General features: G+C 66.5%; 39 protein-coding genes, 1 pseudogene and 1 riboswitch. Of the genes and pseudogenes, 18 read left to right on the top strand and 22 right to left on the bottom strand.

Going from position 1 to position 42,166, the window contains the following annotated elements; translation table 11 throughout:
* Both BST44_RS23265 and BST44_RS23260 read right to left on the bottom strand, forming a co-directional pair.
* Window positions 1-1,158 (bottom strand): PPE family protein (locus tag BST44_RS23265; RefSeq protein ID WP_083179436.1); only part of this gene is annotated, 1,158 nt, incomplete at its 3' end.
* Between the two features lie 155 nt (window positions 1,159-1,313).
* Window positions 1,314-1,494: riboswitch (cobalamin riboswitch) on the bottom strand.
* A 43-nt stretch (window positions 1,495-1,537) separates the two neighbouring features.
* Window positions 1,538-3,127: a PucR family transcriptional regulator gene (locus BST44_RS23260; RefSeq protein ID WP_083179435.1), complete on the bottom strand. Its 1,590-nt coding sequence runs from the start codon at window positions 3,125-3,127 to the stop codon at window positions 1,538-1,540.
* 81 nt (window positions 3,128-3,208) lie between these two features.
* Between BST44_RS23260 and pruA the strand changes: the two genes are divergently transcribed.
* Together pruA and BST44_RS23250 are read left to right on the top strand one after the other, a co-directional pair.
* The gene (gene pruA, locus BST44_RS23255) at window positions 3,209-4,840 is read left to right on the top strand and encodes an L-glutamate gamma-semialdehyde dehydrogenase (RefSeq protein ID WP_083179434.1); all 1,632 of its coding nucleotides are present in this window, start codon (window positions 3,209-3,211) and stop codon (window positions 4,838-4,840) included.
* Window positions 4,840-5,802: a proline dehydrogenase family protein gene (locus BST44_RS23250; protein ID WP_083179433.1), complete on the top strand. Its 963-nt coding sequence runs from the start codon at window positions 4,840-4,842 to the stop codon at window positions 5,800-5,802. The genes pruA and BST44_RS23250 overlap by 1 nt, the downstream gene beginning before the upstream one ends.
* 131 nt (window positions 5,803-5,933) lie before the next feature.
* On the opposite strand, the gene BST44_RS23245 is transcribed toward BST44_RS23250, so the two are convergent.
* The 9 genes from BST44_RS23245 to BST44_RS23205 are packed head-to-tail and all read right to left on the bottom strand — an operon-like array spanning window position 5,934 to window position 13,725.
* Window positions 5,934-6,542 carry a TetR/AcrR family transcriptional regulator gene (locus BST44_RS23245; protein WP_083179432.1) on the bottom strand — a complete coding sequence of 203 codons (609 nt, stop codon included), beginning with the start codon at window positions 6,540-6,542 and terminating at the stop codon, window positions 5,934-5,936.
* Window positions 6,539-7,609 carry a zinc-binding dehydrogenase gene (locus tag BST44_RS23240; protein WP_083179431.1) on the bottom strand — a complete coding sequence of 357 codons (1,071 nt, stop codon included), beginning with the start codon at window positions 7,607-7,609 and terminating at the stop codon, window positions 6,539-6,541. Before BST44_RS23240 ends, BST44_RS23245 begins: the two co-directional genes overlap by 4 nt.
* Before the next feature lie 12 nt (window positions 7,610-7,621).
* A complete protein-coding gene (locus BST44_RS23235; protein WP_083179430.1) occupies window positions 7,622-8,791 on the bottom strand; it encodes a lipid-transfer protein in 1,170 nt (389 codons plus the stop codon).
* On the bottom strand, window positions 8,788-9,255 hold the full coding sequence (locus tag BST44_RS23230; RefSeq protein ID WP_083179429.1) for a MaoC family dehydratase: 468 nt from the start codon (window positions 9,253-9,255) through the stop codon (window positions 8,788-8,790). Before BST44_RS23230 ends, BST44_RS23235 begins: the two co-directional genes overlap by 4 nt.
* Entirely contained in the window at window positions 9,252-10,385 is a 1,134-nt protein-coding gene (locus tag BST44_RS23225; protein WP_083179428.1) for an acyl-CoA dehydrogenase family protein, read from the bottom strand. The genes BST44_RS23230 and BST44_RS23225 overlap by 4 nt, the downstream gene beginning before the upstream one ends.
* Before the next feature lie 10 nt (window positions 10,386-10,395).
* Window positions 10,396-10,794: a Zn-ribbon domain-containing OB-fold protein gene (locus tag BST44_RS23220; protein WP_083179427.1), complete on the bottom strand. Its 399-nt coding sequence runs from the start codon at window positions 10,792-10,794 to the stop codon at window positions 10,396-10,398.
* On the bottom strand, window positions 10,794-11,339 hold the full coding sequence (locus tag BST44_RS23215; RefSeq protein WP_083179426.1) for an FAS1-like dehydratase domain-containing protein: 546 nt from the start codon (window positions 11,337-11,339) through the stop codon (window positions 10,794-10,796). Before BST44_RS23215 ends, BST44_RS23220 begins: the two co-directional genes overlap by 1 nt.
* Before the next feature lie 14 nt (window positions 11,340-11,353).
* Window positions 11,354-12,541, bottom strand: coding sequence for an acyl-CoA dehydrogenase family protein (locus BST44_RS23210; protein ID WP_083179425.1), 1,188 nt, complete (start codon window positions 12,539-12,541; stop codon window positions 11,354-11,356).
* Complete coding sequence (locus BST44_RS23205; RefSeq protein WP_083179424.1) at window positions 12,541-13,725, bottom strand: cytochrome P450; 1,185 nt, start codon at window positions 13,723-13,725, stop codon at window positions 12,541-12,543. The genes BST44_RS23210 and BST44_RS23205 overlap by 1 nt, the downstream gene beginning before the upstream one ends.
* A 200-nt stretch (window positions 13,726-13,925) precedes the next feature.
* On the opposite strand from BST44_RS23205, the gene BST44_RS23200 reads away from it, so the two are divergent.
* The 3 genes from BST44_RS23200 (at window position 13,926) to BST44_RS23190 (ending at window position 18,434) form a co-directional block, all read left to right on the top strand.
* The gene (locus BST44_RS23200) at window positions 13,926-15,395 is read left to right on the top strand and encodes an aldehyde dehydrogenase family protein (RefSeq protein WP_083179423.1); all 1,470 of its coding nucleotides are present in this window, start codon (window positions 13,926-13,928) and stop codon (window positions 15,393-15,395) included.
* A complete protein-coding gene (locus BST44_RS23195) occupies window positions 15,392-17,698 on the top strand; it encodes a CaiB/BaiF CoA transferase family protein (protein WP_083179422.1) in 2,307 nt (768 codons plus the stop codon). The genes BST44_RS23200 and BST44_RS23195 overlap by 4 nt, the downstream gene beginning before the upstream one ends.
* Window positions 17,699-17,822: 124 nt before the next feature.
* Window positions 17,823-18,434 carry a GNAT family N-acetyltransferase gene (locus BST44_RS23190; protein ID WP_083179440.1) on the top strand — a complete coding sequence of 204 codons (612 nt, stop codon included), beginning with the start codon at window positions 17,823-17,825 and terminating at the stop codon, window positions 18,432-18,434.
* Window positions 18,435-18,872: 438 nt separating this feature from the next.
* On the opposite strand, the gene BST44_RS31555 is transcribed toward BST44_RS23190, so the two are convergent.
* Window positions 18,873-19,184 (bottom strand): putative quinol monooxygenase, encoded by a 312-nt coding sequence (locus BST44_RS31555; protein WP_083179421.1) that lies wholly within the window; start codon window positions 19,182-19,184, stop codon window positions 18,873-18,875.
* Between the two features lie 487 nt (window positions 19,185-19,671).
* Here BST44_RS31555 and BST44_RS23180 point away from each other — a divergent pair, with 487 nt between their 5' ends.
* From BST44_RS23180 to tal, 4 genes are all read left to right on the top strand, one after another.
* On the top strand, window positions 19,672-20,442 hold the full coding sequence (locus tag BST44_RS23180) for an SDR family NAD(P)-dependent oxidoreductase (protein WP_083179420.1): 771 nt from the start codon (window positions 19,672-19,674) through the stop codon (window positions 20,440-20,442).
* Between the two features lie 70 nt (window positions 20,443-20,512).
* Window positions 20,513-20,995 (top strand): peptide-methionine (R)-S-oxide reductase MsrB, encoded by a 483-nt coding sequence (gene msrB / locus BST44_RS23175; protein WP_083179419.1) that lies wholly within the window; start codon window positions 20,513-20,515, stop codon window positions 20,993-20,995.
* Window positions 20,992-21,552 (top strand): peptide-methionine (S)-S-oxide reductase MsrA, encoded by a 561-nt coding sequence (gene msrA / locus BST44_RS23170; protein WP_083179418.1) that lies wholly within the window; start codon window positions 20,992-20,994, stop codon window positions 21,550-21,552. Before msrB ends, msrA begins: the two co-directional genes overlap by 4 nt.
* A 156-nt stretch (window positions 21,553-21,708) precedes the next feature.
* Window positions 21,709-22,797, top strand: a complete 1,089-nt coding sequence (tal, locus tag BST44_RS23165) for a transaldolase (protein WP_083179417.1) — start codon at window positions 21,709-21,711, stop codon at window positions 22,795-22,797.
* Between the two features lie 114 nt (window positions 22,798-22,911).
* On the opposite strand, the gene BST44_RS29710 is transcribed toward tal, so the two are convergent.
* On the bottom strand, window positions 22,912-23,148 hold the full coding sequence (locus BST44_RS29710; protein WP_142274660.1) for a hypothetical protein: 237 nt from the start codon (window positions 23,146-23,148) through the stop codon (window positions 22,912-22,914).
* 145 nt (window positions 23,149-23,293) lie between these two features.
* The gene (locus BST44_RS23160; RefSeq protein ID WP_244184914.1) at window positions 23,294-23,968 is read right to left on the bottom strand and encodes a sigma-70 family RNA polymerase sigma factor; all 675 of its coding nucleotides are present in this window, start codon (window positions 23,966-23,968) and stop codon (window positions 23,294-23,296) included.
* Between the two features lie 645 nt (window positions 23,969-24,613).
* On the opposite strand from BST44_RS23160, the gene BST44_RS31040 reads away from it, so the two are divergent.
* From BST44_RS31040 to BST44_RS23115, 9 genes are all read left to right on the top strand, one after another.
* On the top strand, window positions 24,614-25,003 hold the full coding sequence (locus BST44_RS31040; protein ID WP_244184916.1) for a four-helix bundle copper-binding protein: 390 nt from the start codon (window positions 24,614-24,616) through the stop codon (window positions 25,001-25,003).
* Window positions 25,004-25,111: 108 nt separating this feature from the next.
* The gene (locus BST44_RS23150; protein ID WP_083179415.1) at window positions 25,112-25,567 is read left to right on the top strand and encodes a DUF5709 domain-containing protein; all 456 of its coding nucleotides are present in this window, start codon (window positions 25,112-25,114) and stop codon (window positions 25,565-25,567) included.
* Window positions 25,568-25,600: 33 nt separating this feature from the next.
* Window positions 25,601-27,016 carry an NAD(P)H-quinone dehydrogenase gene (locus BST44_RS23145; protein ID WP_083179414.1) on the top strand — a complete coding sequence of 472 codons (1,416 nt, stop codon included), beginning with the start codon at window positions 25,601-25,603 and terminating at the stop codon, window positions 27,014-27,016.
* 46 nt (window positions 27,017-27,062) lie between these two features.
* Entirely contained in the window at window positions 27,063-27,614 is a 552-nt protein-coding gene (locus BST44_RS23140) for a DM13 domain-containing protein (protein ID WP_083179413.1), read from the top strand.
* Between the two features lie 288 nt (window positions 27,615-27,902).
* A complete protein-coding gene (locus BST44_RS23135) occupies window positions 27,903-29,270 on the top strand; it encodes an NAD(P)/FAD-dependent oxidoreductase (protein WP_083179412.1) in 1,368 nt (455 codons plus the stop codon).
* A 199-nt stretch (window positions 29,271-29,469) separates the two neighbouring features.
* On the top strand, window positions 29,470-30,069 hold the full coding sequence (locus BST44_RS23130; RefSeq protein ID WP_083179411.1) for a sulfite oxidase-like oxidoreductase: 600 nt from the start codon (window positions 29,470-29,472) through the stop codon (window positions 30,067-30,069).
* 8 nt (window positions 30,070-30,077) lie between these two features.
* On the top strand, window positions 30,078-30,839 hold the full coding sequence (locus BST44_RS23125; RefSeq protein WP_083179410.1) for a ferredoxin reductase: 762 nt from the start codon (window positions 30,078-30,080) through the stop codon (window positions 30,837-30,839).
* Entirely contained in the window at window positions 30,836-31,105 is a 270-nt protein-coding gene (locus tag BST44_RS23120) for a DUF6510 family protein (RefSeq protein ID WP_208619872.1), read from the top strand. The genes BST44_RS23125 and BST44_RS23120 overlap by 4 nt, the downstream gene beginning before the upstream one ends.
* A gap of 29 nt (window positions 31,106-31,134) precedes the next feature.
* Window positions 31,135-31,755: an RraA family protein gene (locus BST44_RS23115; protein WP_244184913.1), complete on the top strand. Its 621-nt coding sequence runs from the start codon at window positions 31,135-31,137 to the stop codon at window positions 31,753-31,755.
* A gap of 191 nt (window positions 31,756-31,946) precedes the next feature.
* Here the strand turns inward: BST44_RS23115 and BST44_RS23110 are convergent, their stop codons facing one another.
* From BST44_RS23110 to BST44_RS23080, 8 genes and pseudogenes are all read right to left on the bottom strand, one after another.
* Window positions 31,947-33,011, bottom strand: coding sequence for an NAD(P)/FAD-dependent oxidoreductase (locus BST44_RS23110; RefSeq protein WP_142274659.1), 1,065 nt, complete (start codon window positions 33,009-33,011; stop codon window positions 31,947-31,949).
* Window positions 33,008-34,417: a dihydrolipoyl dehydrogenase gene (lpdA, locus tag BST44_RS23105; RefSeq protein WP_083179408.1), complete on the bottom strand. Its 1,410-nt coding sequence runs from the start codon at window positions 34,415-34,417 to the stop codon at window positions 33,008-33,010. The genes BST44_RS23110 and lpdA overlap by 4 nt, the downstream gene beginning before the upstream one ends.
* 85 nt (window positions 34,418-34,502) lie before the next feature.
* Window positions 34,503-35,012: a YkgB family protein gene (locus BST44_RS23100; RefSeq protein ID WP_083179407.1), complete on the bottom strand. Its 510-nt coding sequence runs from the start codon at window positions 35,010-35,012 to the stop codon at window positions 34,503-34,505.
* A gap of 89 nt (window positions 35,013-35,101) precedes the next feature.
* Complete coding sequence (locus BST44_RS23095; protein WP_142274658.1) at window positions 35,102-36,007, bottom strand: SIS domain-containing protein; 906 nt, start codon at window positions 36,005-36,007, stop codon at window positions 35,102-35,104.
* 332 nt (window positions 36,008-36,339) lie between these two features.
* Window positions 36,340-37,083, bottom strand: a complete 744-nt coding sequence (locus tag BST44_RS31370; protein WP_279628990.1) for a thiolase family protein — start codon at window positions 37,081-37,083, stop codon at window positions 36,340-36,342.
* Entirely contained in the window at window positions 37,080-37,619 is a 540-nt protein-coding gene (locus BST44_RS31365) for a thiolase family protein (protein WP_279628989.1), read from the bottom strand. Before BST44_RS31365 ends, BST44_RS31370 begins: the two co-directional genes overlap by 4 nt.
* Window positions 37,620-37,772: 153 nt before the next feature.
* A complete protein-coding gene (locus tag BST44_RS23085) occupies window positions 37,773-40,049 on the bottom strand; it encodes a winged helix-turn-helix domain-containing protein (protein WP_083179405.1) in 2,277 nt (758 codons plus the stop codon).
* A 1,816-nt stretch (window positions 40,050-41,865) separates the two neighbouring features.
* A pseudogene (locus tag BST44_RS23080) lies at window positions 41,866-42,090 on the bottom strand (transposase); the annotation flags it as partial.
* Window positions 42,091-42,166: the final 76 nt, after the last annotated feature.

The raw sequence follows: 42,166 nt of genomic DNA, 5'->3' as shown, positions 1-42,166 counted from the left end.
GGGCGGGGTAGGTGCCAGCGCGGCCGGGACCAGCGAAGGGGCGGGCCCGACCGGCGGCACCGGGATGGCGTGCAGCCCGGCCAAGCTCGTCACGCCCGCGAGGCCCCCGACCAGGGTGGGCACGACCAGCGGAACCACCGAAACCGTCAGCAGCGGAAGAAGGACCGGGATCAGCACGATCATCTGGTCGAGCAACGTCTTCAGCAGCGCGATGGTGTCGGTGATGATCGTCCCGATGGCTTCGACGGCGGTGAACAACAGGGTCCACGCGACGGTCGCGGGATTGCCCGAGGCGAACGCCGCCGCGAGGTCGGCCGCGATGAAGGAAAAGGTTTGCGCCAAATAGGCGAAGTACGAACCGAAATCCATCGGATAGCCGAGGGCGAACGCGATGTTGAAGGGGTTCAGAAAGCTGAGCGGATTCCCGAGAACCGGCAGCCAAGGGTCGAACCCGGAGAACAGCGCCGAAAAGAACGGGTTGTTCATCAGCCGGTCTATCAACGGCTGGATGAACTTGTCGTAGAAGTCGATGAACCCGATCCGTTCCAACCAGTCGAGCACCGCGTCCTGCTGGTCGGGGGGCGACGCCGACGCAACGGAAGCGGCCGCCGGTGCGTCGGCGGCCATGACCTGCGGCACCGGCTCGGTGAGCGGCGCGGTGGCCACTGCGGCGGTCGCAACGCCCTGATACGTGGTCATCACGGTGGCGGCTTGCACCCACATCCGCGCGTAGTCGGCCTCGTTGACCGCGATCGGAATGGTATTGAGGCCAAGGAAATTGGTCGCCACCAAGGCGGCGTGGGTGGCGTGGTTGGCGGCCAGCTCGGACAGGGTCGGCATGGCCGCCAGTGCGGCCGAGTAGGCGGTGGCCGCGGTTTCCTGCCGGGTGGCCATGACGGCGCTGTCGGCGCTTGCCCGCACCAGCCACGCCAGATAGGGCGCGTGCGCGGCAATACAGGATTGCGCGGCGGGGCTGTCCCAGCTTCCGGATTGCATTGCGCCCAACAGCGCGGCGAGCTCGTCGGCGGCCTCCGCGTATTCGGCGCTCAGGGTGCCCCATGCCGACGCGGCGGCCAGCAGCGGCCCGGGCCCCGGCCCGCTGCTGAGCAGCGCGGAATGCACCTCGGGTGGCAAGGCCATCCAAATCGGCGCGGTCATCGCTCGTCCACCTCGGTCGCCGGGAAACTACATCTGCGGCGGGGGTTTTCAGGTGAGACGCGACGGATGGGGACAGGACTGGTGGCGACGACAACGGCCACCCATGCAGGACGTGACATGGACGTTGACAGCTCTCTCGGGGTACTCCGCCCCGGGTCGCAGGACGCAATGACGCGAGTGTCCTGGCTCTCGGATCGCTGCTCGCCTCGCCTTCCAGCTTTTCAGCCGTGGCCGTTGAGGGTCGCTCCCCGATGACAGTGGCGGGACCGCGCCGGATTCGCACCGGCTTCCTGCATCGTCATCACCTTACGGGTCGCATTGTTACATCCGTTGTGCCCAGAAGCCAGCAAATCACCCGGAGCTCTCCGCGTCGACGGTGTCACCCGTTTCCCGCGACCCGCAGGCCGAGCGAAAAGAGCAGCCGCACGTCGGGATCGGCCAGCGAAGTCGACAGCAACTTCTCGATGCGCCGCACGCGGTAGCGGACCGTGTTGGGGTGCACGTGCAGCGACCGTGCGACGGCGCCGACGTCGCCGAAGCTGTCCAGGTACACCCGCATGGTCTCGGCCAGCACCGGCTCGCGGGTGCGCAGGTCGACGATCCGGGGATCCACCAATCGCTGCTCGCGCCCGACCATGGCGAGGATCTCGTCGAGCAGGACGGTTGTCCGCGCCTCGGCCAGCGACGTCACCTGCCCGACCGAAATGGGATGGCGCGCAGCGCTGTCCAGCACGCGATCCACCTCGATGCGCGCCGCGCCGATCCCGCCGAGGCCGGTCGGAGCGGCGATCGCGGCCCGCAGCTGCACCCCCAGCTCGTCGCGCATCGCCGACATGGTCCCGCGGACCCACGAGGTCGCCGCGCGGGTCTGCGTCTGGGGCAGCAGCACATAGATTCGCGAGCCACGCGAGGCCACCTGCGTGTCCCGCCGAAAAGCACTGGCGCTGAGCGCGATTACGTCGACCAACCGTGCCCGCCGCGGCGCGGTGCCGGCCGCGGTGTCCGCGTCCCAGCCGATCAGCGCCGCGTCGCCGTCGCCGGCGAGGCCGAGTTCGCCGGCGACGGCGGCCAGATCCGGTTCGCCGTCGATCAGGCCCAGCAGCTGCTGCACCCGACGTGCCTGCGTCGACGGCCGGGCCGCCAGCCGCGCCATGATCCGCGCGGCCAGCACCGCCGCGCCGCGCAACATCTCCTCCGCGTCGGCGGCCAGCGGTTGCGCGCCCTGCTGCACCCAGATGGTCCCGGCGAACGCCGGCGGGCGCCTCGGGTCCGCCGCGGGCTGATAGATCCCGACGGCCAGCCGCGGGCGCAGGCCCAGCTCCGGGCGCTCGGCCACGCGCACCACCCCGTCGCTCGACCGCAACGCATCGAAAATGCCCCACTGGCCGATCCATTCGAGATGCTCGGGCGGCCCCGCCCTGCCCAGGATGGAAAGGCGGCGCAGTTCGTCGGCTTCGTCGTTGGACGCCGAGTACGCCAGCACGTGCGATTGGGCGTTCTCGATGCTGACCATGCCGTGGATGCGGTCGGCCAGTGACTGCGCCAGGCCGAACAGGTCGGTGCCCGAGTCCTCGGTCGTGTCGGTGCGGTCCCCGTGGTGCTCGAGGACGTGATTCACCAACTGGTAGAGCCGCTCCCAGCGGGCCCGCGGCTCGACGGCCACCACGGCGGAGCCGGCCGCGGCTGCCGCGCCCACCACGGCGGGCGAGGGATCCTTGGCGAATATTGCCACCGGGACGCGATCGCGCGCCTGCCTGTCCATCCATCGCAGCGCCTCGTCGTCGGCGACGCCCAGCAGGAAGAACACGTCGGCCGAGCCCGCGGCTGCCGCCAGACCCAACCGCACGTCGTCGCTGTCGATCAGCGCCGCCGAACCCACCGGAAGGTCCAGCCCGCGCGGCGATTCCACCAAACTGACCAGGGTCGCGTCCAGCGCGAGCAAGAGTTGACCCAGCCCCACACCGGCCATTGTTCGATCGTACTACCAACAGGCCAGAGTCTTGTCCGATCGGCTAATCCCGCGGGTCGCGGCCGCGGGGATCCTGGCAGCATGGATGCGATCACCGAGGTGCCGTTGCCGGCCAACGAGCCGGTCCACGACTATGCGCCGCACTCGCCAGAACGCGGCCGGTTGCGCGCCGAATTGGCTGCGCTGGCCGACCACCCGATCGACCTCCCGCACGTCATCGGCGGCAGACACCGGATGGGCGACGGTGACCGCATCGACGTCGTCCAGCCCCATCGGCATGCCGCGAGGCTGGGCACCCTGACCAACGCCGTCCACGCCGAGGCGGCGGCGGCGATCGACGCCGCGATGGCCGCGAAGAGGGACTGGGCGGCAATGCCGTTCGACGAACGCGCGGCGGTGTTCCTGCGGGCGGCCGACCTGCTCGCCGGCCCGTGGCGGGAGAGGATCGCCGCCGCGACGATGCTCGGCCAATCGAAATCGGCGTACCAGGCCGAGATCGACTCGCCCTGCGAGCAGATCGACTTCTGGCGCTTCAACGTCGCGTTCGCGCGTCAAATCCTCGCGCAGCAGCCGATCAGCGGCCCCGGCGAATGGAACCGCAGCGACTACCGCCCGCTGGACGGATTCGTCTATGCCATCACGCCGTTCAACTTCACCTCGATCGCCGGCAACCTGCCGACCGCTCCGGCGTTGATGGGCAACACCGTCGTGTGGAAGCCGTCGATCACCCAGACGCTGTCGGCGTATCTGACCATGCAGCTGCTGGAGGCCGCGGGGCTGCCGCCCGGGGTGATCAATCTGGTCGCCGGCGACGGCTTCGCCGTTTCCGACGTGGCGCTGGCGGACCCGCGGCTGGCCGGCATCCACTTCACCGGTTCGACGGCCACTTTCCAGCGCCTGTGGCAGCAGGTGGGTGCCAATATCGGCCGCTACCAGAGCTATCCGCGGCTGGTCGGCGAGACCGGTGGCAAGGATTTCGTGGTGGCCCACCCCTCGGCCCGGCCGGACGTGCTGCGCACCGCGCTGATCCGGGGCGCGTTCGACTACCAGGGGCAGAAATGCTCGGCCGCGTCGCGTGCCTTTGTCCCGCATTCGGTGTGGCGGCGCATCGGTGACGGATTGCTGGGGGAGACGGCCGCGCTGCGTTACGGCGACGTCACCGACCTGACCAACTACGGCGGCGCGCTGATCGACAGGCGCGCGTTCGCCAAGAACGTCGAGGCCCTCGAACGGGCGAAGGGTGCCGCCCACGTCACCATCGCCGTGGGCGGCGAATACGACGACAGCGTCGGCTATTTCGTACGCCCCACGGTGCTGCTGTCCGACGACCCGACCGACGAGTCGTTCGCCACCGAGTACTTCGGTCCGCTGCTGTCGGTGCACGTGTACCCCGACGACGACTACGAGCGCATCCTCGACGTGATCGACACCGGCTCGCGGTACGCGCTGACCGGTGCGGTCATCGCCGACGACCGCGAGGCGGTGCTGACCGCGCAGGACCGCCTGCGATTCGCCGCCGGGAACTTCTACATCAATGACAAGCCGACGGGCGCGGTGGTCGGACGTCAGCCGTTCGGGGGCTCGCGCGGCTCGGGCACCAACGACAAGGCCGGGTCGGTGCTGAACCTGCTGCGCTGGACGTCGGCCCGCACGCTCAAGGAGACGTTCGTCCCGGCGACCGACCATACGTATCCGCACATGGCGGCCGACTGATGGGCCGCGCGTTCGCCAGCACCCTGCGGCCCGCGATCATCGCCGCCAGTCGGCGACCGGGATTGCGCAGGGCCGCCGAAGGGCTGCCGGTCACCCGCCGCGTGGTGCACCGGTTCGTGCCCGGCGAGACGATCGACAGTGCGCTGGACAGCGTTGCGGCGCTGCGCCGTTCGGGTCGATATGTGAGCCTCGATTACCTGGGTGAGGACGTCACCACCGCCGACGGCGCCGACGCGGCCGTGCGGGTCTACCTGGACTTGATCGGGCGCCTGGCCCGGTTCGGCGCGCACGCCGGCGTGCGGGCGCTCGAGGTGTCGCTGAAGTTGTCGGCCCTGGGGCAGTCGCTCGACCGCGACGGCGAGAAGATCGCGCGGGAGAATGCGTTCGCGATCTGCGAGGCGGCACGGCGGGCCGGCGTGTGGGTGACGGTGGACGCCGAAGACCACACGACGACGGACTCGACGCTGGCGATCGTGCGCGACCTCCGGTCCGAATTTCCGTGGCTGGCGGTGGCTTTGCAGGCCTATCTGCGGCGCACGCTCGGCGACTGCGAGGCGTTCGCGGGGACCGGGGCGCGGATCCGGCTATGCAAGGGCGCCTACGACGAACCGGCGTCGGTGGCCTACCGCGATCCCGACGCGGTGACCGATTCCTACCTGCGCTGCCTGCGCGTGCTGATGCTCGGCTCCGGCTACCCGATGGTGGCCTCCCACGACCCGGCGATCATCGAGGCTGCGCCGGCGCTGGCGCGCGAAGCGGGCCGGGGCGCGGCCGATTTCGAGTACCAGATGCTGTACGGCATCCGCGATCTCGAGCAGCGCCGGCTGGCGGAATCCGGCAACCAGGTCCGCGTCTATGTGCCGTTCGGCACCCAGTGGTACGGCTACTTCATGCGCCGCCTGGCCGAGCGGCCGGCCAACCTCAGGTTCTTCTTGCGGGCGCTGGCGCGGCGGGGTCACTGAGTGTGCGCCCAGGGCTTTGCGTGTGAGCCCATGGTGACGAAAACCCGCGGATCCCGCCCTGGGCGCACGCGCAAAGCCCACGCGTCACACGCGGCGGGCGGGACTTCCCGGCGAAGCGTGCGCGAGGGGCCTCAGCCGCGACGGGGGCGCGGCCGGTCGCCCGCGAAGCCGCGCACCACGTGCGCGCGCACGAACTCGGCCGCTACCCCGGCATCGTCCATGTCCCGGATGGGGGATGGCGTGCTGAAGAGCGAGAACAGAATGCGCGCAAACCATTCCGCGGCGGCCTCGACGTCGAGGTCCTTGCGCACCTCGCCGGTCAGCCGGGCCGCCGACAGGTACGGCTTGAAGAAATCGACGCATTCCCGCAACAGCACCGCGGCATCCTTGGTCAGCAACAGGCTGACCGCGTCCTCGTCGAAGTACTTCTCCGACGCGATCGACCGGCGCGCCTGGGTCACGAACACGGCCGCCTGACTCAGCTTGTCCTCGAGCGACCCGCCCCGGTCCATCGCCTTGGACATTTCGCGGTAGAACCGCTCGGAAGCGTGTTCGGCGCAGGCTTCGATGATGGCGCCCTTGTCGGAGAAGTACTCGTAGATGGTGCTGCGGGAGACGCCGGCTTGTCTGGCGATGTCGACGATCGTCGCCTTGTCCAATCCCTGTCTGCCGAAGCAGGCGAACGCGGACTCGACGATGAGCTCGCGGGTGTCGGTGGCCGGCGCCGGTTGAGCCGTCACGGGACCAGCGCGCCTCGCGGCACCAGCCCCGCGTTGGCGGAGGCGAAGGCGGCGTTGACGTCGGCCAGGTGGAACGGCTCGGGCATCAGACGGTCGAACGGAAAATTGGTGCGCTGCAGAAAGTTCAGTCCGATCGCCAATGTGACGGGGTCGTAGAACATGACGCCGCGCACGGACTTGTTGCCGTAGACCAGCGCGCTCGGATCGAGCTCGAAGGTCCGCCCCATGCCGACGTTGCCGACCTCGAGGAGCGTGCCGCCGTTGTTGAGGAACCCGATCCCGTCCGGGATGACGCCCGGCACGCCGACGACCTCCAGCACCCAGTCGGCGCCGATGCCGTCGGTGCGCGCGTGCACCCGCTCGGTGACCTCCGCGGTCGAGATGCCGCCGGCGTCGATGCAGTGGGTGGCACCGAAATCGGATGCGACGTCGAGCCTCCCGGCGATCTTGTCGATGACGATCACCTCCGCGGCCCCCGCCGTGCGGGCCACGGCGGCCGCGTTGATGCCCAGCCCGCCGGCACCCTGGATGACCACGGTGTCGCCGAGGCGCACGTCGCGCAGCGCGAACAGCACCTGCGCCAGCGCGCAGTTCAGCGGGGCGACGGCCGCGTCGGGCAGGTCGTCGGGCACCTTGTACAGCGGCTGCCGCCGGCTGGTGTAGTAGTACTCTCCGTGGGCGGCGACGAAGTGCGGCTCCTGGTCGTGCGTGCGGTATTCGCCGGCCATCAGGTTCTGACACGCATACGACCGCCCCCGCGCGCACGCGTGGCACCGACCGCAGAACCAGAAGTACGGGGTGACCACACGATCGCCGACGGTCAGCGGCTTGCCGGTCGCGTCGGCGGCCAGGCCCTCGCCGAGTTCGGCGATCTCGCCGACCATTTCGTGGCCCATGGCAAACGGGCACGGCAATGGCAGCTCGCCGCGGAAGATGTGCAGGTCGGATCCGCAGATGCCGGCCATCCGCAGCCGCAGCGCCGCCGTCCCCGGGGCCGGGGTGGACAACGGGAACTCGGCCAGCTCGATGGGCCCGCCGTGGGCGGTCAGCAGTGCGAGCCTGGGCATGACGATCTCCCTCTAGTCGGCGGGCGCGAGGATCAGCCCGCTGGTGGGCACCCCGGTTCCCGACGTGACCAGCACGTGTTCGACACTGTCGACCTGGTTGTACGACGTACCGCGCACCTGGCGCACCCCCTCGGTGATGCCGTTCATCCCGTGGATGTAGGCCTCGCCGAGCAGGCCGCCGTTGGTGTTGATCGGAAATTCCCCACCCAGCGACAGGCGCTCGACGGTGGCGAAGTCCTTCGCCTCGCCGCGCCCGCAGAACCCGAGCTCTTCGAGCTGGGTGAACACGAATGGGGTGAAATGGTCGTAGATGAAGGCGGTTTGGATGTCCTGCGGCTTGAGGCCCGAGTCGCGCCACAGTCTTTTGGCGACCACGCCCATCTCGGGCAGGCCGGTGATGTCGTCGCGGTAGTAGCTCGTCATCATCTCGCCGTTGGCCGCCGCGCCCTGGGCGGCGGCGGTGATGATGGCCGGCGGCTGTCGTAGGTCGCGGGCGCGTTCGGCGCTGGTGACCACCAGCGCGACCCCACCGTCGCTTTCCTGGCAGCAATCCAGCAGCCGCAGCACGGGTTCGACGATCCAGCGGGAGTTCTGGTGATCCTCCAGCGTGATCGGCCGCTGGTAGAACCAGGCGTCGGGGTTCGTGGCCGCGTGCTTGCGGTCCACCACGGCGACGCGGCCGAAGTCCTCGTTGGTCACCCCATAGGTCGACATGTAGCGCTGGGCGTGCATCGCGACCCACGCGGCGGGGGTGAGCAATCCGAACGGCGCGTAATGCGCCATGAATAACGGGGTTTCGGCCATACTGCGTCCGGTGCCGCCGAACCGGAACCCGGAGCGTTCGTTGAAGGCGCGCCAGCACACCACGACGTCGGCGACGCCCGTCGCGACGGCCATCGCGGCGTGCACGACGGTGCCGGCGGCTGCACCGCCGCCGTGGTGCACGCGGGAGAAGAAGCTCAGGTCGCCGATGCCCACGTTGCGGGCGATGTCGATCTCGTCGCTGGAGTCCATCGTGAAGGTGACCATGCCGTCGACGTCGCCGGGTGCCAGGCCGGCGTCGTCGAGCGCGGCGCTGACCGCCTCGCACGCCAATTGCAGTTCGCTGCGGCCGGATTCCTTGGAGAACTCGGTCTGGCCGATGCCGACGATGGCGGCGGCGCCGGGCAGCGAGCCGGTCACGCGCGGTCCCTTTCCAACTCCCCGTCGAGCAGGCTGAGGATCGCGGTGCCCGAGACGTGATCGCCGAGGCTGTTGGAGCCCTTGAACGTCACCTCGACGAAGTTCTCCCCGCCGGTACCCTCGCTCTTTCCGGTGACGCTGCCGGTGAAGCGCAGCGGGTCGTCCGGAAAGCACGGCACGCCAAGGCGGATCGACAGTTTCTTGATCATCGCCTCCGGACCGGCCCAGTCGGTGAGGAACCGCACGCAGTAGCCGTTGGTGGTGAGGATGTTCATGAACAGGTTGGGCGAACCCTGCTTGTTGGCGTAGTCGCGGTCGTGGTGCACGGGCATGAAGTCGCGGGTGGCGATCGCGCCCGCGACGATCATCGTGGTGGTGATGGGGATCTCGAGGGGGGTGACCTCGTCGCCGACCGAGATGTCGGCCCAGCGCAGGGTGGTGGTGCGGCTCGCGGTGGTGGTCATGGCAGTCCTTCCGAATACGTTGCGCCATATGTGGCGCCGAGCTGGGCGAGCTGCGCCGAGGCGGGGCCGAGCGTGAGCTCGTTGTGCTTGGCCCATAAGAAATAGCGGTGCAGGGGATAGGTGGTGTCGATTCCGATGCCGCCGTGGACGTGCTGGGCGGTGGCGGCGACGCGGGCGCCGGCCTCGGCGGCCCAGAACTTGGCGATGCGGGCGGCACGGCCGGCCTCTCGCAAGGGCCGCCCGTGCGCGATCAGCCAGGCCGCGTGCCACGTGGTCCACCGGATCGCCTCGACGTCGATGTAGGCATCGGCCATCCGTTGCTGCACGGCCTGGAAGCTACCGATGGGCCGGCCGAATTGCTCGCGGCCCGCGGTGTATTCGGCCGCGATCCACAGTGCTCGTTCCGCGACGCCGAGCTGGACCGCGCACAGCGCGACCAGCGCGCGGGTCCGCAGCGACTCGACCAGGTCGGGGCCGACCAACCGGTCGGCATCGGAAACCGTTGCGCCGTCGAGGTATACGTCGGCGTGCGGTTCACGGCTGGTGGTCGCCGCGGGCCGGATCTCGACGCCGCGGGCGTCGGCCGCCATGAGGAACAGGCCGGCCTCCCCGTCCTCCATCGAAGCCGGGATCACCACGGTGTCGGCGAACTGGGCGGCCGGCACCAGCTCCTTGGCGCCGTCCAGCCGCCAGCCGCCTGCGTCGCGTCGGGCGGTGGTGGCGGGCGCCGCCGCCTGGGAACGGTCCGGCTCGGCCAGGGCGGCGGTCAGGATGCGGTTGCCGGCGGCGACGCCCGGCAGGAACCGTTGCCGCTGTTCGTCATTGCCGTGCCGCGCGATGGGGTCGGCCCCCAGCGCCAGCGTCGCGTAGGCCGGCACCGGCGCGACCGCGCGGCCCACCTCGGCCAGCAACACCCCGAGCTCGACGAAGCCACCGCCGTTACCGCCGACCGACTCCGGCAGCGCGGTGCCGAGCAGGTCGGCGGCCGCCAGCTCCTTCCAGAGTGCGTCGTCGAAGCGAGCATCGCCGGCTTCCAGCTCGGTCAGGCGCTCGGGTGTGGCCCGGCGCTCGAAGAGGTCGCGGGCGAGCTTGGAGATGGTCTCCTGCTCCTCGGTGAAGGTGAAGTCCATCGGCGCTCGCCTAGCCGGCCGGCCGGAACTGGTGCAGCACCAGGTCGTCATCGAAACTCTGGTAGTACACCTCGACGGGCGTGCCGGTCCTCACGTCGGCCGGTTCGATGCCGGTGAGGTTGGACACCAGCCGCACACCCTCCTCGAGCTCGACCAGCACCACGACGTACGGGTATTCGAAGAACGGGAACTTCGGCTCGTGCGGCATCACGTAGCTGTAGACGGTGCCGCGGCCCGAGGACTCGACGGTGTCCCAGTCCAGGGAGCGGCAGTGCGGGCACATCGGGCGCGGCGGGTGGCGCAGCCGCCCGCAGCCGGCACAGCGCTGGATCAGGAGCTTGTTGTCCCGCAACCCGTTCCAGAAGAACTCGGTGTCCTTGGTGATGGCCGGCGCCAGTCGGGTGGCCATCAGCGCTCCGGTGAGAATCGCAGCACCCGGAACCGTTGCCTGCCCAGGACTTCCCCGTGCTGGTCGGTGTAGGTGGTCAGCCAGGTCAGGAAGAAGCCGGTGCCCAGCGCCGTCTTCTTTTCCTCGGAGACCGATTCGTACACCGTCGTCGCGCTGATGACGTCGCCGAGCCGCGGGTAGCGCTCGATCTCGAACTCGGAGTTGGTCGCCACCGTGCTGGTGTAGCCGGCCTCGTCGAGGAAGGCCGTTGGGTTGCCTGTGATTTCGACGGGCGCACCACCGCGTTCCCCGATGCCCTCCAGGATCGGCGACGGCATCGTCCAGGTCTGCAGCATGACCGGGGGTGACACGATGCCGCCGAACCGCGACTTCTCGGCGAACTCCGGGTCGAGGTATACGGGATTCATGTCGGCCATCGCGTACGCCCAGTGCCGGATCATCGGCTGGTTGACCGGATCCGGTGCCAGCGAGGGCTTTCCGGTGCCGCCGGTCGGCTGGCCGACGAGGGCCCGCACCTTGGCGCTGACGGTTTCTGAGTCGGTCACTTCAGGCTGTCCTCCTATGTTGCGGTGGCGCGTAGGTCGCGGGGGGCTCGCGGCATGCCCAGTCCGGCCATGGCGATGATGTCACGCTGGATCTCGTTGGCCCCGCCGCCGAAGGTGTTGATGACGGCCTGACGATACGCGGATTCCAGCGCGCCCCGCAGCGGTGCGTCCGCGCCGCGGCGCACACCGTTGCGGTCGAGCACTTCGAGCAGCTGGCGGGCGACCTGCTGGGTCAGTTCGGTGCCGAACACCTTGGCCGCCGATGCTTCCCCCATGGACAGCACCCCCTTGGTCATCGCGGCGTTGACCCGCAGGTTGACGAGTTTGTAGGCGGCGACCTGAGCCTCGACCCGGGCCAGCGCGAGTTGTACCCACGGCTGGTCGATGACGCGTCCGCCGTCGAGTGCGGTGTCGGTGGCCCACTGCAGGGTCCGCTCGAACAGCGGTTCCAGCGCGCCGAGGTTGCCCAGCGCCGCCCGCTCGAAGTTCAGCTGGGTGGTGATCAGCTGCCAGCCCTGGTTCTCGCCCCCCACCAGCGCGCTGGCGGGGACCCGCACGTCGTCGTAGAACGTGTAGAAGGTGGAGATGCCGGGCATGGTGTGCAGCGGCTGCCAGGAGAACCCGGGCGACGAGGTGGGCACGATCAGGATGGAAATGCCCTTGTGCTTCTTGGCATCCGGATCGGTGCGGGCTGCCAGCCAGATGTAGTCGGCGTACGCGGCTCCGCTGGTGAACATTTTCTGGCCGTTGATGACGTATTCGTCGCCGTCGCGGACCGCGGTGGTGCGCAGCGAGGCCAGGTCGCTGCCCGCCCCGGGCTCGGAGTAGCCGATCGCGAATTCGACGCTGCCGTCCAGGATCGCGGGCAGAAACCTCCGCTTCTGCTCTTCGGTGCCGCACTGCATCAGCGTCGGCCCGACCGTGTTGAGCGTGACCAGCGAAACCGGCGCGCTGACGCGCCGCGCCTCCTCCGAGAAGATGAACTGCTCGATCGCCGAGAAGCCGCGTCCCCCGTACGCCTTCGGCCAGCCCACGCCGAGCAGGTTCGCGGCGGCCAACGCCCGCACGCATTCGCGCACCGCGGGACCGCCCTCCATGCGTTCGTCGACCGCGGCTCTGCGCTCGGGCGTCATCACCCGTTCCAGGGTCGCGCGGATCTCGGCGCGCAGCCGCTGCTGTTCGGGCGAGTACTCCAAATCCATCAGGCCCCCAACCGCACCGGCATGCGCTTGACCCCGGGCACCATGGTGGCGCGCATCCGGTCCACCGTGCCCACCAGCTCGATCCTGGGGAAGCGCCGCAGCAGCTCGTCGAACATCACGCACGCCTCCAGCCGCGCCAATTGGGCGCCGACACAGGAATGTTCGCCGCACCCGAACGCGATGTGCGGGTTGGGGTGCCGGGTCACCTTGAACTCCTCGGAGTCGGCGCCGAAGATGTCCTCGTCCCGGTTGGCGGACCCGTAGAGCATGACCACCACGTCGCCCGCGGCGATCCGCTGGCCGCGGATCTCGACGTCGGTCGTCGCGGTGCGCGCCATGTGCACCACGGGGCTGGTCCAGCGCAGCATCTCCTCGACGGCGCCCGGGATCAGCGCCGGATCGTCGACCAGCAGGCGGCATTGGTCGGGGTGGGCGATCAGCGCCAGCGTGCCCAGGGCGATCAGGTTGCGGGTGGTTTCGTTGCCGGCCACCAGCAGCAGGTAGGCGAAGTTGAGCAGGTCCTCGTCGGTCAGCCGGATGCCGTCGATCTCCGCGCCCGCCAGCACCGAGAGCAGGTCGTCGCGCGCGTCCACCCGCCGGGCGGCGATCAGCCTCTGGAAGTACTCGTAGAGCTGCCCCATCGCGACCAACGGGTCGAGCTCGATCTCCGGGTCGGCCGTTCCGGTGGCGGCGTCCGACCACGCCCGGAACTGCTCCCAGTCGTCGGGCGGGGCGCCGATCAGCTCGGCGATCATCCGGGTGGGCAGCGGGGCGGCGATCTCGTCGGCGAACTCGTGCACCGAATCGGGTTGGATGCCGTCGAGGATTCCCCGCACGATCTCGCGAATCTTCGGCTCCAGCAGAGCAACCCGCCTCCGGGTGAAGCCCGAGTTGATCAGCTTGCGGAGCTGCCGATGCCGTGGCGGGTCGGTGAAGATCAGGTTGCCCTCCTGCACCGCGTTCCCCATCTGCGGGTCCGGGATGGTGATGCCCCGGGTGGAGGTGAACGTGGCCGGGTTGGTCGACACGAAGCGGATGTCCTCGTACTTCGTCAGCGCCCAGAAGTGGGTGACGTCGTTCCAGCACACCGGCGACGTCGCGCGCAGCTCGCGGTACACCGGGTACGGATCGCCGGCATAGAAGTCGGGGGAGTGCAACAGAGAAGCGGGAAAAGTGGTCCGCACGGCGGCCTCCCTGGACAGGCGATCCGACACATTGACGCAATGTGTCTTGCGGCCTTGTGTCTACCCCGCGTCGCCCGTCTCTGTCAATACGCCGCGAATGCCCCAAATAGCGCGCAATTCGTGCGGTTGGTGATTGACGGGGCGGGAAGCATGGGTGTACACCAAGTGGTTAGATGACCGACGTTCGGGTGAGGAAGCGCATGACCGAGCTGCACACTCCGCGATCTCTTGTCGACACCTATCAGCTCTACATCGACGGCAGATGGGTCGAGCCGGAGGACGGTCGCTACGACGACGTCAACCCGGCCACCGAGCGGTCGATCGGCACCGCGCCCGATGCGAGCGTGGCCCAGGTCGGTGCCGCGATCGACGCCGCGCGCCGGGCCTTCGACGCCGGGCCGTGGGGGCGCATGGGTCCCACCGAGCGGGCCGGCTGCCTCAATCAGCTCGGTGAGGCCCTGCTCAAGCACGCCGACGAGATCTTCGCGCTGTCACAGGTCGAGTGGGGCTGCGTCACAGTAGAGCGGATGATGCAAATCGACGGCGCCGGCTACATGTCCATGCATGCCGCCCAGCTCGCGACGCAGTTGGTCGACGAGCCGGTGACCGGGATCGGCGCCGGGACGACGTTGCTGCGGCGCGAGCCGCTCGGTGTCGTGTCGATCCTGACACCGTGGAACTTCCCGCACTGCCTCAACGTGATGAAAGTCAACAACGCGCTGGCCGCGGGAAACACGGTCGTGCTCAAGCCTTCACCGCTGACGCCGCTCGCCGGGCTCGCGCTCGCACGCATCATCGACGAGGAGACCGACATCCCGCCGGGGGTGGTCAACGTGGTCACCCCGTCGGGGCTGGAGGCCGCCAAACTGCTCACCACGGATCCGCGCATCGACATGATCAGCTTCACCGGTAGTTCCGCCGTCGGGTGTGAGGTCATGCGCGCGGCGGGCGACGCGATGAAGCGGCTGTTGCTGGAGTGCGGCGGCAAGTCGGCCAGCATCATCCTCGACGACACGCAGGTGACCGACGAGATGCTGCGGCAGATGCTGTTCGACTGCTGCTCCCTGCACGCCGGGCAGGCCTGCATCCTGCACAGCCGGCTGCTGCTTCCCGACTCGTTGCACGACGACGTCGTCGACCGGCTGGTCGCGCTGGCCCGCGACGTCAAGGTCGGCGACCCCCAGGACCCGACGGTTCAGATGGGACCGCTCATCAGCGCGGCGCAACGCGACCGGGTGCAGGCACACGTCGACGGCGCGGTCAACGACGGAGCCAAGCTGGCGACCGGCGGCGGGCGCCCGGCCGGCCTGGACGTCGGCTTCTATTTCGAACCGACGATTCTCACCGGCGTGCAACCGGATTCGACGATCGCGCAGGAGGAGGTATTCGGCCCCGTCCTGTCGGTGCTCCGGTACCGCGACGACGAGGACGCCGTCGCGATCGCGAACAACTCGTGCTACGGGCTGTCCGGCGCCGTGTGGGGCACCGACGTGGACCGGGCCGTCGGGATCGCGCGGCGCATGCGCACGGGTCAGGTCGCCGTCAACGGCATCGGGCCGGGCGACGCGCCGTTCGGCGGATTCAAGCTGAGCGGGTTCGGCCGGGAGAGCGGCGGGGTCAGCGGACTGCACCAGTACATGGAGGTGAAGGCCATCGGGATCCCGGCATGACGGGACCCCTCGCCGGGCTCCACGTCGTCGAACTCGCCACCGAGATCTCAGGTCCTTACGCCGCAAAGCTTTTCGTCGATCTCGGGGCTGAGGTCACCAAGATCGAGGCGCCCGACGGGGACCCGTTGCGCCGATGGGGGCCGTTCCCCGGCGGAGTGGCCGACCCGGAGCGCGGCGGCCTGTTCCACTACCTCAACGCCGGAAAATCCGGAGCCACGTTGGATTTGGCCCGGCCCGACGATCTGGCCTCAGTCCGGGAACTCATCGCGCGGGCGCACGTGCTCGTCGAGGATTTCGCGCCGGAGACCTTGGACGGTTGGGGGCTGGGCCGGGACGAGTTGGAGCGGCTCAACCCAAACCTGGTGGCGTTGCGCATCTCCGCGTTCGGCCGGTGCGGCCCGTGGCGTCAGCGACTCGCCACACCGCTGACGCTGCAGGCGGCGTCGGGCTGGATCAGCGCCCGGGATCCTGACCGGCCACCGGTACAGGTCGGCGCGCGCATCGGCGAGTACGTCGCGGGCGCCTACGGCGCGCTGGGTGCCCTGACCGCGTTGCGGCTGCCGCCCGCCGGCCGGGTCAGAGAGGTCGACGTCTCGCAGTTGGAGGCGCTGCTGTCGACCCTGCCCTACCCGATGCTGATGGCCCAGCGGATGAAAATGCTTGGCCTGCCCCCGAACCTGCGGTCGGCCCCCATGCTGGGTGTCGTGCGGGCCGCCGATGGCTGGGTCGGCATCAACTGCCTGACGGGCCAGCACTGGCTGGACGTGTGCGCGATGCTCGGCCTGCCCGAGTACGGGGAGCACCAGATCGCGATCATGATGGGCGGGCCCGAGCGTGACGAGTTCTTCGGCAAGGCCGAGCCGCTGCTCGCCCGGCAGACCGTGGCCGAGCTCGTGGAACTCGGTCAGGCGCTGCGCATTCCGACCGCCCCGGTCAACGACGGCGCCACCGTGCTCGACTGCCCGCAATACGCCGAGCGGGGGTTCTTCGTTCAAGCCGGCGGCCCGGGGTGGTCGTTCCAGCGGCCGGGGCCGCCGTTCCGCTTCTCCAAAACGCCTGTGGCACGGCCCGGCCCGGCACCTCGGCTCGGTATGCCGCCCGCGCGGTGGGCGGCCGACGCTCGATCGCCTGGCACAACCGAAGGGCCGCGGCCATTCTCCGGCCTGAAGGTCCTCGACCTGACGACGTTCTGGGCCGGCGCCTACCTGACCTGCTACCTGGGTGCGTTCGGGGCCGACGTCGTCAAGGTCGAGTCGATCCAGCGGCCGGACGGGCACCGCTACTCCGGCGCCTTCGCCTACGAAGGCGACGATTGGTACGAACGCAGCCCCATCTGGCAGGGCACCAACCTCAACAAGCGCGACCTCACCCTCGACCTGACCTCGGAGCGTGGCCTCGAGATCGTCCGGCGGCTGGCCGCCGACGCCGACGTGGTCGTGGAGAACTTCTCGCCCCGCGTCGTCGAGCAGTTCGGCCTCGCCTACGACGCGCTGGCGGCGCTGAACCCCGCCGTGATCGCCGTGCGGATGCCCGGGTACGGGCTGCAGGGCCCGTGGCGCGACTACGTCGGCTGGGCGCTGAACTTCGAGCAGACCTCGGGGATGTCGGCGGTCACCGGCTACCCCGACGGTCCGCCGTGCAACCCGCAGGGGCCCGCCGATCCCATCGTCGGCGTGCACGCGGGGGTCGCGCTGCTGGCCGCCCTCGAGCACCGGCGCCGAACGGGGGAGGGCCAGCTGATCGAGATCGCGCAGATCGAGGTTGCCGCCTGCGTGGCGGCCGAACCGGTGATCGAGTATTCGATGACCGGCGTCGTGTCCCCGCGCCGGGGCAACCGGCGGCGCGGCTACCTGCAGGGCGTCTACCCGACCGCCGAGGACGGCGTGTGGGTGGCGCTGTCGCTGCCCGACGACGGGCGGCTCGACCATGACGCGTTCGACGAGCTGGTCGCCGGGTGGACCGGCACCCAAACCGCGGCCATGGTCGTGAAATCACTGCAGGAGCAGGGTATTCCGGCCGAGCAGGTGGTCACCGGCGAGCGGATGTACGACGGTGACCTGATCGGGGCGCAGCTCGACGCGCGCGGCTACTACGAGGAGTTCGTCCATCCGATCACCGGGCCACACCGCTACCCCGGCTGGCCGTTGCGCATCACTGCCGGACCTACCGGCCACCACCGGAGCGCCCCGCCGACGCTGGGCCAGCACAACGACGAAGTCCTGCGGGGTCTGGGCCTGTCCGCGGACGAGATCGCGAGCCTGCGGGCCGGGCGGGTCATCGGGGAGCGGCCGCTGGGCGCCTGAGCAGGATGTCGCGCGGTGGGAGCGGCCCAAGTGGCCTGAGGCGGTCGGTCCTACTCTTCCCGAAATTGCTAGAATTGGGTGGACTTTGCCCCGTATGCGGTTCAAAGAGCCCCAGGAGTTTCCAATGCATGAGCACCGCCACGTCGAATGGGACCCTGGCACGAGACGCATCCTGACCAACCGGCTCCTCTTGCGTCCATGGCAGCTCGACGACGACCTCGCCGCCTGCGGGATATACAGCGCGCCGGAGGTTTCGCGTTGGCTGTGTCCGGCGCTGCCGGTGATCACCGACGACGCTACGATGCGCGAACTCTTGGGCACATGGATCGCCGAAAGCGATGCGACCGGCCTCCCCATCGGCCGATGGGCGATTACCGATAGAGACTCTGGCGACTTGATCGGCGGAGTGGCGCTACTCCCACTGCCGCCCGGCCGCATCGATCTCGAGATCGGATGGCAGGTTGCACCCGCGCGGTGGGGTCACGGCTACGGCGCGGAAGCCGGTCATGCAGTGGCCCATCAAGCATTCACAAACGTCGGTGTCAGTGAGGTATTCGCCGTCGTGCGGCCAGGCAATCGCCGCGGTGTGGCCACGGCGCGGCGAGTGGGAATGGAATGGGTCGGTGAGACCGACAAGTACTACAACCTGACCCTTGAGGTCTACCGTCTGAGCAAAGCTGATTTGGACCTGCCAGAGCCGGCCTGCGTGCCGGCGCCGGGATCGCAGCAGTCCTGAACACCACAGCTGTGCTGCCCGCGCCCGCCCGAACCGTAGTGGGGCGTGGACTCCAGGTCGGCAATCAACCGTCATCTGACGGCATGGCCCCCGCCGGCTGGCGACCCGCTGCCAGCGACGAGTCGCGGACGAGTGACGCGTGACCGCTTCCTCAGCTGTGTCGCGGAATTGCTTGTGACGGGTGCGGTTTCAGCGGTAGGTCAGGATCGGCTACGCCAAGCCGCCTCGCCCAGTGGATCACAGCTGTCGGACTACTTTTTGCTGACAAGGACGCGCTTGCTTGTACGCCAGATCAGCGGCTGCTCGGACGATGCGTGCGTAGGTCGCCCGACCTCACGGGGTCAGGCCGACCGCGACGTCATCAATCATGGCCGACTGTCGGGAGGATCGAAGTGGCGTTTCAACTACTCAGCTGACAATCGTACGGGCTACGCGGGCTTAGCGACTCAGTACACGATAGAAGGTGACCTGGGGCTTGCCGCCCTCGGCGAACTGGGCCAGGGCTTCGACGCTGAGCGCAAAATGATTGGTTTGAACGTGAAGGTCGACGGCGTGCTGATTCCGGAACCGCTGGTAAAGCGTGAAATGCCCCGGACGATCACGGTCTTCGTGGAGGCGGAAGGTGCTGACGTCGGCCTCGGCCAGCGACTGAGGGATCGACTCGAGAAGCGCACGCCGCAGGTCGTCTCCTTTGCCTGGCAACGCCGTGGCATCGGCGATCAACACCACTTCTTCATCTGGGCTGTACATGGTTGACTCTCCTTCACCGTCGCCCAAGGCCGCGGGCAGTCGGTGATCCGTAAGTCCCTGCAGGCCTTGCTATTTCATGTACACGTCGGCACATGCTTATCTGTCCTGGACAACGGACGAGCGTTCTGACTGGGCTGCAATCTTATGGCTGGCTCACCCGCAGTAGACGTACCAGCCCGTTGGCTGGGTGAGCGATGTTCGCGACCGCTTCAGTTCTCGTCCGCTTGTTCTGGGTACTATAACCCACTTGCCTGGCTGGGCAATACCGCCAAATATCGGGTTTGAGCAGTTGGCCATGGCGGCACAGCAGAACTCACCCGGGTGAATCAACGCCAGGGTGATGACAGCTCACCCCGCCGGGCAGCAGATTGATACCAGTTCAGGTCGACACGCACAGCGCCCGGTGTAATCGCCAGGGCTACAACTCTTCTTGCCGGGCGAGGGCTCGGCAGGAGTCGCCGCGAACGAGCAGCAGAAAGGTCTCACTATGCATTTCGATTCCAAGAAGGTCATCGTCGTCGGGGGCAGCGCCGGTATGGGCCGGCAAGTCGCCGTTGACATCGTGCGTCACGGCGGCAGCGCGGTGATCGTTGGTCGGTCGAAGGACCGTGTTGATGAAACCGTGACTGAACTGACCGACGGGGGTGGTCAAGCCTGGGGCATCGCCGCCGAGTTGACCGATCGCAGCGCTGTCGACGATGTTCAGCGTGCTGTCTCCGAGCATCACGGCGATGCGACGCTCCTGGTCAATGCGGCTGGATTCTTTATTCCCAAGCCGTTTCTCGAGCACGACGCGCTTACCTATGACTCGTACATGGAGCTCAACTACGCCTTGTTCTTCCTGACGCAGACGGTCGTTGAGGGTATGATCGCCCGCAGCGAGGGCGGCTCCATCGTCAACATCGGCAGCATGTGGGCACATCAGGCGATCGGCCTGACCCCGTCGTCGGTGTACTCGATGCAGAAGGCCGGCCTGCATGCGCTCACCCATAACCTCGCCATCGAGCTCGCCGAGCACAAGATCCGCGTCAACGCGGTGGCGCCGGCCGTCGTCAAAACCCCGCTCTACGAGGGTTTCATCCCGAAGGACGAGATCGACGCCACCTTGGCCACGTTCGCGCCACTTCACCCACTGGGACGGGTCGGCACCCCGGCCGACGTGGCCAACGCCGTGACGTTCCTGCTCTCTGATGAGGCCAGTTGGGTCACCGGCGCGATTCTCAACGTCGATGGCGGCATCATGGCCGGCCGCAACTGAGCAACGACGCGGGACAATTCGAAACACCAAGCGCAGCACACATAACGGTTGCGCGGACGAAGGAGATCAGGTGTCACACCAATACAGCAAGAACCCTGCCGCGATCGACGCGTTAACCCCCGAGCAATACCGCGTCACCCAGGAGAGCGGAACGGAGCCGCCGTTCACTGGAGAGTACTGCGACAATCATGAACCCGGCATCTACGTTGACATTGTCTCTGGCGAACCGCTTTTCGCCTCTGTCAGCAAGTTCGATAGCGGAAGCGGCTGGCCCAGTTTCACCCGGCCCATCGACGCGGACTTCGTTGTTGAGAGGCGTGACCGCAGCCATTTCATGGATCGGGTCGAGGTGCGATCGGCCCACGCCGACAGCCATCTGGGCCACGTATTCCCGGACGGCCCCAGGGAGGCCGGCGGGTTGCGCTACTGCATCAACTCGGCGTCGCTGCGATTCATTCACCGCGATGACCTGGAAGCCCAGGGTTACGGGCAGTATCTGCCCTTGTTCGATGTGTCGGACCAACACCAGAGCGTCGGTGAGCAGAAGTCATGAACGACCACAACGAGATCGCCGTTCTCGCCGGTGGGTGCTTCTGGGGCATGGAGGACCTGTTCCGCAAGCTGCCCGGTGTGGTGTCCACGCGGGTCGGCTATACCGGTGGCAGCAACACACATCCCACCTACCGCAATCACCCCGGCCACGCCGAGGCGCTCGAAATCACATACGACCCAAACGAGACCGATTATCGGACACTGCTGGAATTCTTTTTCCAGATCCACGACCCGACCACAAAGAACCGACAAGGCAACGATGTCGGAACCAATTATCGGTCAGCGATTTTCTATCTGGACGACGAGCAAAGGCAAATTGCCGCACAGACCATCGCCGACGTCGAAGGGTCGGGCCGCTGGCCCGGCGCAGTCGTCACCGAGGTCAACCCGGCCGGCGAGTTTTGGGAGGCCGAACCCGAGCACCAGAACTACCTGCAACGCTACCCGTCCGGCTACACCTGCCACTACATCCGTCCCGAGTGGGCGCTACCCAGCCGCGGCGACGGTGCGGCCGACCCGCGAGCAGGCACGGCCGAACAGACCGGGTCCGCTCAATAACGACATGGGCTCGATAACACAAGACAAGGATCCGGCAACTCCACCTGATTGGCGGGTGCTGTTGAGCGCATACGCGCCACTGGTGCTCTATGGCACGGTTTGTGCTGGGGCGTGGGTTTCAGCGCGACCCGGTGACCGGGCAGCGGTGGTGACGGGATGACTCAAAACCCGAATTTGGCTGCCCTATCAGCGGCGGGGGTGTCGGTCTGGCTGGATGACTTGTCGCGCAACCTGTTACAGTCCGGCAAGCTGCGGGAGCTCATCGACACAAGAAGCGTTGTCGGCGTGACCACTAACCCGTCCACCTTTGAGCGGGCACTTACAAACGGCCGCGCCTACGATGGACAGATCGCCGAGCTGACGGGCCGCGGTACCGCTATCGATACCGCGGTCCGCACGGCGATCACCGACGACGTCCGGATGGCCTGCGATGTGCTGCACCCGCAGTGGAAGGCCTCGGACGGCGTCGACGGAAGAGTCTCCATCGAAGTTGACCCCTCGCTGGCGCACGATACCGATGCGACAGTCATGCAGGCCGTCGAGCTGGCGAAGGTCGTCGACCGGCCCAACGTTTTCATCAAAATTCCAGCGACCGCAGCCGGGCTGCCCGCGATCACCGCGGCGTTGGCCAAAGGTGTATCGGTCAACGTCACGCTGATCTTTTCTGTCCAGCGACATCGATCGGTGATGAACGCCTATCTTGCAGGTATCGAAGCCGCTCGGCAGGCCGAGTTGGACGTATCACAAATCCACTCTGTGGCATCTCTTTTCGTGTCTCGGGTCGACACCGAAGTCGACAAGCGACTGGAGGCGATCGGCACCGATGAGGCGCTCAGACTGCGTGGGCAGGCCGGCGTCGCCAACGCGCGACTGGCCTACGCGGGTTACCAGCAGGTCTTCGAGGCCGATCCGCGCTATGCCGCGTTGCGCGCCGCCGGCGCGCGCGTGCAACGGCCGTTATGGGCCTCCACCGGTGTCAAGAACGCCGCCTACCCCGACACCATGTACGTCACGGAACTGGTGGCGCCGAACACGGTCAGCACCATTCCTGAGGAGACGCTGGAGGCGGTGGCCGATCACGGCGTCATCGCCGGTGAAACCGTGGCGGGCAAGGCGTTGCAAGCACAGGAAGTGTTCGACCGGCTGAGTTCGGTCGGTATCGATCTGCCGGACGTATTCGATGCGCTCGAACGCGACGGGGTATCCAAGTTCGCAGCGTCCTGGTCGCGGACACTTCAACGGTAACCACTGCGCGGTAACCGCTTTCAATCCCGTTCCGATCGCGCTCGCCTTCATATATTGTTCAATCCCATCGTGGTCGCTGTCTTGATCCAAGCGACCGCGATATTTTCGTTGCAGCTAGGCCTCTTCCAATGCCTCGCCGAGTGACTGTAGAACCTCGTTGTGCTGCGCGTTGACAAGCGTGTGGCCCACCAGCAGGGCGGCGACCACGGGCCATTCCATGAGCCCGAACACCGCCATCGCACCTACGCCGGCATAGAACGCCAGATGTTCCGGTGCCGGTAGCATCAGACCGACATTCCAACGCGACGACGGGGAAACCATACCCGCGCGCCGGGCTCTCGCTTTGTTCATAACGTCACCTGATCTCCCGGGCATGATTTCGACAACTCGTGTGTGGAGCTTTTCGGGCCGGAGCGGTTGTCAGCCCCGTAGATGGCGCCATGTAGGGGATATGCAACGTCGGCGTTCCTCTCACCTTCGGCGTTGCCCGAGGCCGTCAGCAACCCTCGCCTGCCGGATGACCGCGACTGGCTTCGGCGCCGTTGACCATTGCGAGCTGTTGGATTGATCTGATCGAGGTGTTGTCGATCGTCCTGCGCTCACGGTCGACCGGCGAGTCGAATAGTAGTTCGCGCAATTGCTTTCGTCCGCGGTTAAGTCTCGAGCTGACGGTTCCCTGCCGGGTGTCCGTCATGGCGGCGATCTCCTTGTAGGAGTATCCCGCGATGTCGGCAAAATACACGACGGTGCGAAACGGCTCGGGCAAGATCATCATTGCCGCCTTGAGGTAAGGATCTGGCAGCAGTTCGAGCGCCTGGTCTTCGGCCGACCGTAGGACCCCGTGCGTGCGTGGCGTACCGGCCATCAGCTGCCGATCGGTGATCTCGCCAGTCGGATGTTGTGCGGGACGGCGCTTTTGCTTCCGATAGCTGTTGATATGGGTGTTGGTCATGATCCGGCGCAGCCATGCCCTGAGGTTCGTTCCAGGTTCGAACGCCTGGAGACCGGCATAAGCGTTGAGCAATGTTTCCTGCACCAGATCCTCCGCATCCAATCGGTTGGAGGTCATCCGAAGAGCCTGCCGGAGCAGAGGCTGAAGGAGAGGGATGACGGCGCTTTCAAATTGAACGCTCAACGGAACATCCGGATTCTGTGCGCATTCCGCGCTCACGCGGCTCACGCTACGGTCCTGCCGTCGCGAAAAGTATCGGCATGCGTGGAGCTCGGCCACCGCTTGCCCGAGTCGGGCAGCGAACGTGCGAGAAGGGAGTGCAACCCTGCTCGACGCACCAGCGTCTCGAGGAACCGGTGACGTCGCGTGTGGCGCGGATTTCGGCAACTGGCGTCGTCTTGGTTGCACCGGCGTTCGAGCGCGTTCCTTTCAGGGCCGATCCCCGCCCGATGCGGGCATGGCCGCAGGTGAGGTATCTCGTCGTCTCCACAGCGCCTCCTGTTACCGATCTGGTGCCAGCATCCAACGCCGCGGGGTGAGTGGTCATCATCCGCGGAGTTAATTCATCCGGGTGAGCGCCTGCGCCACCTACGACATCAAGTTGGCGGTCATGGTCGTGGCCCCACGTCGGGGACGCCATCCACACCTCCAACTATCACCCGGGTGAATGACGAAGGTGGGCGACGACAGTTCACCCCCCTTCGCGCGATGCTCTTAACGTCTACCCCGACACAGCCGTGTTCTGTTGTGTAAGAGGCACAGCGACGGGCTCGCATACCCGCGGTGCCTTGGACAGGGGAAGGCCGCACCGAAGAGACAACCACCGCCCGGAGCCAGGAGGACATGGTGAGCGCCGCCAAGAGAATGCTGGAGACCTATCCACGAGATCTCGGCCGGATCGACATCGCCAAGCTGGTCGCATGTATCGACGCCTGTTTCGAATGCGACCAGGCTTGCACAGCGTGTGCAGACGCCTGCCTCAGTGAAGAGGACATCTATCACTTGACCAAATGCATCCGTACGTGCCTTGACTGCTCGGATGTCTGCGCGACAACCGGTCGCGTCCTATCCCGGCACACGGACTACGACGCCAACTTGACCAGGACGGTGCTCCAAACGTGCGCCACCGCCTGTAAGACAAGCGCGGACGAGTGCGACAAGCATGCGCCGAAGCACGAGCATTGCCGCGTGTGCGCCGAGGTATGCCGTCGCTGTGAACGCGCCTGCCGCGATCTTGTTGAGGCGCTCGGATGAGACCACCGCCGAGTGTGCGTCGACTGTCCGAGGCCGCATGATGTCAATCTCTTGCCGAACTTCGCTGTGCGAATGCGACCTTGGGGATAAGGGACGGAGCCCGCGCTGATGGAGATATCCGAATTCGACGACGTGCAGGCGCATTTGCTTGAACCAGAAGAAAGCCTGGACTCAGAACAGACTGGCATCGACCTCGACGAGGGCTACTCTCCCCCGGAACGCCCGCGTGAACTGCGGGCGTGGGGTCTCACCACGAGGGAAGCGCGGACTCATGAAAGTCTGTCACGCCGGCTCGCCCGTGAGGTGCCCGACGTGACCGATCAGTGGGATGGCGACGGAATCGGCGACAGCGCCGACAGCGATGGTGAACCAATCGACAATCAGGTTGGCGACATGCGGGCAGGTCGGCTCGTCGCCTTCGCCTTCGATGCGACGGACCCGGGTGCGGAGTACCTAGCCCACGACGTCGGCATTGACGGCGGCGCTGCCTCGGCTGAGGAAGCCGCGATGCACATCGTCGTCGACGAAGACGCCGGCGACGGCGAGGGATGGCGTCTTCGATGACCTGTCGTCCGGCCACCCGGTGAAATTCCAGCTGTGGTGACCCGCATTCTGATCCTCGGTGGCGGCCCGGCCGGGTATGAGGCGGCATTGGCTGCGGCTGCACAAGGTCCGGCCGTAGCCCGCGTGACCATCGTCGATCCCGACGGGGTCGGGGGCGCCGCGGTGCTCTGCGACTGCGTGCCATCGAAGACCTTTATCGCCTCCACAGGGCTGCGCACCGAACTGCGACGGGCAACCCACCTGGGTTTCGACATCCACGTCGACGACGCCGAGATCCGCTTGGCAGAAATCCATCAACGGATCAAGACGCTCGCTACCGAGCAATCGGCGGACATCACCGCCCAGCTGCTGAGCGTGGGCGTCGAGTTGCTCGCGGGGCGCGGCGAGCTGGTCGACGCGGCTCCCGGTCTGGCGCGTCACCGCGTCAAGGTGACCCAGCGCGACGGCAGCACCACGATCCGCGATGCCGATGTGGTGTTGATCGCCACCGGCGCGAGCCCGCGGATCCTGCCGTCGGCGGCCCCCGACGGCGAGCGCATCCTGACCTGGCGCCAGCTCTACGACCTGGACTCGTTGCCCGACCACCTCATCGTGGTGGGTTGCGGGGCTACCGGCATCGAGTTCGCCAACGCCTACACCGAACTCGGTGTAACGGTGACACTGGTGGCCAGCCGCGAGCGGGTGTTGCCGTACGAGGACGCCGACGCCGCGCAGGTGCTCGAGGAATCATTCGCCCGGCGCGGCGTCAAACTGATCAAGAACGCTCGCGCGCAGAACGTAAGGCGCACCGACGACGGGGTGCGGGTGACGATGACCGACGGCCGCGCCGTTGAGGGCAGCCACGCATTGATGACACTTGGGTCGGTGCCCAACACCGGCAGGCTGGGTTTAGAGCGCGTGGGCATCGAAACCGGGCCCGGCAACCGTATTGCTGTCGACCGGGTGTCGCGGACCTCGGTCGCGGGCATTTACGCTGCGGGGGACTGCACGGATGTACTGCCGTTAGCCTCGGTTGCCGCGATGCAGGGCCGGATCGCGATGTATCACGCGCTCGGTGAAGCGGTTAGTCCGCTCCGGTTGCGCACCGTCGCCGCGACGGTGTTCACCCACCCCGAGGTCGCGACGGTCGGCATCTCGCAGGCCGCGATCGATGATGGTTCTATTCGGGCCCGCATCATCATGCTGCCGTTGAAAACCAACGCTCGGGCGAAAATGTCGGAGCTGCGTCAGGGCTTCGTAAAGCTATTTTGCCGGCAGGACAGCGGCGTGGTAATTGGTGGCGTAGTCGTCGCGCCGATCGCTTCGGAATTGATACTGCCGATCGCGATGGCTGTTCAAAGCCGAATCACCGTTGACGATCTAGCGCAGACGCTTGCGATCTATCCGTCCCTGTCCGGCTCGATCACCGAGGCGGCGCGCCGGCTCATAGCCCGCGATGATCTGAACTGATGCCCGAACGTAATTGGACCGGCGAGCGCTCTGTGGTTCCGGGTTGATGCCACATCGGGTCGCTCGACTGACGATTGCGCTGGTGGGACTGCCTGTGGCCCTGTGGTGGCTGCAACCGTGGAAGTTGTTGATCAGGACCACCGCCGATGACAGGCGGCCGCCTGGAGCGCGGACGACCCGCTGCGGCGAGTTCACCGGCCACATCCACCGAACCAGCGGGGTTGCGCGCCTGCTAACCGTGGGCGACGGGGCGAAGATTCTGCGGCTGGAAAATCTGCATACCATTTTGGGACCACGACTACGCGTGTGGCTTAGCGATGCACCGGTCGAGCATGCCAGGTTCCCCTGGCGAGACCTTGGGCGTTGCAAACACATAGACCTCGGGAGCCTACGCGCCAACCGCGGCAACGCCGATTACGCCGTGCCCGACGCTGCCGACACCGGCGCGTTCGGCGCCGTGATCCTGTGGTGCGAGCGCTTCGGTGTGTCCTTCGGCGCGGCGCAACTGCGACCCGCGACCCGCGACCCGCGACCCAATGAGTCCCTCCGCCCGTCGCGAAAGCCGTTGAAGTCGCGCGCCCTGCGCCGCGACCCATGATTGCGCGCGCGGGGGCGGTGCTGACGCGTTCCTGAAGAGTGCGCCGTTCGGCGCCCGGGCAGCCGATCCGATGTAGCGGTGGCCGTAAGAGCGATATCACCCGGGTGAATCGTGCCGAGGGGTGGTGACAGCCGGCTCGGGGTCGGGCGATGCTCGTGCGGGAGACCCCCAAGGCAGCTGTCTACAACCGCGCGGTCCAGCACGCCTTGGCCACCAGTGAACACACGGCCTCGTGTGATCGAATTTCGGCCTGACGCGGACATCCGAATACCAACGAGGAGAAGAGATATGAACACGGTCCCACTTCACCCTCAATCGGAGAAGGCGGAACCGGCCACCTCGGTTGTGATTGTGGGCAGCGGGTTCGCCGCTTTCGAGTGCGCGCGCGGACTGACCCGACGGTTGCATAGGGCGCGCGCCGCGGAGGTGGGGGTGACCATCGTTTCGCCAGTCGATTACCTGCAGTACACGCCATTGCTGGCGGATGTGGCCGGTGGGCTGGTCGACCCGCGGTTCGTCTGTATTCCGCTGGCGGGAACACTCAGGGGCGTGCGGGCGGTGCGCGGGCGGGTCGACGGCGTTGACTTCGATCGACATACGCTCTCGTTGACCGATCCTGAGGGCCGGGTGAGGACGTTATCGTGGGATCGGCTGGTGTTGACACCAGGATCGGTGACGCGGCTGTTCGATACGCCCGGCTTGGCCACCCACGCGCACGGGCTGAAGTCGACGGCCGAGGCGCTGTATCTGCGTGATCATGTGATCGAGCAGTTGGAACTGGCTCACGTTGAGGAAAGCGAGGCGCGCGCGGGCGCGCGGCGTACGATTGTCGTTGTCGGTGCGTCGTATTCCGGTTCCGAATTGACCGCGCAGCTGCGCGCGCTCGCCGACGCAGCGGCGAAGCAGATAGGCTTCGATCGGGCCTCGGTGCGGTTTGTGTTGCTGGACTTGGCCAGCCACGTCATGCCCGAGCTGGGCCAGAAGCTCGGCGACGCAGCGATGCGTGTGCTGCGCTCTCGTGGAATCGACGTGCGGTTGGGCACGACCCTCAAGGAGGTTCACGCCGATCATGTTGTGTTAAGCGATGATTCACGCATCGACACTTACACGGTAGCGTGGGTGGCTGGCGTGACCCCGTCACCGCTGATCGCCACGCTGGGCTTGGAAACCGAGCGGGGCCGGCTCAAGGTACAGACCGATCTGCAGGTACCAGGTCACCCCGACGTGTTCGCCGCGGGCGACGCCGCCGCCGTTCCGGACCTAACGCAGCCCGGCAAGAACGCCCCGCCCACCGCCCAGCACGCGACCCGACAAGGTAAAACGTTGGCCCGCAACGTCGCCGCAAGCCTTGGCTACGGAGAGCGGAAGGACTACCGCCACAGCGACAAGGGCATGGTCGTCGACTTGGGCCCGCGCTATGCAGTCGCCAACCCGCTAGGCGTGCACCTATCGGGCTATTCCGCCAAGATTGTCGCCCGCGCCTACCACCTCTACGCACTTCCCCGTCTAGTCAACCGTTGGGCGGTCGCACTCGCATACCTCACCGACGTCTTCTTTCCCCGCACCGTGTTGTCAATGGGGTTCGTTTCCGGTCCCGACGCCCAATTCGCGGCCAACGAAGTCGTCCAGCTACCGAGGGCGGCAGGGGCACAATGAGATTCAACGACACCACTCCTTTTACTGGCGGCCGACGCACGGCTTGGCCTGTTCCTGCCACAAGACAGATTGCGGCTTCCACGGCGCTGCCGGCCGGGAGCAAAACGACGGCGCCGTACGGGATCTTAGCGGTCGTAATCAACGACTCATGCAACGCCGGCTCTATTCGGGATGATGACCACCACGAGACGGAGCACCAATGAGTCTCGTCAACAAGGGCTTCCGCGGGCGGCGCGTTGAGGTCGCCCGTGAGCTGCCGCCCGGGCAACATCTGACCGCGGACTTCCCTGTCCTGCAAGCAGGACCGACTCCGCGGATCGACCTCGATGACTGGCGATTCACTATTCGCAACGAGCTCGGCGCCGAACAGTCGTGGACCTGGGCACAGCTCAAGCTCCTGCGCAGCGAGCGGCTCAGCGTGGACATCCACTGCGTCACCGCGTGGTCCAAGCTGGATACCGAGTGGGAAGGCGTTTCGCTGGACACACTCTTCGAATCGACCAAGACTGCCGCCGGATTCGCCTTGGTCGGTTCCTACGGTGGCTACACCACCAACCTTCCGTTGGGTGACCTTCTCGGCGGGAAGGCTTGGATCGTCTACGCATTCCAAGGCGCACCGCTTAGTGCGGTACACGGCGGCCCGGCGCGGCTGCTGGTACCGCACCTGTACTTCTGGAAGTCCGCGAAGTGGGTCAGGTCCATTGAGCTGCGTGACAGCGACGCACCTGGATTCTGGGAGCGGTTGGGCTACCACAGCTACGGCGACCCGTGGCGAGAACAACGCTACGCCGGCGATTGACGACGGCGGTGGACATCCACGTCGAACCGAAGTTGCGCTGGCGAGTCGCGCGTGTGGTGCACTCTGAACCCGAGACTGAGTCGGCGCAAACGATCGGGCTGGCGGTGCCGGGCTGGGGCGGACACTTGTCCGGCCAGCACATTGATCTCAAGCTGACCGCTGAGGACGGGTACAGCGCGCAACGCAGTTACTCACTGAGCAGACCGGCCGACGGCGACCGCATCGAACTCACTGTGCAGCGGATTGACGACGGGGAAGTCTCGCCCTACCTCACCGGGCTTGTTGCCGGAGACGAGATCGAACTCCGCGGACCAATCGGCGGCTGGTTCGTCTGGCGGCCTGACGAGGACGCTCGGGTCCTGCTCGTCGGCGGTGGATCGGGAATCGTGCCATTGATGGCGATGCTGCGACAGCGGGTAGTGGTGGGCAGCGCCGACTTTCGGTTGGTCTATTCGGTTCGCAGTCCGGACGACGTGTACTACGCCCAAGAGCTGGAGCGGCTCGAGCGCGAATGTGACTGGCTGCAGATCGCGCTGGTCTACACCAGGGTGGCTGCGCCGCAGACTACCCGGCCGGCTAGCCGGGTTCGCCCCGCTGACCTCGCGCCGAAGGAGTGGGTGCCCACCGACGGTGGGCACGTCTACGTCTGCGGTCCAACCGGATTTGTGGAATCGGTCACCGCGACGTTGATCGAGCAGGGGCATCAACCGTCCGCCATCCGGACCGAGCGGTTCGGCCCGAGCAACGAAGCAAGGAACGACAAATCATGACCGAACCAACACACGTCGACGGTAACGCGGTTGCGGGCGCCTTCGAAGGAATACTGGGATTCGATGTCACCACCGCGTTGTTGACCTGCGGGAAGTGTTGTCGCGCTACGGCCTTCGCCGAAAGTCACGTCTATCACCGCGGGCCCGGCATCGTGGTGCGCTGCCCGTGCTGCGGAACCGTCCTTGCCCGGCTTGTGCAAACGCCCACCGATGTGTGGCTCGACTTCCGCGGCGCCCAGTCCTGGCGTGTCCCGATCCAGAGCTGATGGAGTCCCTCAACGCACTCGCCGGTCGGGTGCGCACCGCCGACATCGCGGACGCCATGGGGCGGCTGCACCGACATCGGTGTCATCTCCTCGACCTGGTGAGTCCCACTCCCGGACGCCGGCTGTTCGGCCCCGCCGTGACGATCTCCTACTTCCCCGCGTGCCGGGCCGCTCTCCCGCCCGAGCGCTACAACTTCAAGAGGTTGTTCTACGACGCCATCGAAGGCGGCGCCGACGGGCGCGTGCTGGTGCTGGCCAGCAACGGCTATACCGATGCGTCACTGGGCGGCGGGACAAAGCTATCCCGTGTCAGAAACCACCGGCTCGCCGGCATTCTGACCGACGGGCGGCTACGCGACTTCGCCGAGCTCGAACGCTTCGACCTGGCCATTTATTGCCGAGGCGAAACAACGCGGTGGGGCGGCGACACCGTCACTCCCTACGAGGTGAACCGTCCAGTCGTGATCGCCGGGGTGGCGGTTCGTCCCGGCGACTACGTCTTCGCCGATGGCTCCGGCGCCGCGGTCATACCCGCCGGCGATGTGCGCGCTGTACTACGCGCTGCCAACCTGGTCGCGGTGGAAGACGCGGCGGCGATCGCCACCATCAGAGACGAAACCTCAACCACGCTGGGAGGCAATGAGAATTGAGCGGTCTTCGGTGGGGGAACCGTTGCAGTGTCCTGGGCGCTTCAACCGCAGATCCGCCTTCTCGCCGGCGTCCACCCGGGTGAATTGCACAGCCGGATGAGGACATCTCACCCGATGCGCACCGACAGTGGTCGTTGATCTGGGCAATGACCACCCAACGGCCGGACCGACGACGCTTGCCGGACAGCAAATCAATCGCAACAGAACCGCCGGTTGCGCGGGTGTTCCGGGCTGGAATCTGATGGGAGACAATGCGGGTGACTCAGCCAGCGCTGGGCATCGAGTGCGGCCGCGCAGCCGCTGGCCGCAGCGGTGACTGCTTGGCGGTAGCGTCGGTCGATCAGGTCACCGGCAGCGAATACGCCCTCCACCGAGGTGTGGCTCGTATGGCCGCCAGTTCGGACGTGTCCGCGGGTGTCGAGGTCGACGAGTCCCTTCAGTAGTTCCGAGCGAGGCACCTGTCCGACGGCGATGAACACCGCGGCGACGGCGATGTCGTAGTCAGCAGTGCTATGCGTGTCGCGCATCCGCAGCCCGCTGACGTGGTTTTGGCCTTGGACGGCGAGCACTTCCGTGGATGTCAGAATTGTGACGTTCCGATGAGCGCGCAGCCGAGCGATGGCGATAGCCGACGCCCGTAATCGGGGGCCGTGGTGGACGAGGGTCACGTGGCGGGCGCGCGCCGCGAGATAGAGCGCCTCTTCGGCAGCGGCGTCGCCACCGCCGATGACGGCGACGTCGCAACCGGTGAAGCGCGCACCGTCGAGTTTGGCGCTGGCACTGAGGCCGTGGCCCAGGAGCTCGCGCTCGCCGGGCACATCGAGCGGCCGGTTGGTGGACCCCATCGCAACGACTATCGCGCGGGCATGGTGTAGTTCGTCGCGTACGGCGACCGTCTTGACGTCGCCGCCAAGATCGAATCGTTCGACGTCGCCGGGGTGCAGTTCGGCGCCGAAGCGCTGTGCCTGGTCGCGCATCGCAGCCGCCAGCGCAGGTCCGCACACGGACGGGGTGACACCCGGGTAGTTCTCCACCGGTCCGGCGGCCATCAGTGCACCGCCGGGCACCTCGCCCTCCACGACGATGGTGTCGAGTCCGGCCCGTGACGTGTAAATCGCCGCCGTGTAGCCAGCGGGGCCCGACCCGACGATGATGACATCCCGAATCCGGCCCGTGGGCAGCGCAATTCGCTGTCGTGCCGCGCGGGCCGCCGTTCGACGCTGCGGGATCGGCGCGTGGCCCGCCGTCGGCGTCATAGGTTGATGGCTTGCCCCGTCAGGGCGTGGAAGCATTCCTGCAGTCCCTCGCCCAGGGTGGGGTGGGTGTGCACGTTGCGGGCGAGCTCGGTAGCGGTCAGGTCCCAGAGCTGGGCGGCCGTCAGCTCGGGGAGTAGCTCGCTGACTTCTGCCCCGACGAGGTGCGCTCCGAGCAGCTCGCCGTGGGCAGCGTCGGCGATGAGTTTGATGAATCCGGCGCGTTCGCCCAAGCCATGCGCTTTCGCGCTGGCCTGCATGGGGAAGGTGGCGACCCGTATGTCGCGGCCGGCGGCGCGGGCCTGGTCTTCGGTGTAGCCGAAGCTGGCGACTTGGGGTTGGCAGAACGTCACGCGCGGCATCATGCGGTAGTCCAGGCACATGGTGGGGGCGCCGGCGATGGTTTCGGCGGCGATGACTCCCTGGGCCGAGGCGACATGGGCGAGTTGAACTTTGGCGGTGACGTCGCCGATCGCGAAGATGTGGGGAACCGAGGTGCGCATGTAGTCGTCGATCTCGATTGCCCCGCCTGCCGTGAGGTGGACGCCCAGCCCGTCAAGGCCAAGATTTTCGACGTTGGGGCAAAATCCGATGCAGATGAACGCGCGGGCGGCGTCGACTGAGGTGGTATGGCCCTTGCGATCGGTGTGGGTGACGGTGATGTGGTCGCCGTGGTCGATTACCGAATCCACGCGGGTTTCGGTATGGATGGGGATGCCGCGCCGTCGGTACTGGCGAGTCAATTCCCTCGAGACGTCGGTGTCTTCGTTGGGGAGCGCGCGATCGGCGTATTCGAGAATTTTGACGTCAACACCATAGCTGTTGAGGATGTAGGCAAATTCCATGCCGATTCCGCCGGCGCCGATGACGACGATGGACTCGGGCGTCGTTGCGTCGAGGATCTGCTGCTCGTACGTCACGATGTTGTCGCTGAGGGTGACGCCCGGCAGTATCCGTACCCGTGAGCCGGTGGCGACGATGGCGTTGTCGAAGCGGAGACTGGTGGTACCGCCCTCCCGTAGTTCTATGTCGACCGTGTGAGAGCCGCTGAACCGGCCGCGGCCCTCGATCTCGGTGATCTTGTTTTTGCGCATCAGGAAGTGCACGCCGCGCACCCGTGCCTCGGCGACTTCGCGGCTGCGTGACACAGCACGGGCGTAGTCGAGGTTGATGTCACCACGAATACCGAACTCGGCTGATTGATGGGTCAGGATGGAGGCGATCTCGGCGTTGCGCAGCAACGCTTTTGACGGAACGCACCCGGTGTTGAGGCAAACCCCGCCCCAGTAGCGTTCTTCGATGATCGCGACGTTCATGCCGAGTTGGGCCGCTCGGATGCCAGCGACGTATCCGCCCGACCCGGCACCCACCACCACCAGGTCGTAATGGCGGCTGACCGGTGAGCTCATCGCGTCCTCCGTTGGTAATGAGTGAAGCGGTTGCGTCGGTTCGTCTTTCAACGGCACGCTGCCACTGTTGCGAAGCTCATCCGGGTCAGGCGGGCGGTGCGTGCCGCTGTTGAGTTGCACTGACGGAGTCGGCCAACAGCCACAGGGCCAAGCCCACCAACGCGATATCCTTCATGAGGAATTCACCATTGGCCGACAGGACGGGGAAGCCGCCCGCGGTAGGTTCACCGATCCCGGGCGTGCTGACCATAAAGCTGAGCGTGCCAAGAAAGAAAGCGGTCGCCAACACACCGCCGATCACCGAGGCCCTCGGGTACCACGGCTTGAGGGCGAGCAACCCTGCGGTTACCAACTCGGCCGAGCCGAGCACCCGGCCGAACGCGCTGATCGACATGATGTGATAAACCCAGCCCAAAAACGGGCTGTGGGCCACCAACGGCGATACACCGTGGGACTCGTAGTAGGTGAATTTCATTGCGCCGAACCACGCTATGACTACGACCAGGCCATAGCGCGCAATGAGCGGTGCGGCCGTGGTCAGTCGTGACACACGACTCGTCCGCCGAGCTACCTCCGTGGTATCGCCCACAGTCATGAGATCCTTCTCCTTCCAACGCGTTTACTCGGACATGCGCCAGGACCGCCGGTCCTGTATGCGCGTTACTTCGCGGGTGTTCATCCCGCTCAACCGGTCAAGGCCGCGACGAACTGCTCGATGACCACAACGTTGCGAGCGGCTTCGGCGCCGACCCGGCCTGCGTGGCAGGGGACATAAGTCGCGCCGGCGACATCGGCGCCGCCGAGGATAACCACGTTCGACCCTGCCGCCATCAGGTCAGTGGCCAGCCCGCGCAGGGCCGCGTCGGGACGGCTGTGGGAACCGAAAAAGACCGCAGTCAATTGCGCGTTTGCCCGGCGCACGAGGTTGTGTCGAGGTTGTCCGGCGATGTGCCCCTGGGCCACGATTTCGGTGGCTTCGTTGGTGAGCAAGGCTGCGTACAAGGCAGCCGCCGAGTGCTCGCTGCACCCGACATAAGCCAAGCGCGACTCCTCCTGCGCCGCCACACCGGCGGCCACCCTGTGAAGTTCGGCCGGCAGTGTGGTGCTAGCGACAGCGCGAGCGGTACCAGCGACGTCGTCATTGTCTTCGTTGAGAATCATCGAGGCGACATAGTCATGGACTACCAGAGCGTTCAGAAACCCCTTCGGGCTCCCGGACGCCCCGCTGCGAAGCAGAACCTCACAGTTAGCGACCAAGGCGAGTCGACTGGCCCGGTCATCGGTGATGGCCACCACCGCAGCCGGTCTCACGGTCCGGCCCGGCTCGTCGGCCAAAGCGCACACGTGTTTGTTGGAGCCCGATCGTGACGTGGCGACCAGCAGCGAATCGGGGGTGACGAGTTGCCGGCGCTCTAAAAGGCTTTCCGTATCGATCCACCGCGCGGCCCTTCCAGCCGCAACGAGCCGCCTCCAGCTCGGCAGTGCCGCGATATGCGATGCGCCCATGCCGGTGAAGACGATGCGGCGATGATGACCGCGGAGCAACGGGTAAAGACGCAAAGAGACCGGCGCCCGATCGAATTCCAGCAATGACCGAGATTGAGCCCTGGCGTCGACGTGAACACGGGCCCGACTGGTGCGCCGATGGCGCGGCAACTCTCTGTTGCACAGTAGCAGTGCGGTTCTGGGGTTCACCGAGTTAGTGCCCCTTCTTGGTCGTCGGCATCGTTGCGGTTCGGCCGCGGTGTCCTGCGGCCCCACCGGCGAGACGCAGCAGCTTTGCTGGGAGGTGGGGCGCTGCGCGCCAAGGATCCGCAACGCTTGGTCGACTATGAGCTTGCTGGCGTGCCGGGTGAGATGGCATCACCCTCGGGACCGATTCACCCGGGTGAGTCACCCGCCCCTGTTCAGGCATCCGCGTGTCATTTTGCACCAACGTTTTCCAATACCACTGCCACGGCCTGCCCCGAGCCGATGCAGATGCCAATCACCCCATAACGAGCACCCCTTGCACAGAGTTCGGTCGCTAGCGTCAGCAAGTAGCGAGTTCCCGTGGCCCCGAAGGGATGCCCGATCGCAACCGCGCCACCATTGGGTGTGAGCTTGTCGTCCGGCACCACGAAACCGTCCAGCTGATTGGGCAATTCCCGCAGCACGCCGAGCGCCTGGGCGCTGAACGCCTCGTGCACCTCCCACACGTCGATCTGCTCGGGGACAAGCCCTGCCCGGCGGATCGCCGCCGGGATCGCCCATGCAGGGGCCACGCCCATGATGAGGGGATCGATGCCATAGACCGCACTCGATACCACTCGGGCCAACGGCTCGATACCCAGTTCGGTGGCTCGCTCCCCGGACGCGATGACTACAGCACTGGCGCCATCACTTAGCGGCGAGGAGTTGCCCGCCGTCATCTGGGTCGTGCCGGGCTGGGCGGGTAGAGCCGCCAGCGCCTCGGCGGTCGTGTCATCGCGGACGAACTCATCGTGTTCAGCCACCCGCGCAGGTGTCTTTCTTGTCGCCGGAATCCTCACCGGCATAACCTCTTTGGCCAGCCGGCCCCGATCACGGGCGTCCTTGGCGCGTTGATGGGATCGGAGCGCGAAGGCGTCGATCTCCTCGCGGCTCAGCGAGTAGCGGTCGGCGACATTCTGCGCGGTCTCGATCATGCTGATGTATGCATTGCGAACCAGCAACACCGGGTTCGGCGGCCCCCCGCCCCGCTCCACATGGTGTCGAGCATGAAAACAGGACCTCGGGGACTGAACGCCGCGTCACCCTTCATCAGGGCCCACCCCGATCGAGACATCGACTCGACTCCACAGGCGATACCGAGGCCGAGGTCGCCGGCCTTGACCGCATGGCTCATGCTTACTGCCGCGGTTAGCGATGAGCCGCAGAATCTATTCACGGTGCCGCCGGCGGCGGTGTCTGGGAATCCGGCCGCCAATGCTGCCCACCGCGCGACGTCGCCCATGCCCTCGTGGGCAGGATTGACGCAACCGGCCAGGATGTCTTCCACGGCATCGAGTGGCACCCCTAGCCGGTCGCACGCGGCCCTCATCGTCATACCCAACAAGTCATCGGCCCGAATACCCGACAGCGTGCCGCCATAGCGGGTGAATGGGGTTCGTACGCCACCCAAGACGTAAGCCTCGGTCATCGATGCCCTTTCCCATGCGTAGAACTGGGCGATGTAGCCCACCTGGCCCGCCGGCATCAGGTCCTCTGCGAGGCTGCCCCGGCGTGGGGTGAGGCGTCGTCACCCGACCTGCGTTTCGCCCGGGTGATTAGCTCGAAGCGCGCTTGGAAGCGCGATTCGTGACCGGCGAGATCTGGCGGGATGCCGGCCGGCGAATCACAACAGGCCGAGTTCCCGCGCCCGGCTGACGGCTGCGCTGCGGTGCTCAACGCGGAGCTTGCGGTAGAGGGCGCGCTGATGCGTCTTCACGGTATTGAGCGAGACGTATAGCCGCGCACCAATCTCACGGCGCGATAACCGGGTGGCGAGCAGACGAAGAACCTCAAGCTCTTTGGGGGTCAGCTCCTCACCGAGCGCGCACGCGTTGCTGCGCGAATTCGCCGCGACGCCCGCCCTCCGCTCGGCCGAAGCGGGCAGCGTCGAGCCGATGCCAGCGTTCACGCGATCGCCCACCAGGGCGTCGACCTCTTCGCGGATGGCCTGCGCGGTCTGGTAGTCGCCGACATGCTCCGCGATGTCCGCCCTGACCGACAGCGCCTTGGCCACCTCAAGGATTGCCCCGCCTTGGCGGGCCGACATCACGGCCATGTCGGCGGCGACCAACGCCGCGGCCGCGTCACCACGGGTACGGAGGAGTTCGGCCGTGGCAAGCGACACCATGACGTCCACGAGGTGTTCCGCATCCGCAAGGTCACGTGAGCTGCCGGAGGCCCGACGGATCTGACGTTCGGCGTCCGCCAGCTGACCACATTCGGCCGAGATCAGCGCCAGATGGCCCAACGCGTAGCTGCGGGCACGACGATCGCCCACCTTCTCGGCCAGCCCTACGGCCTGCCGGAAGGCGGCTTGCGCCTCGCGGGTACCGCCCGAAAAGTACAGCGCGGATCCGTAGATGCAGTAGGCGGTTGATCGGCTCAAGGGCGCTTCGCCGAGATCGAGGGCGATCGCCCCGCGGGCCGTCTCCAGCGCCGTGGAGACTTCGGCAGTCTTGAACGAGTGAAGCGCGCGCAACACGGCGAGTTGAGCGGCGATGACCCCGCTATCGGCGATGTCGGCCGCCGATCGGGACTCGACTGCCTCGATCCACTCCGCGGCGGCATCGAGTTGACCGACGCTTAGGGCGATCCAAGCGCGGGCCACGCTCAGTCGCGGGTCTCGTGCCACCGTCTCCTCGGGAAGCAGGTCCAGCAAGCTGGAGACGGTCGACACGCCGCCCCCGTTGAATTCGTCGACCCAGTCCGCGGCGATCAGATCGGCACTGCGCTCGATGTCACCGCCAGCCACCATGTGGCGTACCGCCTCATCGATGAGGCCCTCGGTCTCGAACCAGGTTGCGGCCCGCCGGTGCAGATCGCCGACGAGCTCGGGCTCGCTACGACGCAGCTCGGTGCGCAGCAACTCTCCGAACAGCTGGTGATAGCGATACCAGTGACGCGACGTGTCCAATGGCACCAGGAACAGGTTTTCACGTTCCATTCCCTCCAGGACCGAGGCCGAGTCAGACGTTTGCAACACCGCGTCGCACAGCGGACCGCTGAGCCGGTCCAAGACCGACGTGCGCAGCAAAAAGCTGCGTAGGTGCGGTGGCTGACCGTCGAGCACCTCGGCCATCAAGTAGTCGACGATATGACGGTTATCGCCCGCGAACGTCTGTATGAACCGTGGGGTATCGGCACGCCCGGCCAGCGATAGGGCGGCAAGGTAGAGGCCCGCAGCCCAGCCCTCAGTGCGTCGGTGCAAGAGCTGAATGTCTGCGGTCGCCAAGCCCAGCCCCAGGACGTCGTTCAGCAGACGCTCCGCCTCACTGGGGCCGAAACGTAGATCGTCGGTGCGCACCTCGGCGAGGTCGCCGCTGGCCCTAAGTCGGGCTAACGGCAGCAAAGGATCCGACCGGGTGGCCAGCACCAAACGAAGATTCGCAGGCAAGCGGCTGACGAAAAATCCCAGCTGCTCATGGACTGCCCGATTGATGACCAGGTGATAGTCATCCAGGATGAGCACCATCGGGCTCGCGATCGTGTCCAGATCATTCAGCAGGGTGGGCAGTACGACCTGTACTGGGTCGGCGCCCATCGCGAGGAGATCGACCGCGCGGATCCCTACCCCGGGACTGATCTTCTGCAGTGCGGCGACGACATACATCCAAAACCACACCGGGTCGTTGTCGGAGGAATCAAGCGACAGCCAGCCAAACCGCTGCCCCTCGCCCTCGGCCAGGGCCCACTGGGCCAGCACGGTGGTCTTGCCCCAGCCCGCCGGCGCACTCAACAGGGTCAGCTTGCGGCGGAGGCCCGCGGACAGCATGTCGAGGAGGGCCGCCCGGTGAACGAGCTGAACCCCGATCGCCGGGACATGCAGCTTGGTGGCGAGCAGCACCGCTCGCGCGCCGGCCTCTCCGGCGCGGTCGTCGCCGCGTCCGGCTGAACCGGTCATATCCGGACTCCGCGAATCCGTCGGACCCAACGGCCGGGCGGGAAGCCTCGGCGTAGACGCCCCATGGGTGGGCGCTGGCGGCTTGGCATCCCAGTCGGTCTCTGCAGGCTCGGCCGGGCTCGTTCTGCCCGGCAATCGCGGTGATCGTATCGAATCAGACCCGTTCTCTTCGATTATTTCCGGCACACGCCGGCGGTGCCCGTTCTGGCCGGCGGACCCAGCTGCCGCCGAGGCTCCGGGGATTTGCTCGTAACCCGCGCTCACGATCTGCCCGCTCACCGTATTTCTCCTCTGTTCCCCCCGATGGGATGACTCCTGCAACCGATGACATCCCGGTGGGCGGATGGTGAGCGTCTCATCATGAGGTGATCGAGCGTCTCAAAGTGAGACACCGTGGGACGTCCGGAGGAGCGCCCCGCCGTAGCCTTCCCCGCGCTCATGGTCGTCGCTTCACCAACCACATAGCCACCGGCGCCGAGCGCCACCGGGATCGATAACATCCCCAACGCCGTGTTCATCGTCGTTTCCTCAAAATCCTCTGTGTCGTTGCCGCGCCGCGCCGTTCACGATCGATCGGCGGCGGGCGCGGCGACTTAGAGATCGATGACTACGTTGGCAGCGCGCAACCCTTCTCACCATCGCCCAGCGGGTGATCTTTAGAGCCGGGTCGGTGTATGCCTAGGGGCCTTAATAATTGGCGGACCGGTCAATCCGGTTGGCGTATGGGTTGCCTCAATCGAGAAATCCGCGGAGCGAACGAGCGCGGTAATGCAATCGGCCGACTCGCACCGGGGCGTCGAATCCATGCGTGGAATTCGGCGGGCTGAGGCGCGCTCACCGCAGCCTCAGCCCGCCGAACGGTCAAACAACCGACGACGCTCGCTTCGGTCCGCGTGGCTTCCTCGACTACACCGGCCGCCGTGCGCGAATCACCTCGCCCTCTAGGCCAGACGTGAAGTCCTGCTGGTACTTCGGCGAGTGAGGCGGGGTGACCAGCGGTCATCGGGACACCATCGCGTACCCGGCGACACCGAACACCACTGGCACCATCGCCAGCATTCCAAGCGCTGCATTCAACATTTTCAGCTCTTTTCACTTGCGTTCCCACCGATCCGGCGTGGGGCCGAGCCGGGCCCTGGCTTTGGGTGAGGACGTGATCTGTTGTCGACTACTACGGTCGTCGTGCTGGCGGCACAAAACCATCGCCCGAGGGTTGATGTTTAGGGCCGGATAGGTCTAGTACTAGCCCGAAGCACGGTCCTCTGCTTGAAATAGCTTCCACAGCAGAAGGTTCGGAATTGTGGTGCCAGAGGCCAGGCCGCTCACGGCCGAGGTGGGCGAATCGGGCTGACGCTGCCCTGACATCGGCGGCAAAATCGCAAGGTGTGACCTGACTTGGCAGGTAGGACAGGAATCTCGCCGTCGCGATCGTGCCAATGCCAAACCGCGAAGCGGGCTCGCGGCCGCTTCGTAGGCGTGTCGTAAGGGGGACGGCCCAACATCGGGTAGCTCTCGCCTGTTGGGCGACGGGAATGCTCGCCCAATCCAATTACCAGACGGTCGCTCGCCCAGAGCGTGATCGCTTGTCCGGCTATTGGTCTCGCACCGAAGTCAGACGCGACGTCTCGCCGCGATCAGCATGGCTGAACCCGCTACCAGAGCGGGTTCGCGGTTATCTGCAGCCATGCCTTGAATTCCCTATTTTCACAACGTTTTTGCGCCCATCTGGCACGTAATCGGATAGTGTCCCGTCAATTGGTGGACTTCGGATCTTGGCGTTGGTCCACGCATCGCGATCAACGAGTCATGTTGAACGCTAGGCGATTTGGTGTTGTTTGGCAAGTGCTGCAGCAGCGTGTTTAGCGGCGATCACGGTGCGTAGCTCGTCCATGGAGACATCGGAGAGATAACGCCGGGTGACCTGCCATTCGTCGTGAGATTCGATGACCACCGCGGTGGCCAGGCGCAGGAACGCCGCGGGGTTGGGGAAGATCTCCACGACATCAGCCCGACGCTTGATCTCCTTGTTCAACCGCTCGATTATCCGGCCCTCGGGGGCGGGTCAACCCGTCGGGGTGGGATGTTCATCGATCGAGGCGCTGGAGGTGGTCGGTAAG

The sequence above is a fragment of the Mycobacterium scrofulaceum genome, from assembly GCF_002086735.1.
GTDB lineage: Bacteria > Actinomycetota > Actinomycetes > Mycobacteriales > Mycobacteriaceae > Mycobacterium > Mycobacterium scrofulaceum.
This window is presented reverse-complemented; position numbering and strand designations above follow the sequence as displayed.

What these genes read in the sequence shown, in the direction of transcription:
- BST44_RS23120 (WP_208619872.1), top strand. Translation starts at nt 30,836, where the DNA reads ATGACCGAACCAACACACGTCGACGGTAACGCGGTTGCGGGCGCCTTC.
- BST44_RS29710 (WP_142274660.1), bottom strand. Translation starts at nt 23,148, where the DNA reads ATGAACAAAGCGAGAGCCCGGCGCGCGGGTATGGTTTCCCCGTCGTCG.
- lpdA (WP_083179408.1), bottom strand. Translation starts at nt 34,417, where the DNA reads ATGAGCTCACCGGTCAGCCGCCATTACGACCTGGTGGTGGTGGGTGCC.
- BST44_RS23210 (WP_083179425.1), bottom strand. Translation starts at nt 12,541, where the DNA reads ATGGATTTGGAGTACTCGCCCGAACAGCAGCGGCTGCGCGCCGAGATC.
- BST44_RS23260 (WP_083179435.1), bottom strand. Translation starts at nt 3,127, where the DNA reads ATGGCCGGTGTGGGGCTGGGTCAACTCTTGCTCGCGCTGGACGCGACC.
- BST44_RS31040 (WP_244184916.1), top strand. Translation starts at nt 24,614, where the DNA reads ATGCTGGAGACCTATCCACGAGATCTCGGCCGGATCGACATCGCCAAG.
- pruA (WP_083179434.1), top strand. Translation starts at nt 3,209, where the DNA reads ATGGATGCGATCACCGAGGTGCCGTTGCCGGCCAACGAGCCGGTCCAC.
- BST44_RS23195 (WP_083179422.1), top strand. Translation starts at nt 15,392, where the DNA reads ATGACGGGACCCCTCGCCGGGCTCCACGTCGTCGAACTCGCCACCGAG.
- BST44_RS23240 (WP_083179431.1), bottom strand. Translation starts at nt 7,609, where the DNA reads ATGCCCAGGCTCGCACTGCTGACCGCCCACGGCGGGCCCATCGAGCTG.
- BST44_RS23220 (WP_083179427.1), bottom strand. Translation starts at nt 10,794, where the DNA reads ATGGCCACCCGACTGGCGCCGGCCATCACCAAGGACACCGAGTTCTTC.
- BST44_RS23230 (WP_083179429.1), bottom strand. Translation starts at nt 9,255, where the DNA reads ATGACCACCACCGCGAGCCGCACCACCACCCTGCGCTGGGCCGACATC.
- BST44_RS23110 (WP_142274659.1), bottom strand. Translation starts at nt 33,011, where the DNA reads ATGACGCCGACGGCGGGCCACGCGCCGATCCCGCAGCGTCGAACGGCG.
- BST44_RS31370 (WP_279628990.1), bottom strand. Translation starts at nt 37,083, where the DNA reads ATGATCGAGACCGCGCAGAATGTCGCCGACCGCTACTCGCTGAGCCGC.
- BST44_RS23250 (WP_083179433.1), top strand. Translation starts at nt 4,840, where the DNA reads ATGGGCCGCGCGTTCGCCAGCACCCTGCGGCCCGCGATCATCGCCGCC.
- BST44_RS23100 (WP_083179407.1), bottom strand. Translation starts at nt 35,012, where the DNA reads ATGACTGTGGGCGATACCACGGAGGTAGCTCGGCGGACGAGTCGTGTG.
- BST44_RS31555 (WP_083179421.1), bottom strand. Translation starts at nt 19,184, where the DNA reads ATGTACAGCCCAGATGAAGAAGTGGTGTTGATCGCCGATGCCACGGCG.
- BST44_RS23190 (WP_083179440.1), top strand. Translation starts at nt 17,823, where the DNA reads ATGCATGAGCACCGCCACGTCGAATGGGACCCTGGCACGAGACGCATC.
- BST44_RS23130 (WP_083179411.1), top strand. Translation starts at nt 29,470, where the DNA reads ATGAGTCTCGTCAACAAGGGCTTCCGCGGGCGGCGCGTTGAGGTCGCC.
- BST44_RS23200 (WP_083179423.1), top strand. Translation starts at nt 13,926, where the DNA reads ATGACCGAGCTGCACACTCCGCGATCTCTTGTCGACACCTATCAGCTC.
- BST44_RS23140 (WP_083179413.1), top strand. Translation starts at nt 27,063, where the DNA reads ATGCCACATCGGGTCGCTCGACTGACGATTGCGCTGGTGGGACTGCCT.
- BST44_RS23225 (WP_083179428.1), bottom strand. Translation starts at nt 10,385, where the DNA reads ATGGACTTCACCTTCACCGAGGAGCAGGAGACCATCTCCAAGCTCGCC.
- BST44_RS23150 (WP_083179415.1), top strand. Translation starts at nt 25,112, where the DNA reads ATGGAGATATCCGAATTCGACGACGTGCAGGCGCATTTGCTTGAACCA.
- msrA (WP_083179418.1), top strand. Translation starts at nt 20,992, where the DNA reads ATGAACGACCACAACGAGATCGCCGTTCTCGCCGGTGGGTGCTTCTGG.
- BST44_RS23180 (WP_083179420.1), top strand. Translation starts at nt 19,672, where the DNA reads ATGCATTTCGATTCCAAGAAGGTCATCGTCGTCGGGGGCAGCGCCGGT.
- BST44_RS23085 (WP_083179405.1), bottom strand. Translation starts at nt 40,049, where the DNA reads ATGACCGGTTCAGCCGGACGCGGCGACGACCGCGCCGGAGAGGCCGGC.
- BST44_RS23135 (WP_083179412.1), top strand. Translation starts at nt 27,903, where the DNA reads ATGAACACGGTCCCACTTCACCCTCAATCGGAGAAGGCGGAACCGGCC.
- tal (WP_083179417.1), top strand. Translation starts at nt 21,709, where the DNA reads ATGACTCAAAACCCGAATTTGGCTGCCCTATCAGCGGCGGGGGTGTCG.